A 54,545-nucleotide genomic window follows, 5' to 3' on the forward strand; every position below is an offset into this window, starting at 1 on the left:
TACGCCTTGACCGTGCCCTCGACGATGTGCAGCCTGGCCGCGATCTCCGCGTTGGACAACCCGGCCCCGACCAGGGCCAGCACCTCCCGCTCGCGCTCGGTGAGCACCTCGATGCGGTCGCGCGCCCGCGCGCCGCGCGCCATCCGGCCGCCCGCGAGCTGCGCCATCACCCGCTGGGCGACCTTCGGCGACAGGTACGCCGCCCCCTCCGCCACCGCGCGGACGCCGGAGATCAGCTCGCGCGGGTCGCCCGACTTCAGCAGGAACCCGGCCGCGCCGAGGTCGAGCGCCTTGGCGATGTAGTCGTCCTCGCCGAAGGTGGTCAGCATCACCACCGCGGTCCCCGGCGCGGCCCTGCGGATCTCGGCGGCCGCGGCCAGCCCGTCGAGCCGGGGCATGCGGATGTCCAGCAGCGCGACGTCCGGGTGGTGGCTGATGGCCAGGTCGACGGCCTGCCGCCCGTCGCCCGCCTCGGCCACCACGTCGAGGTCGGGATCGGAGGCGAGGATGGCGCGCAGCCCTGCGCGCATCATGGCCTCGTCGTCGGCGAGGAGGATGCGGATCACGCCTTCTATAGTGGCGGCATGGCTCAGGTGAAGGTGTACGGACGGCGCGAGGTGTGGGCGGGGCGGCAGCGGGAGGTCTCCGACCTGCTGCAGGAGTGCCTGGTCAGCGCGTGGGGCGTGCCGGAGGACAAGCGGTTCCACCGGTTCCTGCTGATGGACGGCGACGACTTCGTCTGCCCGGGGCGCGGCGAGCACTACCTGATCGTGGAGGTGGTCTGCTTCACCGGCCGCAGCGACGACGCCAAGCGGGCGCTCATCCGGGAGGTCTACGCCCGGTGGCCGCACGACCCCGCCGACATCGAGTTGACGATCATCGAAATGCCCCGCGTGAACTGGGGGATTCGCGGTGTTCCCGCTGATGAGCTGGCTTTGCCGTACAAGGTGGAGGTCTAGCGTCAGGGGTGGTTCCGGACGGACGGTATGGTCCGACTCATGAGCACTCACTATGACGTCGTCGTTCTCGGCGCGGGTCCGGGAGGATACACGGCCGCGGTCCGCGCCGCCCAGCTCGGGCTGCGCACCGCGGTCGTCGAGGAGAAGTACTGGGGAGGCGTCTGCCTGAACGTGGGCTGCATCCCGTCCAAGGCGCTGCTGCGCAATGCCGAGCTGGCCCACATCTTCCACAACGAGGCCAAGACCTTCGGCATCAGCGGCGAGGTGACCTTCGACTACGGCGCGGCCTACCAGCGCAGCCGCAAGGTGGCCGACGGGCGGGTCAAGGGCGTTCACTATCTGATGAAGAAGAACGCCATCACCGAGTACGACGGCCGTGGCACGTTCCTGGACGCCAACACGCTCCAGGTCAACGACGAGACCATCACCTTCTCCCACTGCATCATCGCGGCCGGCGCCACCACCAGGCTCATCCCCGGCACGCAGCTCTCGGAGCGGGTGGTGACGTACGAGGAGCAGATCCTCAGCGAGGAGCTGCCGCGCAGCATCGTCATCGCGGGCGCCGGCGCCATCGGCGTGGAGTTCGCCTACGTGATGCACAACTACGGCGTCAAGGTGACCATCGTCGAGTTCCTCGACCGCATCGTGCCGCTGGAGGACGAGGAGGTCTCCGCCGAGCTGGCCAAGCGCTACAAGCGGCTCGGCATCGAGATCATGACCTCCACCCGCGTGGACGGCATCGAGGACACCGGCTCCTCCGTCAAGGTCACCGTCACCAAGGACGGGCAGCAGCAGGTCCTGGAGGCCGACAAGGTCATGCAGGCCATCGGCTTCCAGCCGCGCGTGGACGGCTACGGCCTGGAGAAGACCGGCGTGGCCCTGACCGAGCGCGGCGCGATCGCGGTGGACGGCCGCTGCCGCACGAACGTCCCGCACATCTTCGCCATCGGCGACGTCACCGCCAAGCTGATGCTGGCGCACGCCGCCGAGTCCATGGGCATCATCGCGGCCGAGACGATCGCGGACGCCGAGACCATGGAGCTGGACTACGTCATGATCCCGCGGGCGACGTACTGCCAGCCGCAGGTGGCCAGCTTCGGCTACACCGAGGCGCAGGCCCGCGACCTGGGCTACGACGTGAAGGTGGCGAAGTTCCCGTTCACGGCCAACGGCAAGGCGCACGGCCTCGGCGACTCGACCGGCTTCGTCAAGATCATCAGTGATGACACGCACGGCGAGCTGCTCGGCGCCCACATGATCGGCCCGGAGGTCACCGAGCTGCTGCCGGAGCTGACGCTCGCCCAGCAGTGGGACCTGACCGTGCACGAGGTCGCGCGGAACGTCCACGCCCACCCGACGCTCGGCGAGGCGGTCAAGGAGGCGATCCACGGGCTCGCGGGCCACATGATCAACATGTGACCGCACAGCGGGGGCCCGCTCACCCCGGGCCCCTCCGGTCAGGTGGAAGCCCCCGGCAGGACGTCCACCACGCTGAATCCCCCTTCCATCGCCCCGGGCGGGTCCGTCCGGGCGTCCTCCGGCCGCGGCGGCCGGCGTGACCGGCGAGGACCCGACGAGGAGCCTGCGAGGGCCTGGCCCGTGGCTTTCCTCGGCCTGGCCCGTGGCTTTCCTCGGCCTGGCCCGTGGCTTTCCTCAGGTCCGGTCGCGGGTCACGGACAGCAGCTCGCGCAGCACTTCCGCCGCGAGGTCGGCGAGGGAGCGCCGCTCGCCCTCGCGCAGCCACTGGGCGAACGCGATCCTGAACACGGTGACGCCCGACTCCGCCGCCAGGGTGGCCGCGAGCTCGTCCACGCCCCGCGCGCGCAGGGCGTCCGCGAGCGTCGTGGCGAGGCTGGCGAGCTTGTGCCGCTCGCGTTCCTGGAGCGCGGGGTTCTGGTCGATCACGGACTGCCGGCTCCGCGAGCGCTGCCGGCGCTCGTCCGGGAAGAAGGACGTCACGGAGCGCAGCGCGGCGGCGACGATCTCGATCGGGGGCGCGTCCGGCGGCGCGGCCTCCACGCCGGCGAGGAACGCCTGGACGAGCAGGTGCTGCCCGTGGAAGAGGACCTCGCGCTTGTCGCTGAAGTGGCGGAAGAAGGTGCGCTCGGTCAGGCCGACGGACTGCGCGATCTCCGTGGCGGTCGTCTGCTCGAACCCGCGGGTCGCGAACAGTTCGAGCGCCGCCTCCTGCAACCGCTCCGCGGTCCCTGGCTCCCAACGCGTCATGCGGTCGAGTCTAGTGATGACAGCAGCTGACATGAAGGGGTACGGTGATGTCTGTGACTGACGTCAGTCACAGACATCACTAGTTGGTACGCGCTCCGCCCTGCCGGCGGTGCGCCGAAGGAGATCCCTCATGCGCGTTTTCGTCACCGGAGCCTCCGGATGGATCGGCTCCGCCGTCACCGACGAGCTCATCGCCGCCGGTCACGAGGTCACCGGACTGGCCAGGTCCGACAGCTCCGCCGCCGCCCTGGAGAGCAAGGGAGCCCGGGTCCGCCGCGGCGACCTCGACGACCTCGACAGCCTCCGCCTCGGCGCCCGGGACGCCGAGGCCGTCGTCCACCTCGCGAACAAGCACGACTGGTCCGACCCGGCCGGCACGGCGGCGGCCGAACGAGCCGCCGTACAGGCCATCGGCGAGACACTGGCGGGAACCGGCCGCCCGTTCCTGCTCGCCTCGGGGGTCGCCGGCCTCGCCCAGGGCCGGCCCGCCACCGAGGACGACGCTTCCCCCTTCCACGGCCCCGGCTCGTCCCGGGGCGGGAGCGAGAACCTCGCGCTGGAGTTCGTCGGCCGCGGGGTGCACAGCGTGAGCCTGCGCTTCGCGCCGACCGTGCACGGCACCGGCGACCACGGGTTCATCGCGATCCTCGCCGCGATCGCCCGCCAGAAGGGCGTCTCCGGCTACCCGGGCGACGGCGCCAACCGCTGGGCCGCCGTACACGTGCGCGACGCCGCCCGCCTGGTCGCCCTCGGCCTCGACAAGGCGCCGGCGGGCGCGCGCCTGCACGCCGTCGCCGAGGAAGGCGTCCCGGTGCGCGTGATCGCGGAGGCGATCGGCCGCGCGTTCGGCCTTCCCGTCGCCTCGATCGCCCCCGGCGACGTGCCGGACCACTTCGGGTGGATCGGCGCCCTCTTCGGCACGGACTTCGCGGCTACCAGCACCGCGACGCAGAGCCTCCTCGGCTGGACGCCCACGGGCCCGACCCTGGTCGAAGACCTCGACGCCGGCGCGTACGCGGCGGGCCGTTGACCGCGCCGCCCGGGCCGGGCGGCGGCCTTTCGCCGTCAACCCGGGGTTGACGGTGAAGGGTCGTCAACCTAAGGTTGACGCATGGAAGGAACAGTTCGTCTCGACGACCTCATCTCCGTGATCAGGAGCCGTCACCCGGACGGGGATCCGCTGGGTGAGCTCACCGACGCCGTCGCCCTCGGGGAGCACATGGGCGAGGTGGCCGACCACCTCATCGGTCACTTCGTGGACCAGGCCAGGCGCTCCGGGGCGTCCTGGACGGACATCGGGCGCAGCATGGGCGTCAGCAAGCAGGCCGCGCAGAAGCGGTTCGTGCCCAGGGAAGGGGCCCGGCCGCTGGCCGAGGACCTGCGGGTCTACGCGCGGTTCGACGGTCCGGCCCGGGCCGCCGTGGTGAGGGCGCAGCAGGCGGCCATCGCCGGGGGGCACGAGCACATCGAGCCGGGGCATCTGCTGCTCGGTCTCGCGGACGAGCCCGGCGCGCCCGGGGCCAGGACGCTGACGGCGCTCGGCGCGCCGCTCGACGCGGTCAAGGACGCCGTTGCCGCCGCTCTCGGACCCGGCACCCTCGCCACCCTCGGCGCGGTCGACGACCCCGGCCCGGTCGGCACCTCCGGCATGGGCGGCACGGGCGGCACGGGCGGCATGGGCGGCACGGGCGGCACGGGCGGCACCCCCGGCGCCTCCGGTGCGCCTGGGGCGGAGGTGCGGCGGGTCGGCTTCGCCGGGCCGGGCAAGAAGGCGCTGGAGCTGACGACGCGGGAGTCGTTGCGGCTGGGGCACGAGCACGTGGGCACCGAGCACCTGCTGCTCGGGGTGCTGGGGGTGCTGGAGCTGGAGGGCGGGCCGCTGGCGCGGGCACTGGCCGGTCTGGGGGTGACCAGGGAGGGGGCCGAGCGGGAGATCGCGACAGCGGCGGCGGCGCTTCCGGAGAGCGACACCCAACCGCCGACCTCCTGACCGGGCCGCCGGTCCGGTGGGGCCGGTCCGGTGGGGGCGGTTTTGCCGAGGGCCGGGGAGAATGTCATCGCCGGTTGCTAGCGTGCCGTCATGCTGGAGACGGGCGATGTGGTGGCCGTTCCGCTGCCGCTGGGCGGATACGGGGCCTGCCAGGTGACGGCCGCGGGCGAGCACCTGACGGTCTGCGTGCTGGACTGGCGCTCCGATCAGGTGCCCGACCTCGACGACCTGCGTGCGGCGGGTCCGCTCGTCATCGACCACCACGCGTGGTCGGGCGATCCCGAGGTCGTCAACGTGGCCGCCGGCGAGCACCTGCCCGTCGGCGTCGTACGGCTCGGGTGGCTGCCGGTCCGGCCCGAGCTGCCGCGCGGCACCAACGCGTACGGCTCCTGGTCGAGCCTCGGGCTGCAGGTGGTGCTCCAGCGACGCTGGGACCTGGAGGTGCCGCCCGAGGTCAAGGCGGCTTACAAGCAGGCCAGGCACGGCAGGGTCCAGGTCGACCTGGGCGCGGGCCCCGTGACCAGGTCCGCCGCGCTGTCCAGCCTGGACCTGCGCGCGCACCGGGGCGAGGTCCGCTGGGAGGGGCTGGACGCGTTGCCGCACCTGACGACGCTGAGCTGGGCGGGCGACGAGCGGGGCCTCGCCGCGGCGCTCGAAGCCCGGCCGCTCGTCACGGCGCTGCGCTGGGAGTCCCCGCCCGACGTGGTCGACCTGAGCCGGACGCACCTGCACGGGCTCACCCTCGCGGGGCCGGGGCCGCGCCGGCTGGTGCTGCCGCCGGGGCTGATGACGTTGTGGCTGGAGGGCGAGCCGCCGGAGGCGGTCGAGGCGGCTTCCGACGGGCGGTGGATCGTCCTCACCACCGGCTCGGCGGTGCCGCGGGGCTTACGCGGCGTCCGGGAGCTGGTGGTGGAGGCGGCCGGCGACGTGACCGGCGCGATCCTGGACGGGCCGGCCGAGCTGGAGCGGCTGCGCGTCCGCTGGAGCCGTCCCTACGGCGGGCTGGCCGGGCTGGACGCGCTCCCCCGGCTGCACACGCTGGAGTTGTTCAACGCCTACGGGGTGGACGCCCCGATGTTGCCCGCCCCCGACGGGCCGTTGCGGCGCCTCGTCGTCGACGGTTTCCGCAGCAGCCGGTCCAAGGCCGTCAGGCAGCGCTACAAGGGCGGCGACGTGGTGGTCGAGGTGCGGGGCGCCAAGTCGGACCGGTGGCTGGCGACCAACATCGACAACCCCTTGCGCGACTGGGTGGACGATCACAAGCGGGCCGGGGAGGCGGCGTGCAGGGCGTACGCGGCGGCCGCCCGGGCCATCGGAGAGCTGGACGCGGACGATCCGGGGGCGGTGGCGGACGCGCGGGTCATCCTGCGCAGGTTCGTCGAGACGCTGAACGGGATCGAGGAGCGGTACGAGATCATCGACACCGTGCGGAGGGAGGAGGCCGGGGACGTCTTCTTCGAGCTGGCGGAGCGGTCGGGGGTGCCGCCGGCGGAGGCGGAGGCGTGGTTCGGCGACTGGCGCGAGTTCTGACACCGGCTCGGACCGGCCGATTGGGCGACCGGGCGGTCAGAGGCCGGGCGCTCCGGGGGCGGGCGGTCCGGGATCGGGCGGTCCGGGGGCGGCGGCGGGTGGGGCCGCCGGCGGATTCCGGGGCGGGTCCGGCGGTGGGTCCTGTGGCAGGTCCTGTGGCGGGTCCTGTGGCAGGTCCTGTGGCAGGTCGGTGAGCAGTGGGGGCTCGGTGGCCAGGGACGCGTACAAGGTTGCGATCAGGGCGGTCGCGTGGGCGATCAGGTCGCGCACCTCGTCGCCGTCGTGGGCCCGGGCGAGCAGGTCGCGGTAGCGCTCGTCGTCGCGGCGCAGCTCATGGGCGCGCAGCGCGGCGTCGGCCGTCCGTACGCGGTCGGCGTACTCCTCCAGCTCCCGCACCCGCCGCTCGGCGAAGTCCACCGAGCGGGCGAGCGCCTGCCGATGGCCGTCCAGCACCGCCGCCGGCTCCGGCCCAGGCTCCGGCCCCAGCTCCGCGGCCGCCTCGGCCTGCTCGGCCCGTAATCGGGTGTGCGTGCGTACGAGGTCGGCGACCTCCCACAGCCGTTCGGGCAGTACGAGGTCGCCGGCGGCGGTGTCGAGCATGCCCAGCCGGTACGCCCGGGAGCCGCGTACGCTCGCGACGGCCCGCCGCGCCCGGGCCACCAACTCCAGCGCGGGGTCGTCCAGCTCGGCGGGGACGACGCGGCGGTCCCGGTACCGCTGGGGCCGGCGATGCCCCATGCCCGGCTTGGACAACCCCACGAGGAGCATCGTGACGACCAGGACCGCCACGGCCGACAGGGTGGCCGCCTCCTGGTCGGTCCGCTGGGTCGCCATCGTGAACAGCGCCCCGCCCGTGGCCGTCACGACCGCCCCCGTCCGCAGAAACCAGCGCACCCAGCGCGGCGGCGGCCCGGCCTCGTCCTGCCCGTCCTGCCCCTCCCGGACCCCCGGCCGCCGCGCCAGGCGGGCGCGGTCGCGCGCGGGCACGGCGGGATCCACGATCGGCTCGTCGATCCAGCTCCGCGAGCCGGCCCGGCCCTGCGAGCCGACCCGGTCCCGCGAGCCGGCCCGATCCCGCGAGCCGGCCCGGTCCTGCGCGTCGGGCACGGGGTCCTCCCTCCCTCGCTCGGGGACGCCCTTCGAGCACACCCCAGCCGGCGGGCCGGGGTCCACCAGGCCGGTGTGCGGATGTCGTGAAGATGTCGTGCAGGCCCCCCGCCCTGTTTCTCACCGTATATTCAGAAACCGCACAGGATCCTCTGAGTCAGCGCTGTCAGGGTCCGTGTCATGACCTCAACCACCGAGAAGTCGGCGCACCGCCGCCGGCTCGCTCAGGCAGGCCCGATCTCGCTGCGTCTCGGTCTCCTGGGGCTGGTCGCGATCGGCATCGCCGGGGCCGTGCTGGAGCTGGCCTTCGAACGTCACTGGCACAGCCCGGTCCAGCTCATCCCCTGGGTGGCGCTGGCGCTGCTGACGGTCGCGCTCGTGCTGCTCGCCGTGAGCGACGCCCGGCGCGTGGTCACCGCGGTACGGGTGCTGGCGGGGGTGGTGCTGCTCGCCTCGGCGTACGGCGTCTACATGCACGTCTCGGTCAACCACGGCATGGGCACGATGGACGCGGAGTGGGGCACGCTCTCGCCGCTCACCCAGTGGTGGTACGCGCTCACCAAGTCGGTCGGCACGGCGCCGCCGCTCGCCCCCGGCATGCTCGCCCAGGCCGCGCTGCTGCTCCTGCTGGCGAGCCTGACCGGGAAGCGCGCCCCGGCCGGACCCGGCGCCTGACTCCGGCGGCGGACCCTGGTCAGGGTCGCGGCGCCGACGTATGTTCGCCATGTGACGGCGCGCCTGGAGCAGGTCCTCCGCACCCCGCGCGGTCGTGCCCGCCTGGCGGCGCGCTTCTTCCCCGCCTTCGGGGTCGTCTCGGTCGTGCTGGTCCCCGTCCTGGCGTCCGGCGTGCCGATGGCCGGGCTGTGGGTGGCGCTCGCGGTGCTCGGTTGCCTGGTATGGGCGCTGGTCCTGGCCCGCCCGCGCGACCGGATCGCCCGCCGCCTGCCCGGCGCGACGGTCGTCGTCCGGCTCGGTGACCTCCTCGCCGAGGAGGCGGACCTGGTGGTCGGGTGCGGCGACACCTTCGACCTGGACCTGAGCCCGGACCTGCTGGGCCCGGCCCGCGAGGGCGGCCGCGACCGCCTGGCGGAGGAGCTGGACCTGGCTCTGGCCGGCCGGGTGCCGACGTCCGTGGCGGCGCGGGAGGCCAAGCCCGAGGGCCGGCTGCGGCGCTACCCGATCGGGACGGTGGCGGTGCTCGGCGGCGGCCCGCGCCGCCGCGTCTACTGCCTGGCCTGCGTCCGCACCGGTGGGGAGGCGTCCATGGACGACCTGTGGACGGCGCTGGGCCGCCTGTGGGCGTCCGTGCGCGAGAGCGAGCGCGTGGCGGTGCCCCTGCTCGGGTCGGAGCTGGGGCTCGGCGGGGGGAGCCTGGTCAAGCTGATCGTCCTGTCCTTCGCCGTCCAGGCCGAGGTGTGGCCGGTGTGCCGGGAGCTGGTGGTGGTCGTCCCGCCGGAGGAGGCGGGGCCCGGGGAGGCCGGCAAGGTGGACCTGCTGGAGCTGGAGGGGTTCCTGGCGAGCTTATGAGCGGTGACCGGCGTCACCCGGCCGGCGGTACGGCGTCACCCGGCCGGCGGTAGACGAGCAGGTAGCGCCAGAACAGCAGCCGCGAGATCCGGGCGCCGGGCAGCAGCACCCCCGCCTCCCGCCGAATCTCCGCCAGCGACATCTCCGGCGACCTGACCGGCGCCCGCACCGCGCCGCCCCACGCCCCGCCGTCCCGAACCCCGCCGTCCCGAACCGCGCCGCCCCGCGCCCCGGCCTCCCGCAGGGCCACGGCCGCCCGCGCCACCGCGTTGGCGGGCACGGCCACCAGGCTCCAGGCGTAGTCCACGGCCGTCCTCTCGGGATAGCACCCGAGGATGGCGAGCACGCCGCCCGGGGCGAGCGCGTCCCGCAGTCTGGCCACCGTCCCGAACGGCACGTGGTGGATGCTGGCCAGGCAGGAGACGAAGTCGTAGTGCCCCTCGGGCAGCTCCATGTCCGTGATGTCCGCCTGCTGGAACCGGGGCCCGCCGCCCGCGGCCCTGGCCGCCTCGATCACCTCGGCCGCCGGGTCCACCGCGTCCACCTCGATGCCGCGCGCGGCCAGCCGCCGCGCGAACCGCCCGGTGCCGCAGCCGACGTCCAGCGCCCGCGCGCACCCGGACGGCACGCGGCGCAGCAGCGTGCCGTGGTAGTGGTCGTTGTGATCGAAGGGCATACCCGCGATCGTAGGCGGCCCCGATAGGCACCGGCGATCATCGCGTACGGCGTGAAAGTTTCACCCTCGGTTGACGGACCCGGCGGCACGCCACATGATCCTCATGCCTCCTGGTCAGGAGGGGGCGTCGAGTGATTACCGCTATCCCGTGGCGAGGTGCGCCGATGCCGAGATCCCTGTTACGAGCCGCGTCCGCAGCCCTGCTGGCGCTGACCGTCCTCAATGCCCCCGCGGCCCATGCCGCCGACGACCCGTCCCCGGTCGCCGTGACCGTCAACGCGCGTGCCGCGCTCGCCACCATGCCCGAGACCGGTGTCGGCGCCAACCACGCCATCTGGGACACGAACCTGGGCACCGACGACACCGCCGACAAGCTCAAGGCGGCGGGCGTGAAGCTGCTGCGCTACCCCGGCGGCTCCTACTCCGACATCTACCACTGGGAGACCCACACCGCCCCCGGCGGGTACGTCGCCCCGAACACCGACTTCGACACGTTCATGCGCGGCGTCCGCCGCACCGGCGCCCAGGCGATGGTGACCGCCAACTACGGCACCGGCACCGCCGAGGAGGCCGCCGCCTGGGTCCGCCACGCCAACGTCACCAAGGGCTACGGCATCAAGTACTGGGAGATCGGCAACGAGAACTACGGCAACGGCCACTACGGCGCCGCCTGGGAGGCCGACGACCACGCCGACAAGAGCCCGGCCGAGTACGCCCGCCACGTCGTCGCCTACGCCGACGCGATGAAGGCGGCCGACCCCACGATCAAGATCGGCGCGGTGCTGACCACCCCCGCCAACTGGCCCGACGCCATCGTGGGCGAGGGCGACGCCGGGACGTGGAACAAGGTCGTCCTGTCCACCGCCGGCCCCAAGATCGACTTCGTGATCCTGCACTGGTACCCGGGCGCGCTCGACAGGACCGCGCACGTGCCCGACATCGTCCAGCTCACCCGCGAGCAGATCGCCAGGTACGCGGGCGCGGGCGCGGAGCGCATCGGCATCGCGATGACCGAGTTCAACACCGGCAGCAGCAGCAACGGCACGAACACCCAGCCCGGCGCGCTGGCCGCCGCCGACTCCTACGCCGCGCTGCTGGCGAACGGCGTCTTCACGGTGGACTGGTGGAACGTCCACAACGGCATCGGCACGGTCAGCGAGGTCGCCGGCCACACCGACTACGGCGACTTCGGCCTGCTGTCCAGCGCGGTGTGCACCTCCGACGGCTCGGTGTGCGAGCCGCCGCTGAACACCCCGTTCGCGCCGTACTACGCGCTGAAGATGGTCAGCTCGTTCGTCCGCCCCGGTGACCAGTTCGTCCGGGCGGCGACCGACCGGCCCGAGGTCAGCGCGCACGCCGCCCGCCGCCCCAACGGCGACCTGGCGGTCATGCTCATCAACACCTCGGCCGACACCTCCTACCCCGTCACGATCGGTTACGCGGGCTACCGCCCGGCCGCCGGCGCGCCGACCGTCCTGACGCACACGAACGGCGCCACGAGCATCACGACCACCACGTCCGGGACGGCGACCGCGCAGACCCTGCCGCCGCTCTCGCTCACCACGCTCGTGCTGCACCCGGCCGGCTCGCAGGCGGGCCTGCCCGGCGCGCCCGGCCTGCCGAAGGCCACCGCCGTCACCGACACGTCCGCCACGATCACCTGGCCCGCCGCCAGACCGGGCGCCCGCCCGATCGCCAAGTACGAGATCCACCGCCAGAACGGCGTGGTCACCGAGCAGCTCGGCGAGACCTCCGGCACCTCGTTCACGGTCGGCAACCTCACGCCGGGCACCCGCTACACCGTTAACGTGATCGCCCGCGACACCGGCGGCGGCCTCTCCTGGGCCTCCCCGCCGCTGACGTTCACCACCGGCACCCCCGCCGGCAGCTCCTGCTCGGTCCGCCTGAGCATCCAGAGCGACTGGGCCAGCGGCTACGTCGCCAACCTCGACATCACCAACCGGGGCGCCCCGCTCAGCGGCTGGACCCTGACCTTCACCTGGCCCAGGTCGTGGCAGAGCCTCGGCAGCGGCTGGAGCGGCGTCTGGACGCAGACCGGCTCGGAGGTCAAGGTCGTCAACGAGGCGGGCAACGGCTCGCTGCCGACGAACGCCACGACCACCGTCGGCTACGTCGGCAACTACAGCGGCCCGAACGTCCTGCCCACCGCCTTCACCCTGAACGGAACCGTCTGCCGAACCGAGTGAGCCCGCGCGCTGGCCAGGCACCGGCGCGCGGTGCGATCCTGGCCCCGTGCCCGACGTACGGCTGCGCGCCTCCTTCCGCTACGTCCACGAGCCGCTGCACGCCGAGGAGGACGCCGTCCCCATGCTCGGCAACGAGGAGTTCGTGGCCGAGCTGAAGCAGCGCCTGCGCAAGTCCAGGGGCGGCACGTTCCTGGTCACCGGGTTCCGGGGCGTGGGCAAGAGCACCGTGGTGGCGCGGGCGCTGCACGAGATCGAGCGGGACGGCCGGCCCGGCGAGCTGGTCGTCCCGATCGTCCTGAGCGTGGCGCGGCCGACCGCTCCCGACCGGCTGCTGTTCTCGGTCGTCCGCCGCTCCTACGAGGCCCTGGCCGACCGGGGCATTCTCGACCGGCTGGCCCCGCCCGTGCAGCGGGCGCTCATGCTGGCCCACATCCGCACCTCCTACGGCCTCAAGCAGACCTCCTCCGACGCGACCGAGCACAACGCCACGCTCTCCCTGGCCCTGGGCGAGGCCGCCAAGAAGCTCACGGGCCCCCTGGGCTTCGTCGCCCCCGGCCTCAACGTCTCGCGCAAGCGCACCCGGTCCCTGGCCACCGAGGCGTCCTTCCTCACCTACTCCGACACCGACGTCGAGCACGACCTGGACCGGATCGTGTCCCTGATCGGCGTCCCGCCCGCACGCCGGCGGCGGTGGTGGTGGCAGCGGCACCGGCACGCCGGCAGCCGCGTCCATCTGGTGATCGTCCTCGACGAGGCGGACAAGCTCACCGCCACGCCCGAGGGCCTGGCCTCCTTCGAGGCGCTGCTCAGCACCCTGAAGAACGCCCTGACCATGCGGGGCGTGCACTTCCTCATCGTGGCGGGCCCCGACCTGCACGACCACGCCGTGCGCGACGTCAACCGCGGCAACAGCGTGTACGAGAGCGTGTTCGCCTGGCGGATGTACGTGCCGTGCATGTGGGAGGCCCCCGAGCGGCTCCTCGCCGAGCTGCTGGCCGATCCGCAGGACGCGGACGGGCTGCGGCGCTTCGTCGGGCACCTGCGGTTCAAGGCGCGCGGGGTGCCGCGACGGCTGTTGCAGGAGTTCAGCGAGCTGGTGGTCTGGGACCACGACCAGCCGTACCTGAGCATCGAGGGCGTGGACCGCGACCGCGTCGAGTTCTACGCCGACATGGAGGACGTCCTGCACGACTTCCACCGCACGAGCGGGCGGGAACGCCTGCTCGCCGTGCCCATCGACAAGGACCGCTGGCGGATGGCGGGCTACTACGCCCTCGACTGGGTGCTGCGGACCGGCGGGGAGGCGTTCACCGTCCAGGACATCCTCCAGGCCGACGACCTCGACCCCATGCTGCGGGTGGCGCACGCGGAGCTGGAGCGGCTGCTGAAGCACCTCGCCGACCGCGAGGTCATCCAGGTCGTACGGCGGCCGGACGCCGGATCGACCATGGTCGGCGACAACCCGGCCACCCGGCTGACCGGCTACGCGCTGACCCCCGAGGTGCGCGGCCGCCTGCTCGGCCTGGCCCTGCACAGCGAGGCCGAGCGCGCCTCGCCGGACCTGCCGCTTCTGGTCCCCGGCGAGACTGCCGCCCCCGCCAGGGCCCGCGACACCACCGGCGCCTTCGACCGGCCCGCCCCGGGGACCGGCACCGGCGCGGAGGCCCCCGTCCAGAGCGTCATCCGGGTGATCGGCGACCAGTACGACCTCATCGAGCTGATCGGGCAGGGCGGGATGAGCTCGGTCTACAAGGCGTGGGCCCGCGCCGAGCACCGCTACGTCGCGGTGAAGTCGATCAGGTCCGACGTCACCGAGCGCTGGCGCTTCAGGCGCGAGATCGCGCTCGCCCGGCGGCTCGACCATCCCGGCATCGTCCGGACGCTCGACGTGGTGGACGAGGACCACGAGCTGGCCCTGGTGATGGAGCTGGTGGAGGGGCCGACGCTGGAGCGGCTGGTCGAGGAGGAGGGGCCCCTGCCGCCCGGCGAGGTCGCCGAGCTGGGGGCGCGCCTGGCCGAGACGCTGTCGTACGTGGCCCGCGAGGGCGTCTTCCGCCTCGATCTCAAGCCCTCCAACATCATCATGAACCCGGCCGCCGGCCCGGTCATCGTGGACGTCGGCATCGCCAAGAGCCGCCAGGACGTGGAGTCCACCCGGCCCGACATCGTGGTGGGCACGCCGTCCTACCTGTCGCCGGAGGCGCTCACCGGGCACGCGCAGGACATCAGGTCGGACGTCTACGCGCTCGGGCTGGTCCTGGCCTTCGCCGCGACCGGGCGCGTCGCGGCGGGCAGCGGGGACATCCAGCGGGTGTTCGCCAGGATCACGCGGGGCGACCTCGACCTCTCCGGCATCGAGCCGCCCCTGCTCCCGGTGATCGCCCGCGCCACCGCCCTCGACCCGGCGCGGCGCTACCAGCACCCGGACGAGCTGCGCGCCGCCCTGCGACCCGGCGACCCGCCCGCCGGCGGCCCGGGGGGCGGGGGGCCGGGCGGTGGCGGGCCGCACGTCACGACCATCCTCGTGTACGGCGTGACCTGCCCGAACGGGCACTTCACCGACGGCGAGCGCCGCAGGTGCATGGTGTGCGACGCCGAGCTGGCCCGCACCCTCACCCACTACCCCGGCCCCCGCCCCAAACTGGGCGATCTCGTCCTCGACGACGGCCGCGAGCTGCCCCTGGAGACCACGTACGTGCTGGGCGGGAACCCGCCGGACGACTCCGGCGCCGTCCCCGTCAAGATCGAGGGCGCCGACGACCAGCACCTGGTGATCGAGGTGGCCGAATGGCACGTGTACGCCCACGACCTGGACACCGACACCGGCACGTACATCAACTTCGGCACGGACATCGGCTTCGGCACGGACATCGGCTTCGGCACGGACATCGGTTTCGGCACGGGCGGCGCCTTCCACCGGATGGCTCCCGGCACGACGGTGAGCCTGCATCCGGGCATGGCGCTCCGCCTGGGCTCCGGCCCGACGACCGTGACGTTCCGCGGCCGCACGGCGTGAGCCCGCCTGAGCCGCCGGGGGCGGCGGCGACGACGGGATCGATCACGAATTGAGAAGCGCAGGTCACGGCGGTGGTTCTAGCCTGTTCGTCATGGATATCACCATTCACACCTGCGTGCTGCCGCACGAGGACCCGGACGCCTCCCTGGCCTTCTACCGCGACACCCTCGGCTTCGAGGTCCGCAGCGACGTCGGGCAGGGCAGGACGCGCTGGATCACGGTCGGCCCGGCCGGCCAGCCCGGCACGTCCATCCTCCTGGCGCCGCCCGGCACCGACCCCGGCATCACCGACGACGAGCGCCGCACCATCAGCGAGATGATGGCCAAGGGCACCTACGGCTGGATCCTGCTGGCCACCTCCGACCTCGACGACGTCTTCGAGAAGGTGCAGGCCGGCGACGCCGAGGTCGTCCAGGAGCCGACCGAGCAGCCCTACGGCGTGCGCGACTGCGCCTTCCGCGACCCGGCCGGCAACCTGGTCCGCATCCAGGAGGTGCGCTGAGCCGTCCGGCGCTCCGCCGCGCCCGGAATCCGGAACCCCCGAACCACCCCAACCGGCGGCCGGGCCGCGAGAGCGCCCGCGCACGCCGTCCTGTCGATGCAAGGAGTTCTCCATGTGTTACCCAGCGTGGGGCCAGGCCCTGGCCGCGGCGCAGCGCCTGCACGACCTCGCGCGGCTGCGCCGCGTCCGCGACCGGATCGACCGCGAGTACGCGCGGCCGCTGGACGTCCAGGCGCTCGCCAGGGACGCCGGCACGCCCGCCGGGCAGCTCAGCCACCGGTTCCGGCAGGCGTACGGCAAGTCGCCGTACGCGTACCTGATGGACCGCCGCGTCGAGCGCGCGGCGGCGCTGCTGCGTCTCACCCACCTCAGCGTCCCCGAGATCTCCGCGGCGGTCGGCGGCCCGTCACCGGCCGCCTTCGGCACCCGCTTCACCGAGCTGGTCGGCATGCCGCCCGCCGCCTACCGGCAGGCCGCCGGGCCGGTCGGGAATCGGGAAGCACCGCCCGCGGGGCTGACGCTGGCGTCCTGACCATGACGTCCACCGGGTCCGTGACCCTTGAGGTGGCCGGCCCCGCAGCCGCCTGGCGGAAGCACACCGCACACCGCACACCGCACACCGCGCACGACGCACCGCGCACGACGCACGACGCACGACTGGAGAAAGGCACCATGACGGACGCACCGCCCGCACGTACCCGTGAGGAGAGGCTGCGGGACACCCGCGCGAAGCTGGAAGGTGAGATCGACCTCTGGGTCGCCACGTCGGGCTCCCCCGACGGCGTCCACCTCGTCCCGCTCTCCTACCTCTGGGACGGGAGCACGATCCTCATCTCGACGCCGCGCGCCTCGGTCACCGGCCGCAACCTGCTGGCCGACGGCCGGGTCCGGCTCAGTCTCGGCCGGACCCGCGACGTCGTCCTCATCGACGGCACCGCCGAGCCGGTGGACCTCGCCGACCTGCCTCCCGGCACCGGTGACGCGTTCGCGGCCAGGACCGGTTTCGACCCGCGCGAGCTGGCCGAGCCCTACCAGTACTTCCTGATCCGGCCGCGCCGCGTCCAGGCCTGGCGCGAGGCGAACGAGCTGCGGGGCCGCGACCTCATGCGCGACGGCCACTGGCTCGCCTGAGCCCCGGCCCGGCCTCCGCGTCCGCCCGGCCCGGCCCCCGCGTCCGCCCGGCCCGCTCGCGCTCATTCGGCGGGGCAGATCGTGCCGGGCGCGGGCAGCCGCAGCTCGGTCAGGTACGTGGTGGCGTGCGCGATGGGGCACTTCTTGCCCGAGAGGTACAGCACGTGCCCCGGCCCGTCGTAGCCGAGGGTCACCGAGCCCGGCACCATCCGGACGAACCGTTCCGTCCACGGGAAGTCGCCCTCCAGGGTGCCGGCGCCCAGCACCGGCGGAACCCCGCGCACCGGTAGGGGACGCGCCGGGTTCGGCACCGCCTCGGACCAGCCCGCGCAACCGAGCCCGTCGAACGCCGCCCCGGCGAAGCTGGGCGCGATCTCGCGCACCTGCCGGCGGAAGCGGGCGAGCTGGCCGTAGCTGGTGTAGCCCCGCTCGTCGCCGCAGGTCATGGCCAGGAGGCCCGGCATGGACCAGACCCGGGCGTTGCCGAGAACCCCCTCGGCGAACCCTGACCAGTCACCGCGGCGCGCCTGCTCGACCGCCCTGGCGAAGGCCGCCCACCGCTCGTGGCCCGGCCCCGGGTCCAGGGGGAAACCGAAGCTGCGCAGGTGCCAGCCGCTCAGCTCGCCCGCGCCGAACCGCTCGGACGTGACGGGGACCGGCCTGCGGTCGGCGTCCCGGGTGAGCCCGCGCCAGACCGCCGTGGCGTCCTCGCCGTGCAGCGCGCAGGACGGCGTGGCCGCGCACCACGTACCGAAGCGGGCCAGCGCCCGCTCCGCGCCCGAGAACGCCACCAGATTCATCCGCGGCCAGCCCTCGGTCTGGTTGACCACGCCGTCCACGTAGAGGGCCCGGACGCGCCCCGGGAACAGCCGCAGGTACGCGGCCGCGGGCACTCCGCCGTAGGAGTTGGCCATGAAGCTCAGCCGTTCCTCGCCCAGGGCGCGGCGCACGGCGTCCATGTCCCTGGCCACCGACAGCGAGTCCATGTGGGCGAACAGGCCGGTCCGGTCGTCGTCCCGGCACCGCTCGAACGCCTTGGACATGGCGGCGGCCAGGGCGGCGTACTGGCGGCGGTCGCGGGGCTCGTCCAAGGCCGTGCCCGGCTGCCCGCACGAGGCGGGCATGCGCTCGCGCCAGACGGCGTTGCGCGGGCTGTAGCCGACGAGGTCGAAGCGGCGGCGCAGCTCGGTCAGGTCGCCCGCGGCGTGGGCGAGGTCCTCGATGCCGTTCGCGCCCGGGCCGCCGGGGACGCCGAGCACGCTGCCGACGCGGCGGGCGGGCTCGGTGGCCCGCAGCCTGGCCAGCTCCAGCTCGACCTTGCGGCCTTCGGGCCTGGACCAGTCCACGGGCACCTCGATGGCCGCGCACTCCATCCCGGCGGGCCTCCCCTCGCCCGCGCACGGTTTCCAGCCGAGCCGCGCCGTGGCGGCGTACGCGGGTGGCGCCAGGCTCCCCACAGCCGTCGCCGGCACCGCCCCCGCCGCCGTCGCCAGCACCACCACCGCTGCCCCCGCCCTGCCCATCAGCCCGCGAACCCCCGGACCCCTGGCCCCGCCGAACGGAATCCCGCCGAACATCCGAGCCCTCCTCCACTCTCCGCTGTCCGTTTCGTCTCCTTCCGCCCCAGCCTCGGCCGCGAGGCCGGTCACCCACCACGGGGCGGCCCGCCGTCCCGGTTCCGGACATCCCCCGGGGGACCGCCGGGTGGTCCTCCCCGCGCTCACCCGCCACCCTGGAAAAGGGCAAAAGGAGAAAGGAGCACCCGGTGCGGATGTGGCGCGAGCTGGCCTACTCGCTGGCCCTGCCGGTCATGGTCGCCCTCGGCCTGCTCCACCTGCTCGCCGTCGCGCTGAGCGTGCTGGCCTCGGCCAACCTCGTCGGCCTGCCGCTGCTGGCCGCGTGTGTGACGGGCGCCAGGGGCCTCGGCCGGGTCAACCGGGGGCTGGCCCGGACGCTGGCCGGGGCGGAGGTGCCGCCGCCCCCGCCGTTCCGGCCGGACCGGGGCCTGATGAACCGGCTGGTGGCGGCGCTCGGTGACGTCACCGGCTGGCGTGCGACCGTCCACAGCCTGGTCAGGCTGCCGGCCGCCGTCCTGGCCTGCGCCGCCGCGGCGGCGTCATGGGGCCTCGGGCCGGTCCTGCTCTCCTGCCCGCTGTGGTGGCGGACCTCCGCCTTCCCCGCCCTGGCGCCGGGCGGCCTGCCCGGGGCGCTGCTCATGAGCGTGCTGGGGCTGGCGCTGCTGCTCCTCGCGCCCAAGGTCGTGCACCTCGCGCTCGGCCCGGAGCGGCTGCTGGCCCGTACGCTGCTCGGCCCCGCCCCCGGCCAGGCCCGCATCCGTACGCTGGAGGAGACCCGGGCACTGGCCGTGGACGACGCCGCCGCCGCGCTGCGCCGCATCGAGCGCGACCTGCACGACGGCACGGCCGCCCGCCTGGTCGCCCTCGCGATGAGCATCAGCATGGCCCGCGAGGAGCTGGACACCGCCGCCGAGGAGCCGGACACCACCGGCGAGGAGCCGGACACCGCGGGCAACCCGGACGACCGCCTCGAACACGCCCGTACCCTCCTCGACAACGCCCACCGCAACGCCAAGGAGGCCCTGTCCGAGCTGACCGACCTCATCCGCGGCATCCACCCGCCCGCCCTCGACAAGGGCCTGGAGGTGGCGCTGGCCACACTCGCCGCGCGCAGCCCGCTCCCCGTCGCCCTCGACGTGGACCTGCCGGTACGGCCCTCGTCCGCCGTCGAGACCATCGCCTTCTTCTGCACCGCCGAGCTGCTGGCCAACGTCGTCAAGCACAGCGGCGCCCGCAACGCCGAGGTCCGGGTGCGGGCCGCGGACGGGCGGCTCCGCCTGCGGGTGCGCGACGACGGCAACGGCGGCGCGGCACCGGGCACCGGCTCCGGGCTGCGCGGGCTGGCCGGACGCGTCCGGGTCGTGGACGGCGTCCTGGCGATCCACAGCCCTCCCGGAGGACCTACGGTGGTGACTGTCGATCTTCCCCTGGGGGCCGGCACGGGGAGCTGAACGGAGAGCCGATGCGCATCGTGATCGCCGAGGACGCCGTGGTGCTCCGGGACGGGCTGTGCCTGCTGCTCACCTCGCGCGGGCACGAGGTGGCCGCCGCCGTGGGCGACGGCGAGGCCCTGGCGGCGGCCGTGGCCGAGCACCGCCCCGACGTCGCCGTGGTCGACGTCCGCATGCCGCCCTCCCACACGGACGAGGGGCTGCGCGCCGCGATCCGGATCCGCCAGGACCACCCTGACCTGGGCGTGCTGGTGTTCTCCCAGTACATCGAGACCCGCTACGCCGCCCAGCTCCTGGCCGGCGGGGCACGCGGGGTCGGCTACCTGCTGAAGGAACGCGTGGCCGACGTCAAGGACTTCCTGACGGCCCTCGACCGCGTCGCCGCCGGGGAGACCGTCCTCGACCCGGAGGTCGTCACCCAGATCATGGGCGCCAGCCGGCGCGGCGAAACCCTCGCCCTGCTGACGCCGCGCGAGCGGGAGGTCCTGGCCCTGATGGCCCAGGGCCGCTCCAACACCGCCATCGCCGAGGCCCTGTTCCTGTCGTACGGCTCGGTGGAGAAACACGTCTCCCAGATCTTCACCAAACTGGGCCTGACCCCTTCCGACACCGACCACCGCCGCGTCATGGCCGTCCTGCACTACTTACAGGCATGACCCCGCACGGCCCCACACCCGCGCCTCACCGGCTCGCCGCGATCACCGCCAGTGCTTGCGGTCAGGGGCGAGGCACACCTGCGTGAGCCTCTTCCTGGACCTCAGCGTCCCGCCGCACGTCGTCCGGGAGCGCACGCTCTCGGCAAGCTCGGTGACGCGCTGAGGTAGGCGCTTAGCTGCACATACCAAAGAACGCCTGGACAGACCTGTCCGGGCGTTCACCGTTGTGTAAGCCGGTCCCTCACATGTTGCGGTAGAAGCGGCCGGTAGTCGTAGCCGAAGTCGTCCAGTTCCGACTGCACCCACAGGGCGGAGCGATCACCAGGTTCAAGCTCCCCCAAATGCCACTTCAAGCTGTCCATCGCTCGCTGCTCCCGCTCTCGCTCGCTGCCTGGAATGAAGTCGGCCGGAAGGTTGTGACAGATGTCAGCGATCATGCGTATGCGATCAACATGAGCCTGCGCGCTCTCAAGATCTTCGTTCGGCAGCTCTCGTTTGACGATGTGCGTAGTTGCACGGATCTCGATGAATGCTCGGGTCATGAGATACCGGACTGCGGTTCGAGCCGACATCCTCGGCTGTCGGCGTCGTAACCACCCCAATGCTTCGCCACCTCTTAATCAGGCGAACTGTCGCCAGAACAACAAAAATGCCCCGAAGCGGTGATCGCTACGGGGCTTCCTTGCTGTTCAGAGCTTGTGGTCAGGGGCAGGGTCGAACTGCCGACCTTCCGCTTTTCAGGCGGAGCAATCACCCTGCTCGGTTGATGGAGACCGTGGTCAAACGCGTGTGGACGGTGGCGTGGATTCGTCGGTGTGTGGGGACGTTGCTGTCAGTGCTACTGTCACCCCGGCCATGGTCACCCGGTGGCAAGGCCCGACGGAGGAGGGCCTTGCCGGCGATCGCCCCAGCCTGTACGACGGGCACCGAAGTCCGCGATCGTCACGGCCTCAGCCACGGTGCTGGCTATCTGATCCGTAGGGCCGAGCAAGCACCTTGTGGGGCTCTTGCCCTGAGCAGGTAGTAGATGTCGATCGGTGGGTGTGTGATCCCGTAAAACGTGTCGCTGTACGTGCTGCTGTGCAGCATGCCCTGGACGTCTGTGGGGCGGTCCGCACGCAAGTAGTGAAGAGGGCTGGTCAAGACTCGTGCGTACTCGCCATCGGGACAGTGTCTTGTCCTCTACCAACATGTAGTCCCCACGGGCTGAGCAGCTTACGGTGGCGGCGTCCAGTTCTCCTACAAGGAGAGTTCATGGAACCGTTCGCGAAAAACGAGTATGAGACTGAGGCTCGGAAGGCTCTACAGAAGGGGCACGCCGAGGTTGCCCTTGTCTGGGCTGCTCTTGCGCAGGCAGAGGCCACGAAACAGACGGAAGGGCATCTAAAGGAGATCAGGCGCCTAATAGGCGGGATTCAGCTCAACTTGGAGAGCATCGCGTCAGGCGGTAAGCCCGCCTAGACCCGATCTTGGCGTACGAGATCCTTAGCCGCAACGGCACGTCCCGTCAATACAGATCTGCGTGCTCCAAGGAGAAGGAAGTCTCACTAGCCGACAACTCAAGCGGTCACTACGTTATTGATGTGGCGAGAGGGAGAAAAAGCTTCATAGAAAAGTATTGGGGCTATGGTCTGCTTGCGGCTATCGCTGCTGCCTGGTGGATCGTAGACGACAAGGGAAAAGTCGCTCCTCTCTTGATTGCGGCGTCCGTACTCACAATCATCTATTTCCTTTTCAGGGTGCCTCGGACCTGTGGAGCCCAAGGACGCCAGGGAGCATGCAGAAACAACGCTCAGGGCCTCCTGTTCGGTTGCAACCAGGTCCGTGAGCACAAGCGGCAGAACCTCGCTCGCCGACTGGGGCGGGAGCGGTGGCGTCGGTTGAATCGAGGCCTCTGGGCAACGCCCAAGGACACAATGGCGACACTGTCTTGCCTGGGTGCGACGGGATCCGCTCTGGCAGCGACAATGGCCGTTATTCTAGATCGCGGATAGCCGACACTCAAAAGTCCGCGATTAAAGCAGGCTAGCGATCTAGTCTTCCGCTTCAGGCTGAACAATCACGCTGTTCTACTGATTGAGGCCGTAGTCGGGCGCGCGTGGATGGTGGCGCGGACGCGTCGGCGCGCGGGGACGTTGCTGCCGGCCTCAGCCTTGCCACCGATTGCCCTAACTCTGGTCGGCCAGAGCCGAGGTAAGCAATCGCCGCGGCCGGCACCACCGGTCACTTCATACGAGTGAAGCGGAATACTGTGATGGAGGCTAGATGCTGCTGCTCAACCGTGTGACGCTGGACGGATGATCAGGTTGTGTGAGGCGGCATTGCTGCACTTCCCTTAGGTACAGCGACCGACAGCAACCCGCGTATCCGGTGGCCAGCCAACCCGGAGCGTAGGGCCGCCAAGCGCGAGCACCGGAAGCGGCGCGGCAGCATGGTCTACGGCCTCGCAGCATGAAGGCGGAACTCAACCCCTACTCCACTTACCCTCACACTCCGTGATCTTCAGGTTGTCGAACGCGACATGACGGTTCGGTCTCACAGTGAGGTTGCAGCCGGTGGGCGCCGTAGGCAATAACCGGTGGACCCGTGGCCGGATCCATGAGATTCTGGTCGGCTGCCCATCGTCAGGAGACGGTATGAACATTGAGTCGTCGGAGTTCATGGACATAATCACAGGCGTTGCCAACCGCATCATTGCCGATAAGAACAAAAGTCATGAGGTAATCAGTAAAGGAGATGCAGTTCTAGATGCCTATTCTGAGTTTAGCTTCAATGCGCGAACGCTAGCGCCGACGTGGTACGCCAAGGGTGCACGCCGAGCGATCATCCAGAGGCGTCGAAGATCGGCTGCACGCCAGCGAACACAGCAAAGTGTGCTCAAGCGCTTCCATAAGGCATTTACTCACTGGGAACTTTCTCTTGCATCTTCCGAGCTGATTAGTAGCTCACTGTCCAAGACGTTCTGGCGTCGCACATTCGATCCACACGGGCCCGAAAGGTCATCTAAGCTGTTTGGGATCGCAGAGGAGTTTGGCGGCCCCGCTCTTCGCCTACTTCTGCTGACCGGTATGCAGGCACGTATGATTACCCTCTCCGAAGAGATCATTCTTCTGCTCCGAAATGGCCTATCCGATGGCGCGTACGGGCGCATGAGAACGCTGTACGAACTGGTAGTAAAGACGTTCTTCCTATGCAACAATGAACGACAAGATGGGGGTTTCGAGCTAACAGAACGCTTCTACGTCGCAGCGCGCGCAGGAGTGGATGCGAGCGAACTGGATGAACTCGACACGAACATTCTTGCTCAAGCACGAGCACAGTGGGGTGATCATTTCTTCAAGGGAGAGAACAACTGGGCTGCGCCAGGACGCGGAATCCCCCAGAAGACACGGATAACCTTCCGTGATATCGAGGAGGCTGTTGAGAGTAGCCACCTCAGAGAGCTTTACGTGGCATGTAATTCCGCAGTTCATGCTGGATCAGATCAAATTATTCGAGCGTTTGTTCCTCGGCGAATTATCTATCAGACTCGTGGGCACTTGGACCCAGCTGCAACCGCATGCATCGGCCTAGCATGCACGGGATTTTTGCTGATGGGAACTATGGAGATCCTCAAACGGATTTCCGTGGACACACACACCTGGGATCTTCCGTTAGAAGCTACGGCATTCCTCTTCGACATCAACGTCAGCATTGGGGAGTTCACCCAGGCATCTCTTAAGGCAGGGAATATCCCCTTGACTCCCTGATGATGCCCTCATCATCTAATCTCCCTCGTTACGCATGGTCATGCGTGCCATATCCGGTGATGACGAGCGGCTCTGCGCTTCGCCGCAATGGTCGGATGCGGGGGCGGCGCTGGCCGTGACCGGCCGGAGAGCCGCAGCGCGGCCAGCGACCGCCCACGCGCGGCAGGCCGCCGCAGGCGGGCTGCCCTTGATGACGTGGAGAGAAGTTGCTTTCTGGTCTGGCCGTTGCTGTGTCCGCTGGGGTTTGAGCTACTGGTTGTGGGGCTGGGCGGTGGTCCAGATGCGGTTGAAGCTGCTGAGGTAGGTGCCTGCCGGCCCCTCGTCGTTGGTGTTGGTGAGGTGCATGACGGGGGCGTTGGCGGCTGGGGTGCCGTAGGCGTGGGTGTTGATCAGGAGCTGGTCGTCTGCGCGGTAGAGGGAGTTGTAGAGGACAGTGCGGTGGAGTCGGAGTTCGACTCCCTGCACGTCGATTAGGGGACGGTACAGCGTGAGGGCGTTCCTGACGCGGGCTGCCATAACCTCGGCTCCGATGCCTTCGTCGACTCCCCTGGCGGCGACTTCCGGGCCTTCGGGGTCGCCGAGGAGGATGCGGACCTTGACGCCGGCCTCGGCCCTCTCGGTGAGGATGCGCTGCACAGCGGGATCTTCAGCGAGGAACAACGCGCTGTAGGCGAGGATGTCGATCTCCCTTATGGCCGTGTTGAAGTGGGCGCGCCAGGTCGTCTGGGGGATGGCCCAGCGGTGGGGGTAGATCGTGTGGATGCCGTCGGCGAGTGCCTGGTGTCTGTGGGCGGCTTCTGGCCATAGGTCGGCTTCGTCGACGTTGAGGAGGTCGGCGACGGCCCAGCGGTGGCGGGGGTAAGGGATGCGGCCGTTGAGCCATCTGCTGACGGTTTTGGGGTCGACGGCCAGGGCGGCGGCGACGTCGGTGGTGTTGAGGCGGGCTGCGGCCAGTGCGTAGCGGAGGTTGTTGTTCATGACCGGCCTGCTCCTCTCGCAGAACGACCCTGTGCTGCGACGTTAGCATCAGACGTCCCTAGACGTCCCCTAGTTGCGGTGTTCCCGCCCCAGGCCACAGAGCCAAGCTCGACGCACGGAACCGCACGGGACATCAGGGAGGGCGAGGGTGCGCAAGAGCCAGAGCATCAAGGAGCAGCAGCGGGCGTACGCGGAGCGGCTGCTGGTCGCGCTGGGCAAGCAGCTCGGCGAGCGGGGCGTGACGCAGGTGTTGGTCGTCGCTCAGGACGGGCGGCCGGCGCTGGATGTGACCGACAGTCGGTGCCGGGTGCGGCGGGTGTTCGTGCATCTGCCGTTCTGCTGGTTCTACTGGGGGGATCAGCAGGACGAGCGGGTGTCGTTCCTGCAGATGATCGGCGCGGTGGACCGGATCGAGGAGGCCGCGCGGGCAGGGTGGGCGGACGGTGAGCAGGGCGATCTACGGATTGATCTGGACAAGCTGCTCGATGCCTACCGCGGCTGAACCGGTGGGTACGGGGGGATGGCTGACCGGGGGGCGGGTCTACACCCGGATCGCTGATCGGCTGCGAGAGCGGATCCGGTCGGGTGAGTTCGCCCCTGGCCAGGTGCTGCCCTCCGAGGCGGAGCTGTGCCGGGGGTTCGGGGTGGCGCGGAACACGGTCCGGCGCGGGCTGGCGATCCTGGAGGAGGAAGGGTTGCTGGTCACGGTCCCGTCCAAGGGGCGCGTGGTGCTTGGGGAGGGTGCGGCGGCCTCGTATCGCTATCAGGTGATCGCCGCGTGGTTGCGTGAGCGGATTGCGCGGCGCGAGTTCGCGCCTGGTGATCTGCTGCCGAGTGAGACCGCGTTGCGGCGGCGGTTCCAGGCGTCGCGGACCACGGTGCGGCAGGCCCTGGCGTTGCTGGAGCATGAGGGGTTGGTGGTGGCGGAGCATGGGCGAGGGCGGTTCGTCCGGCTTTGGGACCGGAGGACGTCCCAGGACGTCTAGTCTTTCCCAGGCGTTCTGGGACGCATTTCGTGCCTATCGTGAACCACGTGGGACATACCGAATGGGCATACGGCCTGGCCAAGGACCTGCTGGAGACGACGTTGCCTCGGCGGTGGGCGCACACCCTCGGGGTCGCCGAGCAGGCCGAGACCCTGACCGCGGTTCTCGGCGCGGACACCGACACCCTGATCGCCGCGTGCCTTCTGCATGACATCGGCTACGCCCCGGACCTGGTCGACACTGGCATGCACCAGCTCGACGGCGCACGCTACCTGCGTGACGTGGCCGGAGCGGATGAGCGGCTGTGCCGTCTGGTGGCCTACCACTCGTGCGCGGACAACGAGGCGCGGCAACGGGACCTGCTCGACGTCCTAGCCAAGGAGTTCGATCAAGAACGGCCGGACCTGGCCAGGGCGCTCACCTACTGCGACATGACCACCAGTCCGGATGGCCGGCATGTGGACGTCCTTGACCGGCTGGCCGAGATCCGCTCACGGTACGGCCCGGAGCATGTGGTTAGTCGCTCCATCACTGACTCGACTCCGTGCATTCTTGCCTCGGTAGAGGCAGTTACGACCGCGTTGAAGTCGAGCCGCGGCAGGAATGGATGATCGATGCGTCACAGCTGTGCCCTGGTCGACACAGGTTCCGGTCGGTGTCGTCCTTGCATCAGCCAATCAGCAAGATGATCGGTAAGTACATGCAGCGCTGCTGCAGCCGCCGTCACCAACGCGGCGTCGGGAGGATTGTCTCCCTCGGCCAACTCCAGCGCTCGCCTCAGATCGCCGATCTGTTGGGAAAATGCGTTTCCTACCTTCCTTCCTAGGGAGAACAAAGCGATTTCGGCCTTCAACGCGCTGGCGGTCCAGTTCTTGCTGTCAGTTATGTGCGGCAACGCGGTGCCGTTGTCGAGCGAGCGAGTCAGCTGTACATCGATGTCGGCCAAGAGGAGAAAGAACTCGATCGCGCTTGTCCGAGCTTCGATCTCAAGCGCGACGCGTCTCTCGTGGCGTCGTGTCGCCACGACCACGACCCATGCAGTTAGCGCTGCCACGATGCCGCCGATGACCGCAGATAAGGCGCCCTGCAAGAGATTGGCCCACCACCCTTGCATACGACACCCTCCAAACCAGCTCATGGCACACGCCGCCTACGTACCACTATGGCTACGGCCTCGAGGTCAGCCAATATGCGGCAGACCGGCTCCGATTAGGTAGTGCTCGATCCGCATCCGCATCGACCGGTCCATCGACAGGGACATGATCTCGTTCCGGGGCACCCACCGGACCTCTCGGGATTCCTCGCTGGGAGTCGGCTCGCCTCCGATGGCGCGGCCGGTCAGGACGATGGAGAACTCTTGGCGGGCCTCGCCGTTGGAGGTGTAGAGGATGACGTGGCGGGGGTCGCTGTAGGTGCCGACCAGGCCGGTGATCTCACACCTGATACCGGTCTCCTCGGCTGTCTCGCGAACTGCCGCCGCCGGGATGGACTCCCCCAGGTCGATGGCGCCGCCGGGTACGGCCCAGTTGTCGTTGTCGCTGCGCCGGATCATCAGGACGTCCCCGGCCGTGTTGGTGACGATGACGTTCACTGACGGCACCAGGCTGTTGGGCTCGGGCGCGTCGGGGTCGTCGTAGAAGTCGATGCGCTTGGCCATGGTCACGCCTCCACGGGCACGGCTCGGGCCCAGACCTTTTCGAAGCTGTCGGCGTAGGTGGTGACCATCTCCCCGCCGGCCACCCTGCGCAGATGCAGGACGGGGGCGTTGCCGGCGCGGGTGCCGTACACGTGCATGTTCACCAGGTAGTCGTCATCAGCACGGTAGATCGAGTTGTACAGGATCGTGTCGTGGAGCCGCAGCTCGAAGTTAGCCAGCCCGAACAACGGCCGGTAGAGCACCAGAGCGGTACGGATCTGCGCCGCCATGCCATCCCCGACGCCCTCGTCCTGGCCGCGCTGGGCGACCTCGGCGCAGTCGGGGTCGCCGAGCAGGATGCGCACCCGTACGCCCGCCTTCGCCTTGTCGCCGAGCAGGCGCACCATCGCGGCGTCGTCGGCGAGGAACAACCCGCTGTAGACCAGGACGCCGATCTCCTGGGACGCGCCGCTGAACAGACGTCCCCATGCGTCCCGGGGCACGGCCCAGCGGTGCGGATAGATCGCCAGGACCTCGCTCTCGGACGCGGCCACCACCTGCTCCCGCGACAGGGCCTGCGGCCACAGGTAGGTCTCGTCCACACCGAGGTAGGAAGCGGTGGCAAAGCGGTGCTTTCGGTACGGCTCGCGCCCCTTGGTGATCCACCGCTCCACGGTCTTGGGATCAACTTCGATCGCCTCGGCCAGGTCCGCGACGCTCACACCCCTCTGCAACAGGGCCGCGCGTAGCCGTTCGTTCACCGAATCACCTGCTCCAAGGGACGTCCCGGGACCTGGCCATCGTAGGCCGGACGTCTTGAACATGTCCCGTCGTGTAGTGATCTCGTCCTGACTCTGCGTCGCATCCTCGGTTGCACAACGCCACCCGGCACCGACCGAAGGAGGAGATGCACTCATGAACATCGAGATCACCATCCCGGGCGAGACGCCCGCCTGCGAGTGCGGCAACGCCCTGACCGAGGGACAGACCCGCTGCTCCAAGTGCCTGGCGCGGGACCGCTGGGCGCGCAAGGAGCGGGCCAGGAACCGCCGCAACCAGCGACGGACCGAGAGCAAGCGTCCCCGCGCGGTCCCGCAGCGCGATCGCGATGGGGGTGAGCTGGACGTGAGCTGGCTTCCGCTGATCATCGCCGCCCTGCTCAGCATCACCGTGCTGGTCGGCTACGCCATGGTCATGGTCGGCATTCGCCGCCAGGACAAGGCCCTGAGCCTGCGGCGGCACCCCGGCGGGGCTTCGGCCTCGCTGGCCCGGAAGGTTACCGGCTGCTACGTCCGGGACGGCGTGTCGTGGACGTAGCCAACTGCTCCTCGACCTTCGCGAGGCGTACCGACAGGTCCTGTACGGCGGCGCGCAGCTCGGCCACCTCGCTCGTGGAGTCGCCAGCGGTCGGCGGCTCCTCGGCGGCATCGCGGACGAACACGCCCTTGCCCTGCTGGCCGACCACCAGTCCCTCGGTGCGCAGGACGCCTACGGCGAGCTTCACCACCGACAGGGACGCGTCGTACTGCTCGGCGAGCTTGGTCGTGGACGGCAGCGGAGCGCCGGGCGCGAGGGACCCGCCGCGGATCTGCGCGCGCAGGTCGTCGGCGATTTGGAGGTAGGCAGGCTGCCCGGTGTGTCTGACCATCGCCCATCTATCTCACCACGAATGTTCGACCTGGCCAACCGAGGGAACATTGACAACCGAGCCAACCATGTTAACTATGTTGCTCACGACGAAAGAGGAGGTCACAGCCCATGCGTTCCATCCCGATCCCTGTCGACGTCAGCAAGCTCGCCATCACCTGCGTCAAGGCCCCACGCCCGCGCGTCCTCAACAAGGACACCGGCGAGATCAAGACCGACAAGAACGGCAACACCGTTTATGAGGTCACCGTCTCCGTCGAGGACGAGTTCGGCCGCATCGAACTCGTCAAGATCGGCCTCACCGGCGAATCGCCCATCAGCGTCGGCGACCAGGTCAACGCCGTCGGCCTGCTCGGTTACGTCTGGGAGATCGCCGGCCGATGGGGCGTCGCCTACCGCGCCAACGCCCTGCTCCCCGTCCGGGAGGCCGCCGATGCGTGACGCGCTGAACGCGCTCGCAGTCCTGGCCGCGCTTGCGGCCGGGCTGTGGGCCTGGCGCCGCTACCACCGCCCGTCCTTCTGGCTCGTGCTCGGCTTCCCGCTGGTCGCCCTGACGGTACGCACCTCGTGGCGGCGGGTCGCCCTCGGCTGCGGGCTGACCAAGAAGCGGCAGCGCTTCTGGTTCACCACCGTCCCCGGCCTGGTCGCCTCCACCGGAATCGTCCGCGTCCGGCGCAGGTGGCAGCGCATCGCCGTAGACACCAAACCGTTCATGTGGCTGCCCCTGCCGACCCGGCACGGCTGGCGCGTCACCCTGCACACCCTGGAAGGCCAGACACCCGGCGACTACGCCGAGGCCGCCGAACGCCTCGCCCACTCCTGGGGCGTCCACGCCATCCGCGTCTCCTCACCCCGGCCTGGCCGCGTCGTCCTCATGGCCACCATGCGCGACCCGCTCGTCAAGATCGATGAGCTCCCGCCCTCACCCGAACTGCTCAAGGTCACTGTGGGACGGCTGGAGACCGGCAAGCCCTGGATCATCGACTTCCGCACCGTGCCGCATTGGCTGAACGCGGGCGCGACGCAGTCCGGCAAGTCGAACCTCGCCAACGCCCTCATCGTCGGCCTCGCACCACAACCGGTCGCCTTGGTCGGCTTCGACCTCAAGGGCGGGGTGGAGTTCACGCCATACGCACCCCGGTTGTCGGCCCTGGCCACCTCCCGCGATGAATCGGTCGGCCTGCTGACCGACCTGGTCGGCCTGATGATCGACCGGATGGGCCTGTGCCGCCAGGCCGGCGCCCGCAACATCTGGCAACTCCCGCCCGCCATCCGCCCGGTCCCGGTCGTGGTCCTCGTGGACGAACTGGCCGAGCTGTATCTGATGGCCGACAAGTCCGAAAAGGACGAGATCGCCAAAACCTCGACGGCGCTGCTGCGGGTCGCCCAGCTCGGGCGCGCGTTCGGCATCTACCTGTTCTGCTGCGGCCAGCGCATCGGCTCCGACCTCGGCCCCGGCGTCACCGCGCTCCGGGCCCAGTGCTCCGGTCGCATCTGCCACCGCGTCAACGACCCCGAAACCGCCACCATGACCCTCGGCGACCTCGACCCCGCCGCCCTGGCCTCGGCCCGCTCCATCGCCGCCGAGACACCCGGCGTGGCCATCGTCGCCTCACAAGACGGCCAGTGGTACCGCGCCCGCTCCTTCTACGTCACCGAGCAAACCGCCGAACACGCCGCCCGCACCCACGCCCACCTCACCCCGCCCTGGGACGAAATCACCGCCCACCTACCTCAGCCCATCAACGCCTGAACCCATGAAGGGAGGAACGATGCGACGCTACGCCTGCCGACTGCTCGACACCGGCCCGGTCCTCGTCCTGGCCGTCATCGCGGGTGCCGGATCGTTCACCCACATCCGCGACACCGCCAGCCAGCATGGCCAGACTGGTTGGATGTCCTGGGCCGTCGCCGTCTGCATCGACCTGACCTGCGTCATGGCCGCCCGCGAACGCCAACACGACAAGAGGCACAACCGGCCTCGGCGCGGTCCCGTCTCCTGGCCCGTCCTCGTCCTGACCGGCGGCATCGTCCTGTCCCTGGCCGCCAACCTCGCCCAAGCCGACCCGACCGCCTGGGGCTGGATCACCGCCGCCACCCCGGCCGCCGCCTTCCTCATCGCCGTCTCGATGCTGGAACGCCGCGCCGCCCGCCCTAGACAGCCCGCCACGTCACCGGCCTCGCCCGCTCCGACCCCGACATCGGAACTCGTCCCGCACCACACCCGGCCCGAGGACGAGCCCGCCAACGCTCTCGCCCCCGCACTCCTCGCCTACGCCCGCCGCATCGCCGACGACCACCACGCTCGCCACGGCAAGCCCATCACCGATGACGCCCTACGCGCCCACCTGGGCGTATCCAGCCAACTCGCCGCCGACCTCATACACACCCTGCGCACCACCTGAAGGGAGAACCAACCGATGACCAACGACCACCGCACCGCCTTCATCAACGGCCTTCTCGCCCTGGCCGCCTTCCTTGAAGCCCACCCCGACCTGCCCGTCCCGCCCAGCGCCACCGTCCACCACTTCCCCGGCCAGGCCGGCGACGCCGCCCAGCGCGCCGAGATCGACCACATCGCCGCCCTCCTCGGCTCGGACATCGACCACGAGGACTCCCCATACGACCACTACGCCACCTCGTGCCGGTTCGGCCCGATCGAATACCGCGCCGTCGCCGTCCTGGCCGCCGCCCGCGCCCGCTACGACGCCGAAACCAGCTACCGCGGCTGCGTCCAACCCGACCCCGTGTCCGCCACCTGACCAGGAGAACCGCTCATGCGCATCCGCATCGACGGCACCCGAGCCGAGATCGTCGACGCCCTGTTCCGCCTACGCCTGCACTTCACCGTCATCGGCGTCTCACGCGCCTACGCCGACCGCGCCCGCCCCCACCACTGGCGCGTCTACCTCACCACCACCGCCCGCGACCGAAAGCCGCCCAGATGAACGAGGTGATCCACTACCGCTGCTGCACCTGCAACGGCACCGGCATCGACCCCGACAACGCCCGCTGCCGTGACTGCGACGGCACCGGCATCGACAACCACGGCGCCTGAAAGCGCAGCGCCCCCGGCCTGGCCGCACATCCGCCAAGACGACTGCCAGGTCGAGGGCCATCCCTTCACCCGAACGAGCGAAAGGAGGACACCATCTTGCCCACAACCCACGCCACCGCGCACGCCAAAGCGGGCATGATCGCCCGACTCAACCACCCCGACTACGACCGCTGGGCCGCTCAGGTCCGCAACACCGGCGGCTGCCGCCAGCCCATCCACCTACGCGGCAAGGTCGACCACTACGACCGCGCCACCGGCCAACTCCTGCACCGCTACACCACCAAGCACGAGCCCGACGGCGTCCTGCGTGTCCCGTGCAAGACCCGCCGCGCCGCCCGCTGCCCCGCCTGCGCCGAGACCTACCGCGCCGACACCTACCACCTCATCCGCGTCGGCCTCGTCGGCGGCAAGGGCGTCCCAGACACGGTCACGACCCATCCCACCCTGTTCGTAACCCTCACCGCACCCAGCTTTGGAGCGGTCCATGCGCGGCGGGAGAAGAACGGCAAGGCCCTGCCCTGCCGCGCCCGCCGCAACGCCGCCACGTGCCCGCATGGCCGCGTCATGTCCTGCACCGTCCGCCACAGCAAAGACGACCCGCGCCTCGGCGAACCGCTCTGCCCGACTGCTACGACTACACCGGCAGCGTCCTGTTCAACGCCCTGGCCCCGCTCCTGTGGAAGCGCTTCGCCGACTCCGTACGCCGCCACCTCACCAAACTTGGCGGCCTGCTTCTCAAGGAGTTCCGCGACCACCTCACCCTCTCCTTCGCCAAGGTCGCGGAATACCAGCGGCGCGGCGTCGTCCACTTCCACGCCGTCATCCGCCTCGACGGCCCGGGCGGCCCCGAAGCACCTCCACCCTCGTGGGCCACCACCGACGCCTTGTCTCAAGCGATCAAGCACGCCGCCAGGGCCGTTTCCGCTAAAGCTCCCGCTTACGCCGACCAGCCCGAACGGGTCCTGCGCTGGGGCGACCAACTCGACATCCGCCCCATCACCCTGAACGACGACCTCACCGACCAGGCCGTCGCCGGCTACATCGCCAAGTACGCCACCAAGGCCGCCGAATGCGTCGGCACCCTGGACCGCCGCATCAACCCCCTCGACAACCTGGAGTCGTACAACCTGCGCGACCACGCCCGCCGCCTCATCACCACCTGCCTTCACCTCGCCGCCCAACCTGACCTGGCCGAACTCCGCCTCGCTGACTGGGCCCACATGCTCGGCTTCCGCGGCCACTTTTCCACCCGCTCCCGCCGCTACTCCACCACCCTCGGCGAACTCCGCGCCGACCGCAAAGAACACAGGCGCAGCCAGGACATCACCACAGGCCGTCTGCCCTTGTTCGATGAAGACACCGTCCTCGTCATCAGCGAATGGCAGTACGCCGGCAAAGGCCACTCCCTCGGAGACGCCCTCCTCGCCGCTGCCATCACCGGCACACCCTTCGCCCGGCTGGCATGCAAGGAGGTCCCGCATGAGTGACCTCGTGCTCACCGTGGACGAGGCTGCCAATCGCCTCCGTGTCAGCCGGTGGACCCTCTACACCCTCATCCGCTCCAACCAGCTCCGAACCATCAAGATCGGCCGTCGCCGCCTCGTCCCGGCCGACGCCCTGGCCGAGTGCATCAGAACTCTCGTGGGGGTGGCGTGATGACCAAGACTATGCTCGGCACCCCGGAGGAAGAGCCCAAGCGCCGGACGGGGCGCCGCATTCGCAAGCGCTCCAACGGTGAGGGGAGCATCTGGCCGCGCAAGGATGGCCGATACGGGTACGCCGCCTTCGTCCAGACCACCGCTGGGACCATGAAGCGGGTTCAGGGCTCCGCTCGAACACAAGAGGATGCCCGCAAGAAACTGACCGAACTTCTCCGCCAGGCCGACGAGGGCATCCCTGTCTCCTCAGAGAACTGGACGCTTGCCGACTTCCTCAACTACTGGCTGAGGAACATCGTCAGCCAGGAACGCCGCCCCAAGACCTACCAGGGATACGAGGGCGTCGTTCGTCTCCATCTCATCCCCGGGCTAGGCAAGAAGCGCCTGGGCAAGCTCAACGCCCAAGACGTCCGCCTCTTCATCAACCGCGTCCGCTCCGAATGCCAATGCTGCCGCAACGGCTGGGACGCTTCACGGGACAAGCCGGTGTGCTGCGCCCTCAAGGGTGGTCAGTGCTGCGACTCGCGCCTGTCCACGCGCATGGTCCAGTCCATCCATGCAGTCCTTCGGAATGCCCTGGAGTGTGCCGTACGCGAGGAGATCATCGCTCGCAACGTCGCCAAGCTCGTCAAGGTTCCAGTGCCCAAGTACAAGGTCAACCGCGGCCTGACCGTTCCTCAGGCCCGTGCAGTCCTCAAGGCGGCGCAGGAACATCGGCTCTACGCGTTGTACGTCCTGGCGCTCTGTCTCGGCCTGCGCCGTGGGGAGCTCCTCGGACTCCGCTGGGAAGACATCGATCTGGAGGGCGGCAAGCTCGAAGTGGTCCAAAGCCTTCAGCGCGTGGCCGGCCGCCTTCGCTTCGTCCGTCCCAAGACCTCCGACTCGGAGCGTACGGTACCGCTACCGCCGATCTGCGTGGAGGCTCTGCGGGAGCACCGGAGAAAGCTGTTCACCGAACGCTCGGACCGCTGGGAGGAGTGGAAGGAACACGGCCTCGTCTTCCCCTCGCGCTGCGGTACTCCAATGGAGCCGGACAACCTACGGCGAAGCTGGGGAGCGATCCGGACGGCTGCTGGCCTCAGTGAGATGAGGTTCCACGACCTTCGTCACACTTGTGTGACGCTCCTGCTCAACCTCGGTGTTCCCCCCCCAGGTCGTCCGAGACATCGTCGGCCACAGCGACATCGATGTAACCATGACGATCTACGCTCACGTCTCGCTCGACGACAAGCGGACAGCCCTAGGCAAGCTCAGTGATGCTCTCGGCTGATCTGCCCTACCCCACTGCGCCTCAGCTCGATTCGGCTGGGGCGCATTCTTCTGCCTTGACCGCCTTCTTATCGGCAGAGACCAATTCTGGCGCGCTGTTCGAGTCCTCATACGGATCAGGTGCGTACAACCCAAGATCCCAACGGCATCTATCCCGTAGCTTCGTCGTCAGGGGTCCTACAAGAGACATCGACTCCCTGGCCTTGTCCCAGTCTCCTGCTTCGAGGGCGTCCTGAACCGCTTGGCCCTCTTGCAGGAGTTGCCGTAGCCCATCACCGACCAGGGGATGCTGCGCGTGAACGTCAACCTCGAAGACAAGATCTTCAAGCTCTGCCCTGGCTGTGTCGAGGTCTTCCTTCAGGGATCGTGGAACCTCATCGGCCGCGGTCGGGGCCTGAGTGGTGATCGCTTCGAGTCGCCGGCCATACGCTCCAGTTCGCCGTAACAAGGTGGCATAGGTCTGTCGCCGCGCCTCCAGCCCCTGAACGGTGATGCCCCAAGTGCGATCACGGGCCCTAAGGGCTCGCTCCCTCTTGTACTGGCGCTCTTCAGCAGCTACTTCCTGCCGAGCCTTGAAAAAGACGGACCCGATCGCCACCAGGCTTCCGATCGCCGCGCCAAGAGCAGTCCCGATCACACCGATCCACTGAGGCGTCACAGGTTCGGAAGCTAGTCACGCATCTTGAGCCGGTCAATGATCGCCAGCGCCACAGTGGCCGACGTTGCTCTCGTCAGCTACTCGGGATGATCCCGTAGCCATGCCTCGATCAGTCGGGCCGCCAACCAGTGCCTGTTGACGAGGGCGAAGTGCTCCGCCGAAACGCCTCTGCCGCCGTGCGATCGCCGTCGTGGATCGGCTCCATTGGCGAGAAGGAGCGCCGTCATATCAACATGGAGGCGATCACCCGTCTGCGCGTGACTGTCCACTTCCCCCTCGATCGCGCAGTGAAGAAGCGTGAGCCCATCGTGCTCCTCATGAACACTTGCGCCTTCATCGAGGAGCACTTGAAGCTTCTCAGCATCGTCCATCTCGACGGCGAGATGAGCGGGACTCATGCCATGGTCCATCTGATGCTCCATCGCGACGTTGCTGTCAGTGTTGCTGTCACGGACACGAAAACGCCCCGGAGCGATCTTCGCTTCGGGGCATCTTAGCTGTTCAATGCTGGTGGTCAGGGGCAGGGTCGAACTGCCGACCTTCCGCTTTTCAGGCGGACGCTCGTACCAACTGAGCTACCTGACCCAGAGCGGTCCTGACGGGACTTGAACCCGCGACCTCCACCTTGACAGGGTGGCGAGCACTCCAAACTGCTCTACAGGACCTTGCTTGTCTTGCGTTTCGTTCTCTTTGCGCTCGCTTAGCTTACCAGCTCTTCGGTGGTCTTCGACCAGCCGTTTCGCGGGTGCGCCAGGCGCTCGCGTGCCCCCAACGGGATTCGAACCCGTGCCGCCGCCTTGAAAGGGCGGTGTCCTAGGCCGCTAGACGATGGGGGCCGTTAGGAAACCCTGTCGCCTTCCGTCGGAGACCTCTGAAGCATAGGGGACGATTGCCCTTGATGCCAAAGTGGCGGTCCGGCGTCGGGTGACGCGGAGCCGGTGACCGTGCCCGTTGGCGACGGGGCGTTCGTCGGCTCCGGAGAAATCATACGTTGTGGGTCGGGCTCCACGTGACGTTGGATGTAGACCGATTGCTCTCCCAGGCCGCCCAGCGTGATGTCGTCCCAGGCCTGCAGGCGTCGGGTCTCCTTGTCGAAGTACAGGACGGACGCCTGGACGGGGGTCGGCTGGGGGTGTTCGAGCGCGCGCAGGCCGGCGCCGCCGGTGGAGCCCTGGACCAGCATGCGGGTGCCGGTCGGGAGCATGGTGGTGCTGCGCTCGTGGGTGTGTCCGGCCAGGATCATCGGGGCGGCGCCGGAGAAGCCCTGGCCGACGACCGGGTCGTGGACGGCGATCAGGTCGGGCGCGCGGACGTTGCCCAGGTGGGAGCGGGCGAACTGGTGCAGGGCGGCGGGGTCGGAGTCCACGCTGACCGATTTGTCCGGGGTGAAGCGGGGGTCGCCGAGGCCGTAGATCGTCAGCCCGGCGACCTGCGCGGTCCGGTCGTCCAGGACGATCGCGTTCTTCTGCTTCTCGACGGCCCTCTGGGTGATCATGGAGTCGTGGTTGCCCCTGACGTAGACGTACGGGACGCCGAGGGTGCCGACCTCGTCCACGAACTTGTTCTCCGGCTTGGTGCCGTGGTCGGAGATGTCGCCGGTGTCCACGATCACGTCGATCTTGAACTGGTCCTTGAGCGAGCGGATGACGTTCCAGGCGATGGGGTTGATGTGGATGTCGGAGATGTGGAGCACCCGGATGGACTTCGGGTCGGCGTCGTACAGAGGGAGCGTGGAGACCGTTTCGTAGAGCTTGGAGACGTTCGTGACGAGTTTGGTGAGCTGCGACCGGTACGACTCGAACCGCGTCACGATCGACTCCGCGCTGCCCACCAGCGACGGCGCGGCGGCCACCAGGCCGGAGTAGCGCGGCTCCATGAGCGAGTTGGGGCGGAAGGTCGCGACGGCGAGCATCCCGGTCCCGGAGAGGGCCACGGAGGCCGCCAGGAGGCCCGTGAGGGCCACGCGCGGGCGCCTGAAGACCATCAGGACGGCGACCAGCGCCCCGGCGCCCGCGCACAGCAGCGAGCGGACGGCGAGGGCGCGCACGCCGTCCATGAGGTCCTCCTCGATGACCTGCGGCAGCCGGTCGGCCAGCCGCGGGTCCTCGATGAAGGCTTTGGCACGTTCCTGGTCGATGTTCTCCAGGGTGATGCGCAGGCGCAGGGGGGCGTCGTGGGTGCGGAAGGTGAGCGTGCCGAGAGGGCTGGCGTCCACGACGGTCTCGCCGTTCCAGGCCGGCCTCAGGGACATCGCGGTCTCGACCGGGCCGACCTCGGCGCGTACGGCGCCACTGAGGAAGATGCCCAGCCATGACCCGACGGCGGCCACGGCGAGCACCGCGAGCGCGCGGAAGGCCCGTGACCGGATGACTGCTTTGACGACGCGAACGAACTTCATACCGTTTCTTGCTCAGCGGAGGGCGGGGGCAGAATGGCAGGTGTGATCGAGGTATCGCGGGAGAAGTTCGAGGAACTCGTGGCCGAGGCATTGGACACGATCCCCGCCGACCTCACGGCTGCCATGAGCAACGTCGTGGTGGTGGTCGTCGATGACCCGCCTGAGCCCCATTTGCTCGGCCTGTACACCGGTGTCCCCCTCACCGAACGCGGCGACTGGTATTCAGGAGTCCTGCCCGACCACATCGAGATTTACCGCAAACCGATATGTGAGATTTGCGATACCGAAGAGGACGTGATCGACGAGGTGCGCATCACGGTCATCCACGAAGTAGGGCACCACTTCGGCATCTCCGACGAGCGCCTGCACGAGCTCGGCTGGTAACCCTTTGCATCCGGTTGGCTTCTTTGGGTTGCGGCTTGCCCTCTCCCTCAGGCACCTTAGGTGACGTAGCGAATACGCAAAGCGAGCACCGAGAGTCGGGCACACCGAGTGCCGGGCGCAGTGAGAGTCAGGCACAGCGGATAGTCAGGCACAGCGGAGTCCAATGGGGGCCATGCGGGCGCGACGGCCGCCGGGACGTCATCGACGTGCGGAGGCCGCGGAAGGACAGCGAGCCACATACCGGGAAGTCATCGCCATCAAGGAGTTCCGGGCACTGTGGTACGGCCAGGGCCTCTCGCTCCTCGGCGACCAGCTCGCCCAGGTGGCGCTCGCCGTGCTGGTCTACGACCGCACCCGCTCGCCGCTGGCCACGGCCGCCGTCTACGCGCTCACCTACCTGCCCTCGATCGTCGGCGGGCCGCTGCTGGCCGGGCTGGCCGACCGGTTCGCCCGGCGCGGGGTGATGCTGGTCTGCGACCTGCTCCGGTTCGCGCTGGTGGCGGGCATGGCGCTGCCGGTCATGCCGTTCTGGGGGCTGTGCGTGCTGGTGTTCCTGGTCGTGCTGCTGAGCGCGCCGTTCTCGGCCGCGCGGGCGGCGCTGCTGCCCGAGGTGCTCGACGGCGACGCGTACGTCATCGGCTCGGCCCTGCAGAACATGACCAACCAGGCCGGGCAGATGCTCGGCTTCGCGGCGGGCGGCGCGGTGATCGCCACGATGGGGCCCTACCGGGCGCTGGCCATCGACGCCGCCACGTTCCTCGGCTCGGCGCTGATCCTCGCCTCCGGCGTGCGCCGCCGCCCTGCCCCGGGCCGCGACGACGGCTCCAGGCCGTCCATGTGGAACATGACCAGGGCCGGGGCGCGGCTGGTCTTCGGATCGAGGAAGCTGCGCACGCTCGTGCTGTTCGCCTGGCTGTGCGGCTTCTACGTGCTGCCCGAGGGCATCGCCGCACCGTACGCCGCCCGGCTCGCGGCGGACGGCCCGCTGCCGGTGGCCGTGGTCACCGGGCTGCTGATGGCCGCCATGCCCGCGGGGACGGTGCTGGGCGCGTTCCTGTTCAGCAGGTTCGTCGCGCCGGCGCGGCGGCTGCGGTTCATGGGCCTGCTGGCCATGCTGAGCTGCGCGCCCCTGGTCGTGACCGCGTTGCGGCCGCCACTGGCCGTCGTGCTGGCGGCGTGGGTCCTGTCAGGAATCGGCGGAGCCTACCAGCTCGCCGCCAACGCCGCCTTCGTCCAGGCCGTGCCCGCCGAACGCCGTGGCCAGGCGTTCGGGATCGTGCAGTCCGGGCTCATGGCCGCGCAGGGACTGGGAATCCTCGTCGGCGGCTTCGCGGCGGAGAGACTCGGCCCGGAGCCGGTGGTCGCGCTGTCCGGCGTCGCCGGGCTCATCTGCGCGGCCGTCCTGGCCATGATCTGGGCCGAGTCCCGGGGCGGTGACAGGACCGCCCAGGTTCGCGCCGAGGCCACCGCCTGATCACGGCTGCGGCTTGTGCTCGCCGCCGGTGGTCCAGTCCGTGCTGCCGCCGCCGCGGTTCTGCTGCTTGTTGATGAGGTCCTGGACGATCGAGGTGTCGCGGTGCTCGTCCGGCAGGAGCAGCCAGCCGATCGCGTAGAGGCCGACGCCGAGGCCGCCGAACAGCGTCACGACCGCCAGGGCGATCCTGATGAGGTTGGGGTCGATGCCCACGTACTCGCCGACGCCGGAGCAGACTCCCGCGACGATCCGGCCCTTCTCGGTCCGGCGGAGCTTCTTGACGGGGCGGTCGGTGTGCTGGGTGCCGTACTCGTGGTATTCGCTCATGTCTCAAGACTGCCCCCGGGCCCGGTGTTAGCACATCAGGTTTCCCCCTGGTAGAACCCTGGTAGCCCCCTATGCCCGGCTAGGAAGGGACCCGCCATGGACGACCTGCTCCGCCTGGACGACCAGCTCGACGCCGACCAGCGCCTCATCCGCGACACGGTCAGGTCGTTCGTCTCCGACCGGGTGCTGCCGCACGTCGGCGACTGGTTCGAGGAGGCCGTCTTCCCGGCCCGCGAGCTGGCGCCCGAGCTCGGCGCGCTCGGGCTGCTCGGCATGCATCTGCGGGGGTACGGGTGCGCCGGGACGGACGCGGTCTCGTACGGGGTGGCCTGCCGCGAGCTGGAGGCCGGCGACTCCGGGCTGCGTTCGTTCGTGTCCGTCCAGGGATCGCTGGCGATGTTTCCGATCTGGCGGTACGGCTCCGACGAGCAGAAAGAGGAGTGGCTGCCCCGGATGTCCGCCGGTGAGGCGATCGGCTGCTTCGGGCTGACCGAGCCGGACCACGGGTCCGATCCGGCGAACATGCGGACGTACGCGAAGAAGGACGGGTCCGACTGGATTCTCAACGGCTCCAAGATGTGGATCACCAACGGCTCGATCGCCGACGTCGCGGTCGTCTGGGCGCAGACGGACGAAGGGATCCGCGGCTTCGTCGTCCCCACCTCCACGCCCGGTTTCTCCGCCCCTGAGATCCACCGGAAGCTGTCCTTGAGGGCGTCCGTCACCTCGTCCCTGTACTTCGACGACGTGCGCCTGCCCGCCTCCGCCGCCCTGCCGGAGGTCGTGGGGCTCAAGGGCCCGCTGTCGTGCCTGTCGGAGGCCCGCTTCGGCATCGTCTGGGGGGTCGTCGGGGCGGCGCGGGCCTGCCTGGAGTCCGCCGTCGAGTACGCGAGGACCCGCGTCCAGTTCGACAAGCCGATCGGCGCGTTCCAGCTCACCCAGGAAAAGCTCGCCTGGATGTACGTCGGCCTCGCCCAGGCCCAGCTCACCGCCCTCCACCTGGGCCGGCTGAAGGACGCGGGCGACCTGGAGCCCCGGCAGATCAGCTTCGGCAAGCTGGCGAACGTCCGGGCCGCCCTCGACATCGCCCGCCAGGCCCGCTCCGTCCTGGGCGGCAACGGGATCACCCTGGAGTACCCTGTGATCAGGCACATGAACAACCTGGAGAGCGTGCTGACGTACGAGGGGACACAGGAGATCCATACGCTGGTGCTGGGGGAAGCGCTGACCGGCCTGGCCGCCTACCGTTGAGCCTGACCTGAGATGGTTTGACCGGTGCTGTAGGCGTCGCGAGCGGGACGGTAGTCTCTGTACCCTTGCTGATGCGAGGGGCGTTAGCTCAATTGGCAGAGCTGCGGACTTTTAATCCGTAGGTTCCGGGTTCGAGCCCCGGGCGCCCTACCCCAATGACCTGGGCGGACTCCCCGATCTCCATGATCCGGAAGCCCGCCCAGTTGCATTTTCCGTTGCAGTCAGCCCCAGAGTGCCCGCCCCATGCGAGCTGCTGCGTCCGTTGAGAGCGTCGCCGTGATGTGGGTGTAGCGCTTGGTCGTGGTCAGTTGCGAGTGGCCGAGGATTTCCTGAACGACACTGATGTCCACGCCTTGCTCGATGAGAAGCGTCGCGGCGGTGTGGCGAGCGTCGTGGACTCGGGCGTCCTTCTCGACTTCGGCGAGGCGCAGGAGTTCTTTCCATTCGTCCCAGTCCTGGCCGGCGTCGATGGGGCGTCCGTCCGGATGGCACCAGACGAGGTCATAGTCGTGCCACCGCTCCCCCGCTGCTTCCTTCTCGGCCTGCTGGGCTTCCTGGTGCAGCTTGAGGAGGGGGATCAGCGGGGGCGGGATCATGACGGTTCGCTTGCTCTTGCCCTTGGGCTTCACGAAGATCCAGCCGCCGACGCGCTCGGGGCAGGAGGGCGCGTGCTTGGTGCAGTCGGGTTCGCAGTACTTCTGCCCCTCCTTGTTGCACACGTGCTTGCGGCCGGAGGTGCGCTTGGCCCTGGGGCAGTCCTTCGGGCACGGGTAGCGGTGAAGTCGCTTCCCGCAGGCGTGCGGGTCTTTGCAGCCGTGGCGGTAGCGCTGGTGCTTGATCTGCCAGAAGACGCGAATGACGCCTCGTTTGAGGTCCACGTACTTCCAGCGCAGGCCCAGGGCTTCGCATTGCCGAAGACCGAGAGCGAGCGCCACTGACCAACGGGTGCCGTTCCTCTGGCTGCCGGCCACGTCCAGGACATCGCGGGCCTCGTCGGCGTCGAGGGGTTCGATCTCCACGTCCTCAACGGTTGGGGCGTCGATCAGGGTGCAGACGTTGCGGGCGACCTTCTCACGCCGTACTGCGATCTTCAGGGCGCGGGAGAGGATCCGGTGGATCTGCACGATGGTGTTCTGGGCGAGGCCCTGCTGTGCGAGATAGGCGTAGAAGGCGTCCAAGTGTTCCGGGCGCAGCCGGTCGAGGCGATGAGCACCGAGGCGGGGGATGATCCAATGTTCGGCCTTGGGCCGATAGGTGCTCTCCAGGGTGCGGTCGCTGACCTTGAGAGGCGCGATCTCGTCGAGGTACGTGCGCATCCACTCGGCGACTGTGGGCGCGAGCCCCGGCTTGTCAGACTTGCCGGAGTCCCGCTTTCCCTCCAGTTCGCGGACCTTCTTGGTCACCTCGGTCTCGCTGTCGCCGACGCGGTGGCGGCGGTCGGGCGTGCCGTCGTCCTTGAGGCCCATAGTGACGTAACCGTGCCACTTACCGTCCTTGCCGAGAAAGATCGAGGAGCGACCGTTGGGCTTGCGGGCCATCACGCCGCCTCCAGGTCTCGCGCGAAGTCCAGTAGGGCGGCAGCAGGAATCAAGCGGTAACCGTCGCGCTTGATGGATCGGAGTTCGCCGGTCTTGATGAGCCTGAAGATCGCCGTGCGGCTCATCCCCAGGACCGTCGCCGCGTCGTTTGGCCGGTAGAAGAGTCTTTCCATCAGGCTGCCCTCCCTTCAGTTGCCGAAAGATCTTGGCCGTCTGCTCTGGCCTGGAGTTCGGCCATGTGAGCGCGCCAGCGTTGACGTTCGTGCACGGATCGGAGGAGCCGGACGGCGAGGGGAGCCACGTTGGCGTCTCCGGCCGGAATCGGCTTCCAGACGTAGCGGTGTGGGTCGATGGGTTGGTCGGCCTGGCCGAGGGCTTCCAGGACCCAGGTGCGGCGGTCCTGCTTGTGCTCGGCAAGCGTCTTGTTGGACCACTTGCGGGAGACCAGGACGCGGCGGCCGGCGTAGCCGAGGTGTTCGGGCTTGTGAGCCTTGGAGCGGCAGCGGCCGGGAGCCATTCCGGCTTTGGCGTTCTTGGGCTGGACGCCGTAGCGGAGCCAGTTCGGGCAGGTGGGTGAGCAGGGTTCGTAGCGCAGGGCATCGACGAAGCGGGCCGCGTGCTCCTGCTGGGCCTGGCTGTCCAGGCCGTCGCCGAGGCTCTTGGTCAGGTACTTGGCCAGGTAGCGGATGCACTGGTCGGCGTCCTTGGTGCCCGCGAGCACGCCTTTGACGTCCACCTGGTCACCGAAGCGGATCACGTGCAGGGGTTCGGCGTCTTCGTCGGCGTCCAGGTCGTCGAGGGCTTCGTCCCAGGTGGGCAGGACCTCTCCGGTGTCGGGGTCGAGGTATCCGGCTCCTTCCTGCCAGATCGGCAGGTGCTCGCCCTCGAAGGCCACGCGATCGACGGACGGCCACCACACCTGGTGGTAGGTGGCCGCCGCGATCTGCTTGATCTCCGCGCGTGGGAGCGTTCCACGGACGGCCATGTGCAGGTGCGGGGCGAGGCGCTTCTGCGGCTCCACGGTCGCGAAGTACTGCACGTCGAAGCCCGCCACACGGCGCAGGTTCTGCACGAAGCGGTCCACGAGCTTGGAGAAGTGCAGCGCGTCACGGGCCGCCCGCGTGTAGTCGTAGGTGTCGGGATCGACCGGTACGCCGTCGCGGACCTTGCCGTAGGAGGGCAGGGTGAGCGTGACGAACAGCGAGGGACGGTAGGTCTTGCCGTCCGGGGCCTGGAAGGTGCGGCCCAGCGTGGTGTGGGTCATCTTGCGCTTGGGCAGGTCCGGCGCGTCCTGGCGTCGCCGGGTGGAGCGGGAGCGCTTGGACGTGGTGCGGCCGAGCACGTTGCCGCGCATGCCCGCCGCGTTGATCTCCTCGTCCAGGCCCTCAATGAGGGCGTCCAGGTCGGCGGTGTCGTCGCCGGCCTCTTCGGTGGCGTCGCGCTCGGCCTGGGCGTCGGCGCGGAACTCCACGAGCCAGCGCTGTTCCTCGTTCGGGTCGTCCGGTGTGATGGTGGGTTCCTCTTCCAGGTGCCAGCCTTCCCGGCATTGGGCCTTGCGGAGCTGCTTGTTGCGCTTGGCGCACGGCGGGCACTTGCTGTCCATCGGTGACCCGCAGGGGACGTCGATGATCTCCCACTTGCCCGTGTGAGTGTCGAGCCGCTTGAGCGGGACGGGCCGGATGCACACGCCGTGCAGCTTGGCGACCTCTTCCACGACATCCCGGGCCAGTGGCATTGCCATCCGGATCGTCCGGGGTAGTGCGCGGTCGTGCGGGTTGGTCATGCAGCCTCCTCTCGCTCGGTGAACAGGGCGACCATCTGGTGGATGTCGGTATCGGAGACGTAGGCCGCGCGGACCCGGATCGGTTCTGGTGAGGTCTCCAGGCGCATGTACGCGACACCGGCCCCTTGCTCCGGGATGGGCGAGATGTGATCGGCCAGGGCTCCCCGGTCGCGTGCGCCGTCGCCGAGGACCATGTCCACTTGTTCCGACTCGTCGAGGCGAAGGGCGATCTTGTCGGGGAACAGGTTGCGGATGTTCATGACCTCCTTGCGCGGGTCCTGGAGGGCGGCCATGACGCCGATGCCGACCGAGCGGCCCTGGGTGGCGAGTGTGGCCAGGGCGGCGGAGATGCGCTGCCGAAGTTGCTTGTCGGGCTGGTAGGCGGTCAGGAACGCCACCTCGTCGACGAGCACCAGGACGAACGGGCCCTCGATGGTCGGGACGTGGGAGCGCTGAAGACCGGCGAAGCGAGCGGCCCGCTTCTGCATGACGGAGACGGCCTCTTCGAGCAGATCGGCGCAATCGGCCGGATCGGCGGCGTAGCGGCCTTGGAACAGCTCGCGGCCGAAGGACAGCTCCATGAGCTTCGGGTCGAGCGCCCAAACCTCGGCCAGGCCCGCCCGCATCGCGGGGAGCAGGCCGCGGATCGTGTCCCACAGGAACGAGCCCTTGCCGGCCCCCGTCGCACCCGCGATCAGTACGTGCGTGCCGTGGACCTTGAGCCGGAGCGGTCGGCCGTCCTCCTGCTTGCCGATCTCGACCGGCCCCACGGTCGGCTCCAACGGGACCGGGAGCGCGGGGATCGGCGTGGCCAATGGGTCGCGGCGCGGGAAGATGAGCAGCAGTCGACCGCCCTTGATGAGCGCCACCCGGCAGGACGTGACGCCGAAGCCGTGGGCGAGATTGTCGATGCGGTCGGACCAGTCCTTGACCGCTTGGCCGCGCAGCATGCGTACGGTGATGCGGTCGGCCCAGCCGTCGCACTGGACGCGTATCAGCCGGGGCAGGTAGACCCGCCCGTTGATGCGCTTGCCGAGGCCGGAGACGTCCATGACGGACTGCCAGTGGCGGCGGTAGACCGACATGAGCCGCCACCACGCGAGCAGCCGCCAGCCGACGAAGCCGGTGAAGGATTCCCGGTCGATGAACGCCCAGGCTGCCAGGCTGAGCACGGTCACACCCAGCAGGCAGACGGCGAGCGGCCAGCCGTACTGATACCAGGCGAACCCGAGGACGGCGGGCACGCTGACGGCTACCGGATGCCGCCAGATCGTCCGGACCAGGGCGACGAGAAACCGGTAGAGATAGATGGCCAGGGTGACGATGGCGGGTGTGCGGACGACGGTCGGCCGGAAGACGACGGCCGTGTCCGGGGTGGTGGAGACGAGGTTGCGCGCCTCGTCCCCGGGAAGCCGCTTGAACATTAGGCTGAAGACCTCTCGTGATTCGCGTCAGGGGAGACGAGGGGCCGCCGGAAGGACCAGTTCCAGCGGCCCCGCTTTCTTGTCAGGCCGCCGCCTGCCGGTCGGCGTGCAGGCGCTCGCAGTCGGCGAGGAAGGCCGCCGCCGCCTCGGACAGCTGGCGGGCGAAGGCGACACGTTCGGCCGTGGCCTCGGCGTCCCTTGTCGTGGCGATGCTCAGGCGCGTGGCCGCGAAGGCGATGTTGATGGAGGCGTGGAAGCCGTCGCCGATCGAGTGGTAGGTCACCTGGGCCGAACTGTCCGGGTAGACCGAGACATCGATGCGGGGCTCCTCGCCGGGCCGGATGCTCAGGACCGTGTAGCTGTAGCTGTTCCTGTCGTTCATGCTGCGACCTCCTTGCTGTTGTTGGTGGACTTGACGTTGGTGCGCGGAGCGACCATCTGCCGCGCCTTGATCGAGTAGGCGAGCCGCCCGGACCCGTTGACGTACGGCGTGACGGTCATGCCGTCGAACTCCACCGGCGTGAACGGCAGCCCCGCGACGGGAGCCGGGGCGACGGGCTGAGTGGGGCTGAGGATCTTTACGGCCACGGTCTTCTGAGCCGCCTTGAGTGACGGGTCGGCGTCCATGACGGGGATCTGCCAGACGAGTTCGCCCGTCTGCTTGTCACGCGCCTGGACGAACCTGCCGTTCGTCGAAGCCTCGAAGTCCTTGACCTGCTCGACCTCCCCGACGCTGTAGCAGCCGTGCGGGAAGACCTGGGCGAACGTCACGGGGATGGGTCCCTGGATTGCCATGTGCACTTGCTCCTCATCTTGAGCGGTCAGCCATCTTGACTGGCCAAGTTGTAAGCCCATTAAGCATGAAGCCCACTTGGCCAGTCAAGTGGACCAAGCGGGCTTCGTGAAGAAGTTGGAACTCCGGCTACCGAATGAGGTAGGCATCCTCCAATTCGTGCCGGTCACCAGGAAGGACAGACTCGACCACGACCCACGGCCGGCCTGTCGCGTCGCACGCCACGGCATACACGGCCAGCAGTGCAGCCGAGCTCTTGACGCCCAGGAGCGAGCACTCCTCCTTGCTCGGGTTCCGCGCCGTCACGTGCTCGATGATGTGGTCCAGCGCGGTACCGGCCGCACTCTCGACGTAGCGCCGGATGCCCTGTTTCAGCTCCCCTGGCTCGCCGAGAGCCGTGCCCTGCGCCACCTCGACCGGCAGCCACGTGGAGGAGATCTCGGTCGGCTCGTTGTCATGCTCGATGAGCGAGCGCCGCAGCATGACCGGCGACGTGGGCTTGAGTCCCAGATAGGCCGCTATCCGGTTCGGCACCTCGACTTCACCGCTCACCAGCAACCGGCTGGAGACCTGGGCTTCTTTGCGGTCGAGGAGTTCGCGTCCGGCGCGTGCCTGCTGGCCGGTGGGGATGGCCGGCCTGCCCCGTACGAAGCGGCCCTTGCCTTGATGGGTGACGATCCAGCCCTGATCGCGCAGTACGCCGAGGGCCTTCACGACGGTCGGGCGCGCCATCCCGAACTCGGCCATGAGCTGATGTTCACTGGGCAGCGGGGAGCCGGGCGGGTATTCGCCCGAGTCGATGCGCCGCTCCAGTTCCGCGATCAGTTGCGCGTACTTCGGAGGCGTGTACTCAAAGGACATCAGGGCTCCCGCATTCAGCATGCCTGTCTAGCCAAGCAGGCTATCAGCGCATGATGCCTGGGCAACCCCTTCTCTGGACAGATGGTTCTACCCCCCAGAAGACGATGGCGCGGCCCCGTTCCAGGTACCGCGCCATCGCCCCCTACACCGCCTGGCCATTCAGCAGCGCGCGCCAGACCTCGGCAGCCTTCCTGCAAGTCCACCGGTATGTCTCGGAGGTCGTCTCCCCGCCGTCGTCGTCGTACTCGGTCCGGCGAATGTACGCCTGTCCACCGAAGCAACACAGTTCATAGACCGTCGATCGGCAGTGACATGACCAGGCCACCACGCGGGCGTGATCTTCTGCCTTCGCAGGCTTACGCCAGACCAACCGCATGTGCCCCTCGCCGCACTCGGGGACATGTGGACTGACGCAGTCCGTGATGATCTCCACTACGACGCTCGCTTTCTTCCGACTCCCGAGCACTCGAAGCAGGCCACCTGCACAAGCTCCACGGCCGCACCGTCGAGATGGCGCAGCGCACCGGCACGGCTCTTGCGCACCCAGCGCCAGCCTTTGGCCCGGCAGGCCCGGCACCTCTCACTTGTCGGTTGATCGCTCCGAGTCATGGGACAAGCGTCCTCACCTGCGACGAGACCGCCCATCCCGAGCCGGAATCCAAGACCGGGATCGGCACTATCCCTTGACGGGATGACTCCGGTCCGTGAGCGTGGAATCACCAGCAGTCCAAGGACGCGAGGGGAAACGGCAGATGCCCGCAGACGGGGCCGAACCGGTCGTCATACCGGCCGACCTGTGGCAACGCCCCGAAATGCGCACGGCCCTCATAAATCGCGACATCGGCCACCTCTTCCGGCTCGTTCGCCAGTACGCGGGCATCAGCCAGACCCGCATCGGCGTCGCCGTGGGCTTCAGCCAGGGCAAGGTCAGCGAGTACATGCAAGGCAAGGCCCAGGTCAGCGCACTCGACGTCTTCGAGCGCATCGCGGACGGCCTGGACATGCCCGACCCCGCCCGTATGCTCCTCGGCCTCGCCCCGCGGATTCTCACCGGTGTCCCGCACTCGCCCCCACCCATCCCGGCACGGGATGGAACACCAGCAAGCAGCCTTCTTAACGTGGAACAAGTAGTCATCGGCTCGCGCCAGCCGAACGACGCTTGCGACGTTGACGTACTGACGCTGGCCTGGATCGTGGGAAGGCTGGACGCACACGTGAACCGCCGAACAATGCTCCTCATCGCAGCCGGACTGACCGCCGAAGCCGCCTTCCCCATCGCCGACCCCTGGGAGCGCCTCGCCCGCGCCCTTGCCGGCCCTCGCGTGCTCGACGAAGACACCGTCGAACACCTCGAAGCCCGCACCATCGGATTCCACCGCTTGGAGTACGAACTCCCCGCCAGCGCCCTCTACCAAGGGCTGACCAGCCACCTCAACGAGCTGAGCACCCTTCTTCATGGCGCGCCCGAGCGGTTCCGCAGGCGCCTTGCCGCCACGGCCGGAGAGGCGGCGACGCTGGCCTCGTGGCTCGCCTGGGACCTCAAGCGGCCCGCGCAGTCGGCGGCCTTCGACCGGGTTTCCGCGCTCGCGGCCCAGGAGAGCGGGCACCCGATCATCCAGGCATGCACCCACGCCTACCGCTCGTACGCCCTGGAGGGACGAGCCGCCCTGGAAGCGGTATGGCGAGCGCAGCAGTACCTACCGGCCCAGGGCGACGACGCCACACGAGCATGGCTGCTGTGCCTGGAAGCCGAACACCTCGCCGGTCTGGGAGACCGGCAAGCAGTCGAACGGCTACGGCAGGCGGAAGAAGCTTTTGACCACGCCCGCCCTCACCGGGAACGCGCCTGGACCCGCTTCCTGGACGCCGGTCGCATGGCCGCCTTCCAGCTCTCCGTCCATGTACGACTGGGCGACGAACGCCAGGTGACCGCAGCCGGGCAACAGGCCCTCACCTCGGTTGACGGCGACGTCGACCACAAGCGCATCGCCGTCATCTATGCCGACATCGCCCAAGCACAGCTCCAGATCGGCGACATCCCTACCGGCGTCACCTACGCCCGCCGCGCCCTGGACGCAGCCCAGCGGACCGAGTCGACATGGGGCCTGCAACACCTGGGCAACGTGGAGAAGGCGCTGGCCGGCCAGCGTGATCCCGCCGCTCGCGAACTCCTGGGCGACCTGATCTCTACACGCCGGGCTCTGGGGTCGTCTCCCGCCTGACCCACTCCAGATAGTCCGCCGTCCCGGCGACCAACGGCACGGCAACGATCTGCGGCACCTCGTACGGATGCAGTTCCCGGATCGCAGCGGCCAGCTCGTCGAACCGCTCAGCCGTCGTCTTCATGAACAGCAGCCACTCCTCGGCCCGGTTGATCTCCCCACGCCACCAGTAGACGGACGTGATCGGCGCGACGAGCTGTGCAGCGGCGGCCAGGCGTTCGCCCACCACCACATCGGCGATCCGCTCAGCGACATCACGATCCGGCACGGTCACATGGACCTCGACGAATTCGGCCATGTCGATCACACTGCCGAATTGTTCTTATAGGGATCAAGCGGCGGCGCGGCGCGCCGCCGTACCCCCGGCCCTCCGCCCGCCCGCCGTCCGGGCGTGCGGCCTGGGGGTCGGTCCCGGACGGCGGCGGGACACCGGGCCGGGCACCGCACACCTGTCCCGTCGTACGGACCGAACGCACCGACCGGGGTTGCCCCGCCGCCGCACAGATGCAGCCCTACGATCGCCATGCTGTGGCTGACCACGGTGCGGGCTTGGGGCGATCGGAGGTCCGGGACTTCGTTCCTCAGTCCCGGCCCACTGAGCTCCACGGTGACCTCGGAGTATCGAAACGTGCTGGGGGCTATCACTCGGTGAGAGCCTTGCGGAGCTGTACGGCCTGCTGCGCACGGATTGCCAAGGGGATCTCAAGCTTGGCTGGGTCCTGCAGGACGAATCCATCGCCGGGAGAGCGGGGGATCACATGGACGTGCAGGTGAAACAGTGTCTGACCTGGAATGTTGTCGTTCTGCAGGATCATGCTCCCAGGCGCTCCAAATGCCTTTCGAGCGGCGGCGGTAACTCGACCGACTACATCAAAGAGTTCGGCCACAAGATCGGGAGCGGCAGTGTGAAGACTTGTCACGTGCATAGTTGGAAGCACGAGACAGTGACCAAGGTTTTTCGGTCGCTGCGAGGGGACGGGAAGAACGAAGACGTTGCTGGTGCGGTAGGCGACAAGCTCACGGTCTACGTCACCGGCGCCGATTAGACAGAAGGGGCATGCGTTCACCTGCCGGATTCTCGGCCACTTCGGATGAGCCCGTCTATCGGATATCTGGACGGAGTGCTTCAAGCCGCTGATCACGACCGTCATGGTCCTGATTGGGAAGTGAGGCGCCAAGGGTTGCAGTTCGGGTTGCAATACAAGGCCGTTCGCAACCGTTCAGGATGGACCGTCCACGCCCCCTGACTTGCATTGAACGATCTGGAACGGCTCGAACTGGATCTTTTAATCCGTAGGTTCCGGGTTCGAGCCCCGGGCGCCCTACCACTCTGACCTGCAGATTCACCCCACCCCTTGATCAAAGAATCAAGAGGTGGGTCATAGCTGGGTCACGCCTGGGACAAACCGACACCGCGACACCTTTCCGGCAAAGGCGCTACGTGGCGGTCGACTCGTGGAACGACGCCGAAACTGGGTCGTCCGTTTCTGTAGCCTTTGACCTGTTCTTCGCGCTGTGGTGAGGACCAGGCGTGCCGCGGCCTCCGCCGCCGCGTGATGGAGTTCGGGCAGAACGAGGTGTAAGTGTCGGAGGTCAGCACGATGCTGGCGTGCCCGAGCTGTCCCTGGACAGTACGCAGGTTCACGTGCGCGGCCAACGCTGTGGAGGCGGCGCCGTGTCGTAGGTCGTGCGTACAGCAGTGCTGGCGGCAGGCCGCTGGCTTTCACCAAACCAGAACCGGTAGGTCAGGTAGTCCGGGCGTATCGGGCTGGCCGCCAGCGCGGGCAAACGCCCAGCCGCCAGTGTCGAGGTCCTGCACGTGCTGGCGTTGCTGATGGCAGCGTAGGAGACGGACCGCTTCGGTATCCAAGGCGATCGTGTGCTGGATCGCCTCGCTCTTGCAGGAGGCAGCCCAGGTCGGAGGCTCGCTCGAATGCTGGGTCAAGACCTCCTGCTGAAGGATTCCCAGACCGTGGAAGCAGCGACCTAAGACTGAGCGTGGTGAGTGCACCATGCACTCGCCGATAGCCCCAGGATGCGTTCTCCCGGCTCAAGCGCAGGGTGAGTACGCCGATGGAGCGGACGGTCGGCGAGCGCCCACGGCGTCGGCCAGCAGGTACGGGTATGTTGATGCTTCACCAACTCGCGGTGCCAGGCGCAGGACGGTGTCCGGGCGGAGGACAAGCCGGACTCGGCGCAGGACCGCTCCCCTGGGCACGCTCGGCTCGACAAAGCGGAACCCCGCGCTGACGACGAATTGTGTTCTTGGGCCCACAGCTACGGCGACTGTGGCCGCGCCCTCGAAATCACTACTCGTCCAGTTGCTGAAGGCTCACCGCAGCTCGATCGCCAGCGGCGGCCAGGCCGTCGACGATCCGGTGGTAGCGGCTCCTAATGTCCCCGACGATCACACCACGGTTGCGGAGTTCCGCCAGCCATTCCTCCAGGAACCAGAGACGATTGGCGAAGAGAGCATAGCGCTGGTCGATGATCGACTCGATCCAGGCCAGCGCGGTTGTCGCCTGCCACTGTCGCGGTGCGCTCTTCGCGAAGATGATCACGGCCTCAGCGGCTTTGGGCTCCCAGCGGGCGAGGCGTAGCCAGCGGTCCGCAAGCTGACCTAGAGCGTCGGGCTGAAGCCAGTTCTCGCGGCATCGAGCGAAAGTGCCATCGATGTCCGGGTCCGACGTCCTTGCGTTCGGGGTGGGGAGCAGGGCCGCAGTCATGTAGTCGAACGAATGATGATGCTGCGTGCGCAGCCCGGCTCCGTCACCAACGGCATCAAGAGCGACCTCCAGCGCCCACGGCCAGAAATCGACCATGGATCGTCGAAGCTGCTCATCATAGGTGAAGACAGTGCCGAATCCGCTGAAGAGCATGTGCAGAGCGTTGGAGTCTGCGGCGAAATGCTCGATGTGAGCCCTGATGGGGTCTCGGTCGCCAGCCAACGCGATCGTAATCATTCGCTGGGCGATCGGCTCATGGTGGATGTGCGCGTGATGGTCGTATCCCTCCTTCCACCAATGGGCGAGACCTCTGCGGTGGGCGTCCCACAGCGGCGCCCAAAGATCGCCGACCGTACCCTGAAGGCACGGCACGCCTCTGGCGTCGACCATGCACGCCAACGGCATCCGCAGCCGAGTGACCATGAGCTGGTCGTCGGCAACGTCCGAGAGCGACTCATGGAACGGCGCTGGCAGCGGATCAGGCTCCCGCTGCTGCGTTTCTTGGTCCCACGGCCCCAGCCTGCAGTCGATCAGTCCCGCAGTCGCGGCGATCCACGCTGATCCGTGCCGGCGACATGGGGCCGAGCCTTCGTCGATGTCGCACGGGATGGCCCAAATCGGCTCGCAGCCCTTGACGTAGATCGCACGTACCTCATCGAAGAGGCTTGTGGCGAGGGACCGCAGACAGTTCTCAACACGCGGCCGGTCTAGATCTAGGTTGTCGAATGGCTCGAGGAGAAGTAGTGGAGCGGCCGCAGCCGCAGCACGGTCGGCCCCCATTGAGAACCATGTCCCGCTGTAGGTCATCTCATCAGTTCGTGGGTTCTCGGCAGCCCAGATCACAGCGTCAATCGCCCAGGTCAGGCTCGATATATCCAACCTCGCGCGTCCCAGAGCGTGGGCTCGCACTGCTGCCGCGGCGACGGCCACGAGGCCGTTCTCCGGCCATAGCGCTTCTTCTGGGATTTGCTCGTCCTCGACGAGCTTACGTGCGGTTGCAAGATCTTCTTCGAGGTTTTCGACAGGCCAGCTTTCGGGGGCATCGTTGTAGCGCCCGTAGCGGTTCTGGAGGCCGAGTAGAGCGTTTCCTCTCTGAAGATCGGCGCTGCGGGACTCGAGTACTTGGTCGATGCGTTCGGGTCGCTCGAACCGGATGACGATCTGGTCCCC

The 54,545-nt window shown here is 69.0% G+C and carries 57 protein-coding genes, 4 tRNA genes and 1 pseudogene (2 of these 62 cut by a window edge); 33 read left to right on the forward strand and 29 right to left on the reverse strand.

From position 1 onward, the window contains the following. Positions 1 to 566 carry the 5' portion of a response regulator gene (locus tag AB0H75_RS14865; protein ID WP_367796158.1) on the reverse strand. It extends 85 nt beyond the left edge of the window, so 566 of the gene's 651 nt are visible here — the first part of the coding sequence; it begins with the start codon at positions 564 to 566; its stop codon lies off the left edge, out of view. An 18-nt stretch (positions 567 to 584) separates the two neighbouring features. On the opposite strand from AB0H75_RS14865, the gene AB0H75_RS14870 reads away from it, so the two are divergent. Then, entirely contained in the window at positions 585 to 959 is a 375-nt protein-coding gene (locus AB0H75_RS14870) for a tautomerase family protein (protein ID WP_367796161.1), read from the forward strand. Between the two features lie 39 nt (positions 960 to 998). After that, on the forward strand, positions 999 to 2,378 hold the full coding sequence (gene lpdA / locus AB0H75_RS14875) for a dihydrolipoyl dehydrogenase (RefSeq protein ID WP_367796163.1): 1,380 nt from the start codon (positions 999 to 1,001) through the stop codon (positions 2,376 to 2,378). A 234-nt stretch (positions 2,379 to 2,612) separates the two neighbouring features. On the opposite strand, the gene AB0H75_RS14880 is transcribed toward lpdA, so the two are convergent. Further along, positions 2,613 to 3,185: a TetR family transcriptional regulator gene (locus AB0H75_RS14880; protein WP_367796166.1), complete on the reverse strand. Its 573-nt coding sequence runs from the start codon at positions 3,183 to 3,185 to the stop codon at positions 2,613 to 2,615. 130 nt (positions 3,186 to 3,315) lie between these two features. On the opposite strand from AB0H75_RS14880, the gene AB0H75_RS14885 reads away from it, so the two are divergent. From AB0H75_RS14885 to AB0H75_RS14895, 3 genes are all read left to right on the forward strand, one after another. Beyond that, on the forward strand, positions 3,316 to 4,215 hold the full coding sequence (locus AB0H75_RS14885; RefSeq protein WP_367796169.1) for an SDR family oxidoreductase: 900 nt from the start codon (positions 3,316 to 3,318) through the stop codon (positions 4,213 to 4,215). A gap of 81 nt (positions 4,216 to 4,296) precedes the next feature. Continuing rightward, positions 4,297 to 5,175 carry a Clp protease N-terminal domain-containing protein gene (locus AB0H75_RS14890; RefSeq protein ID WP_367796172.1) on the forward strand — a complete coding sequence of 293 codons (879 nt, stop codon included), beginning with the start codon at positions 4,297 to 4,299 and terminating at the stop codon, positions 5,173 to 5,175. Positions 5,176 to 5,265: 90 nt separating this feature from the next. Then, the gene (locus AB0H75_RS14895) at positions 5,266 to 6,705 is read left to right on the forward strand and encodes a hypothetical protein (RefSeq protein ID WP_367796175.1); all 1,440 of its coding nucleotides are present in this window, start codon (positions 5,266 to 5,268) and stop codon (positions 6,703 to 6,705) included. 36 nt (positions 6,706 to 6,741) lie between these two features. On the opposite strand, the gene AB0H75_RS14900 is transcribed toward AB0H75_RS14895, so the two are convergent. Next, positions 6,742 to 7,812, reverse strand: coding sequence for a hypothetical protein (locus AB0H75_RS14900; protein ID WP_367796178.1), 1,071 nt, complete (start codon positions 7,810 to 7,812; stop codon positions 6,742 to 6,744). Between the two features lie 180 nt (positions 7,813 to 7,992). Here AB0H75_RS14900 and AB0H75_RS14905 point away from each other — a divergent pair, with 180 nt between their 5' ends. Both AB0H75_RS14905 and AB0H75_RS14910 read left to right on the forward strand, forming a co-directional pair. Then, a complete protein-coding gene (locus AB0H75_RS14905) occupies positions 7,993 to 8,487 on the forward strand; it encodes a hypothetical protein (RefSeq protein ID WP_367796181.1) in 495 nt (164 codons plus the stop codon). A gap of 51 nt (positions 8,488 to 8,538) precedes the next feature. After that, positions 8,539 to 9,339 carry a macro domain-containing protein gene (locus AB0H75_RS14910; RefSeq protein WP_367796184.1) on the forward strand — a complete coding sequence of 267 codons (801 nt, stop codon included), beginning with the start codon at positions 8,539 to 8,541 and terminating at the stop codon, positions 9,337 to 9,339. 13 nt (positions 9,340 to 9,352) lie between these two features. Here AB0H75_RS14910 and AB0H75_RS14915 read toward each other — a convergent pair whose 3' ends face one another. Then, positions 9,353 to 10,015 (reverse strand): methyltransferase domain-containing protein, encoded by a 663-nt coding sequence (locus AB0H75_RS14915; RefSeq protein WP_367796186.1) that lies wholly within the window; start codon positions 10,013 to 10,015, stop codon positions 9,353 to 9,355. A 164-nt stretch (positions 10,016 to 10,179) separates the two neighbouring features. On the opposite strand from AB0H75_RS14915, the gene AB0H75_RS14920 reads away from it, so the two are divergent. From AB0H75_RS14920 to AB0H75_RS14940, 5 genes are all read left to right on the forward strand, one after another. Beyond that, positions 10,180 to 12,222: a cellulose binding domain-containing protein gene (locus tag AB0H75_RS14920; protein WP_367796188.1), complete on the forward strand. Its 2,043-nt coding sequence runs from the start codon at positions 10,180 to 10,182 to the stop codon at positions 12,220 to 12,222. A 46-nt stretch (positions 12,223 to 12,268) separates the two neighbouring features. Continuing rightward, positions 12,269 to 15,238, forward strand: coding sequence for a protein kinase (locus AB0H75_RS14925; RefSeq protein WP_367796190.1), 2,970 nt, complete (start codon positions 12,269 to 12,271; stop codon positions 15,236 to 15,238). A gap of 91 nt (positions 15,239 to 15,329) precedes the next feature. After that, the gene (locus AB0H75_RS14930) at positions 15,330 to 15,740 is read left to right on the forward strand and encodes a VOC family protein (RefSeq protein ID WP_367796192.1); all 411 of its coding nucleotides are present in this window, start codon (positions 15,330 to 15,332) and stop codon (positions 15,738 to 15,740) included. 112 nt (positions 15,741 to 15,852) lie between these two features. Further along, positions 15,853 to 16,272: a helix-turn-helix transcriptional regulator gene (locus tag AB0H75_RS14935; protein ID WP_367796194.1), complete on the forward strand. Its 420-nt coding sequence runs from the start codon at positions 15,853 to 15,855 to the stop codon at positions 16,270 to 16,272. Between the two features lie 140 nt (positions 16,273 to 16,412). Then, a complete protein-coding gene (locus AB0H75_RS14940; RefSeq protein WP_367796196.1) occupies positions 16,413 to 16,871 on the forward strand; it encodes a pyridoxamine 5'-phosphate oxidase family protein in 459 nt (152 codons plus the stop codon). 62 nt (positions 16,872 to 16,933) lie between these two features. Here the strand turns inward: AB0H75_RS14940 and AB0H75_RS14945 are convergent, their stop codons facing one another. Next, positions 16,934 to 18,448 (reverse strand): alpha/beta hydrolase, encoded by a 1,515-nt coding sequence (locus AB0H75_RS14945; RefSeq protein ID WP_367796198.1) that lies wholly within the window; start codon positions 18,446 to 18,448, stop codon positions 16,934 to 16,936. A gap of 194 nt (positions 18,449 to 18,642) precedes the next feature. Here AB0H75_RS14945 and AB0H75_RS14950 point away from each other — a divergent pair, with 194 nt between their 5' ends. Together AB0H75_RS14950 and AB0H75_RS14955 are read left to right on the forward strand one after the other, a co-directional pair. Next, positions 18,643 to 19,899, forward strand: coding sequence for a sensor histidine kinase (locus AB0H75_RS14950; RefSeq protein ID WP_367797119.1), 1,257 nt, complete (start codon positions 18,643 to 18,645; stop codon positions 19,897 to 19,899). 11 nt (positions 19,900 to 19,910) lie between these two features. Next, positions 19,911 to 20,555, forward strand: a complete 645-nt coding sequence (locus AB0H75_RS14955) for a LuxR C-terminal-related transcriptional regulator (RefSeq protein ID WP_367796200.1) — start codon at positions 19,911 to 19,913, stop codon at positions 20,553 to 20,555. A gap of 218 nt (positions 20,556 to 20,773) precedes the next feature. Here AB0H75_RS14955 and AB0H75_RS14960 read toward each other — a convergent pair whose 3' ends face one another. Continuing rightward, positions 20,774 to 21,097: a hypothetical protein gene (locus AB0H75_RS14960; protein WP_367796202.1), complete on the reverse strand. Its 324-nt coding sequence runs from the start codon at positions 21,095 to 21,097 to the stop codon at positions 20,774 to 20,776. Between the two features lie 712 nt (positions 21,098 to 21,809). Here AB0H75_RS14960 and AB0H75_RS14965 point away from each other — a divergent pair. Continuing rightward, positions 21,810 to 22,016 (forward strand): hypothetical protein, encoded by a 207-nt coding sequence (locus AB0H75_RS14965; RefSeq protein WP_367796204.1) that lies wholly within the window; start codon positions 21,810 to 21,812, stop codon positions 22,014 to 22,016. A gap of 1,175 nt (positions 22,017 to 23,191) precedes the next feature. Further along, on the forward strand, positions 23,192 to 24,304 hold the full coding sequence (locus AB0H75_RS14970) for a DUF5677 domain-containing protein (protein ID WP_367796206.1): 1,113 nt from the start codon (positions 23,192 to 23,194) through the stop codon (positions 24,302 to 24,304). A 249-nt stretch (positions 24,305 to 24,553) separates the two neighbouring features. Here AB0H75_RS14970 and AB0H75_RS14975 read toward each other — a convergent pair whose 3' ends face one another. Beyond that, positions 24,554 to 25,282 carry an XRE family transcriptional regulator gene (locus AB0H75_RS14975; RefSeq protein WP_367796208.1) on the reverse strand — a complete coding sequence of 243 codons (729 nt, stop codon included), beginning with the start codon at positions 25,280 to 25,282 and terminating at the stop codon, positions 24,554 to 24,556. A gap of 148 nt (positions 25,283 to 25,430) precedes the next feature. On the opposite strand from AB0H75_RS14975, the gene AB0H75_RS14980 reads away from it, so the two are divergent. The 3 genes from AB0H75_RS14980 to AB0H75_RS14990 are packed head-to-tail and all read left to right on the forward strand — an operon-like array spanning position 25,431 to position 26,879. Further along, positions 25,431 to 25,784, forward strand: coding sequence for a hypothetical protein (locus tag AB0H75_RS14980; protein WP_367796210.1), 354 nt, complete (start codon positions 25,431 to 25,433; stop codon positions 25,782 to 25,784). Next, positions 25,726 to 26,268, forward strand: a complete 543-nt coding sequence (locus AB0H75_RS14985) for a GntR family transcriptional regulator (protein WP_367796212.1) — start codon at positions 25,726 to 25,728, stop codon at positions 26,266 to 26,268. The genes AB0H75_RS14980 and AB0H75_RS14985 overlap by 59 nt, the downstream gene beginning before the upstream one ends. A 47-nt stretch (positions 26,269 to 26,315) precedes the next feature. Continuing rightward, on the forward strand, positions 26,316 to 26,879 hold the full coding sequence (locus AB0H75_RS14990; protein ID WP_367796214.1) for an HD domain-containing protein: 564 nt from the start codon (positions 26,316 to 26,318) through the stop codon (positions 26,877 to 26,879). Between the two features lie 8 nt (positions 26,880 to 26,887). Here the strand turns inward: AB0H75_RS14990 and AB0H75_RS14995 are convergent, their stop codons facing one another. The 3 genes from AB0H75_RS14995 to AB0H75_RS15005 all read right to left on the reverse strand — a co-directional run bounded on the left by AB0H75_RS14995 (position 26,888) and on the right by AB0H75_RS15005 (position 28,665). Continuing rightward, on the reverse strand, positions 26,888 to 27,382 hold the full coding sequence (locus AB0H75_RS14995) for a hypothetical protein (protein ID WP_367796216.1): 495 nt from the start codon (positions 27,380 to 27,382) through the stop codon (positions 26,888 to 26,890). Between the two features lie 66 nt (positions 27,383 to 27,448). Further along, a complete protein-coding gene (locus AB0H75_RS15000; protein ID WP_367796218.1) occupies positions 27,449 to 27,925 on the reverse strand; it encodes an NUDIX hydrolase in 477 nt (158 codons plus the stop codon). 2 nt (positions 27,926 to 27,927) lie between these two features. Next, positions 27,928 to 28,665, reverse strand: coding sequence for an XRE family transcriptional regulator (locus tag AB0H75_RS15005; RefSeq protein WP_367796220.1), 738 nt, complete (start codon positions 28,663 to 28,665; stop codon positions 27,928 to 27,930). Between the two features lie 154 nt (positions 28,666 to 28,819). On the opposite strand from AB0H75_RS15005, the gene AB0H75_RS15010 reads away from it, so the two are divergent. Then, positions 28,820 to 29,221 (forward strand): hypothetical protein, encoded by a 402-nt coding sequence (locus tag AB0H75_RS15010; RefSeq protein WP_367796222.1) that lies wholly within the window; start codon positions 28,820 to 28,822, stop codon positions 29,219 to 29,221. Here the strand turns inward: AB0H75_RS15010 and AB0H75_RS15015 are convergent. After that, the gene (locus AB0H75_RS15015; protein WP_367796224.1) at positions 29,181 to 29,552 is read right to left on the reverse strand and encodes a GntR family transcriptional regulator; all 372 of its coding nucleotides are present in this window, start codon (positions 29,550 to 29,552) and stop codon (positions 29,181 to 29,183) included. The two genes, AB0H75_RS15010 and AB0H75_RS15015, sit on opposite strands and share 41 nt — an antisense overlap. 110 nt (positions 29,553 to 29,662) lie before the next feature. Here AB0H75_RS15015 and AB0H75_RS15020 point away from each other — a divergent pair, with 110 nt between their 5' ends. The 8 genes and pseudogenes from AB0H75_RS15020 to AB0H75_RS15055 all read left to right on the forward strand — a co-directional run bounded on the left by AB0H75_RS15020 (position 29,663) and on the right by AB0H75_RS15055 (position 35,524). Then, a complete protein-coding gene (locus AB0H75_RS15020; RefSeq protein WP_367796226.1) occupies positions 29,663 to 29,992 on the forward strand; it encodes a hypothetical protein in 330 nt (109 codons plus the stop codon). Beyond that, the gene (locus AB0H75_RS15025) at positions 29,985 to 31,304 is read left to right on the forward strand and encodes an FtsK/SpoIIIE domain-containing protein (RefSeq protein ID WP_367796228.1); all 1,320 of its coding nucleotides are present in this window, start codon (positions 29,985 to 29,987) and stop codon (positions 31,302 to 31,304) included. The genes AB0H75_RS15020 and AB0H75_RS15025 overlap by 8 nt, the downstream gene beginning before the upstream one ends. A 19-nt stretch (positions 31,305 to 31,323) precedes the next feature. After that, positions 31,324 to 31,956 (forward strand): DUF2637 domain-containing protein, encoded by a 633-nt coding sequence (locus AB0H75_RS15030; protein ID WP_367796230.1) that lies wholly within the window; start codon positions 31,324 to 31,326, stop codon positions 31,954 to 31,956. A gap of 15 nt (positions 31,957 to 31,971) precedes the next feature. Further along, positions 31,972 to 32,313, forward strand: a complete 342-nt coding sequence (locus AB0H75_RS15035) for a hypothetical protein (protein ID WP_367796232.1) — start codon at positions 31,972 to 31,974, stop codon at positions 32,311 to 32,313. Between the two features lie 15 nt (positions 32,314 to 32,328). Beyond that, positions 32,329 to 32,499: a hypothetical protein gene (locus tag AB0H75_RS15040; RefSeq protein ID WP_367796234.1), complete on the forward strand. Its 171-nt coding sequence runs from the start codon at positions 32,329 to 32,331 to the stop codon at positions 32,497 to 32,499. 245 nt (positions 32,500 to 32,744) lie between these two features. Beyond that, positions 32,745 to 34,096 (forward strand): annotated as a pseudogene (locus AB0H75_RS15045) (replication initiator). Next, positions 34,089 to 34,265: a helix-turn-helix domain-containing protein gene (locus tag AB0H75_RS15050; RefSeq protein WP_367796236.1), complete on the forward strand. Its 177-nt coding sequence runs from the start codon at positions 34,089 to 34,091 to the stop codon at positions 34,263 to 34,265. The pseudogene AB0H75_RS15045 and the gene AB0H75_RS15050 overlap by 8 nt, the downstream one beginning before the upstream one ends. Continuing rightward, positions 34,265 to 35,524, forward strand: a complete 1,260-nt coding sequence (locus AB0H75_RS15055) for a tyrosine-type recombinase/integrase (protein WP_367796238.1) — start codon at positions 34,265 to 34,267, stop codon at positions 35,522 to 35,524. Before AB0H75_RS15050 ends, AB0H75_RS15055 begins: the two co-directional genes overlap by 1 nt. A gap of 34 nt (positions 35,525 to 35,558) precedes the next feature. Here the strand turns inward: AB0H75_RS15055 and AB0H75_RS15060 are convergent, their stop codons facing one another. The 6 genes from AB0H75_RS15060 to AB0H75_RS15085 form a co-directional block, all read right to left on the reverse strand. Continuing rightward, complete coding sequence (locus AB0H75_RS15060) at positions 35,559 to 36,194, reverse strand: hypothetical protein (RefSeq protein ID WP_367796240.1); 636 nt, start codon at positions 36,192 to 36,194, stop codon at positions 35,559 to 35,561. 77 nt (positions 36,195 to 36,271) lie between these two features. Then, entirely contained in the window at positions 36,272 to 36,616 is a 345-nt protein-coding gene (locus AB0H75_RS15065; RefSeq protein WP_367796242.1) for an ankyrin repeat domain-containing protein, read from the reverse strand. An 86-nt stretch (positions 36,617 to 36,702) separates the two neighbouring features. Further along, a tRNA-Phe gene (locus tag AB0H75_RS15070) sits at positions 36,703 to 36,779 on the reverse strand. 5 nt (positions 36,780 to 36,784) lie between these two features. Continuing rightward, positions 36,785 to 36,859, reverse strand: a tRNA-Asp gene (locus AB0H75_RS15075). A gap of 98 nt (positions 36,860 to 36,957) precedes the next feature. Next, positions 36,958 to 37,030, reverse strand: a tRNA-Glu gene (locus tag AB0H75_RS15080). A 2-nt stretch (positions 37,031 to 37,032) separates the two neighbouring features. Beyond that, positions 37,033 to 38,592 (reverse strand): metallophosphoesterase, encoded by a 1,560-nt coding sequence (locus AB0H75_RS15085; RefSeq protein WP_367796244.1) that lies wholly within the window; start codon positions 38,590 to 38,592, stop codon positions 37,033 to 37,035. Between the two features lie 42 nt (positions 38,593 to 38,634). On the opposite strand from AB0H75_RS15085, the gene AB0H75_RS15090 reads away from it, so the two are divergent. Together AB0H75_RS15090 and AB0H75_RS15095 are read left to right on the forward strand one after the other, a co-directional pair. After that, entirely contained in the window at positions 38,635 to 38,976 is a 342-nt protein-coding gene (locus AB0H75_RS15090; RefSeq protein ID WP_367796246.1) for a metallopeptidase family protein, read from the forward strand. Between the two features lie 172 nt (positions 38,977 to 39,148). After that, a complete protein-coding gene (locus AB0H75_RS15095) occupies positions 39,149 to 40,450 on the forward strand; it encodes an MFS transporter (protein WP_367796248.1) in 1,302 nt (433 codons plus the stop codon). Here the strand turns inward: AB0H75_RS15095 and AB0H75_RS15100 are convergent, their stop codons facing one another. Beyond that, complete coding sequence (locus tag AB0H75_RS15100; RefSeq protein WP_367796250.1) at positions 40,451 to 40,777, reverse strand: PspC domain-containing protein; 327 nt, start codon at positions 40,775 to 40,777, stop codon at positions 40,451 to 40,453. Positions 40,778 to 40,873: 96 nt separating this feature from the next. Between AB0H75_RS15100 and AB0H75_RS15105 the strand changes: the two genes are divergently transcribed. Then, positions 40,874 to 42,028, forward strand: a complete 1,155-nt coding sequence (locus tag AB0H75_RS15105) for an acyl-CoA dehydrogenase family protein (protein ID WP_367796252.1) — start codon at positions 40,874 to 40,876, stop codon at positions 42,026 to 42,028. A gap of 77 nt (positions 42,029 to 42,105) precedes the next feature. Continuing rightward, positions 42,106 to 42,178 (forward strand) — tRNA-Lys (locus tag AB0H75_RS15110). A 71-nt stretch (positions 42,179 to 42,249) separates the two neighbouring features. Here the strand turns inward: AB0H75_RS15110 and AB0H75_RS15115 are convergent. The 7 genes from AB0H75_RS15115 to AB0H75_RS15145 all read right to left on the reverse strand — a co-directional run bounded on the left by AB0H75_RS15115 (position 42,250) and on the right by AB0H75_RS15145 (position 48,427). Next, positions 42,250 to 43,566, reverse strand: a complete 1,317-nt coding sequence (locus AB0H75_RS15115) for a tyrosine-type recombinase/integrase (protein WP_367797121.1) — start codon at positions 43,564 to 43,566, stop codon at positions 42,250 to 42,252. Beyond that, a complete protein-coding gene (locus AB0H75_RS15120) occupies positions 43,566 to 43,739 on the reverse strand; it encodes a helix-turn-helix domain-containing protein (protein WP_367796254.1) in 174 nt (57 codons plus the stop codon). The genes AB0H75_RS15115 and AB0H75_RS15120 overlap by 1 nt, the downstream gene beginning before the upstream one ends. Then, the gene (locus AB0H75_RS15125) at positions 43,739 to 45,349 is read right to left on the reverse strand and encodes a replication initiator (protein ID WP_367796256.1); all 1,611 of its coding nucleotides are present in this window, start codon (positions 45,347 to 45,349) and stop codon (positions 43,739 to 43,741) included. The genes AB0H75_RS15120 and AB0H75_RS15125 overlap by 1 nt, the downstream gene beginning before the upstream one ends. Next, positions 45,346 to 46,773 carry an FtsK/SpoIIIE domain-containing protein gene (locus AB0H75_RS15130; RefSeq protein ID WP_367796258.1) on the reverse strand — a complete coding sequence of 476 codons (1,428 nt, stop codon included), beginning with the start codon at positions 46,771 to 46,773 and terminating at the stop codon, positions 45,346 to 45,348. The genes AB0H75_RS15125 and AB0H75_RS15130 overlap by 4 nt, the downstream gene beginning before the upstream one ends. Positions 46,774 to 46,855: 82 nt before the next feature. Next, positions 46,856 to 47,155 carry a hypothetical protein gene (locus tag AB0H75_RS15135; RefSeq protein ID WP_367796260.1) on the reverse strand — a complete coding sequence of 100 codons (300 nt, stop codon included), beginning with the start codon at positions 47,153 to 47,155 and terminating at the stop codon, positions 46,856 to 46,858. Next, entirely contained in the window at positions 47,152 to 47,568 is a 417-nt protein-coding gene (locus AB0H75_RS15140) for a plasmid replication, integration and excision activator (protein WP_367796262.1), read from the reverse strand. The genes AB0H75_RS15135 and AB0H75_RS15140 overlap by 4 nt, the downstream gene beginning before the upstream one ends. Positions 47,569 to 47,695: 127 nt before the next feature. Then, entirely contained in the window at positions 47,696 to 48,427 is a 732-nt protein-coding gene (locus AB0H75_RS15145; protein WP_367796264.1) for a GntR family transcriptional regulator, read from the reverse strand. A gap of 752 nt (positions 48,428 to 49,179) precedes the next feature. Here AB0H75_RS15145 and AB0H75_RS15150 point away from each other — a divergent pair. Beyond that, positions 49,180 to 50,649, forward strand: a complete 1,470-nt coding sequence (locus tag AB0H75_RS15150) for a helix-turn-helix domain-containing protein (protein ID WP_367796266.1) — start codon at positions 49,180 to 49,182, stop codon at positions 50,647 to 50,649. On the opposite strand, the gene cutA is transcribed toward AB0H75_RS15150, so the two are convergent. The 4 genes from cutA to AB0H75_RS15170 all read right to left on the reverse strand — a co-directional run. Then, on the reverse strand, positions 50,615 to 50,947 hold the full coding sequence (cutA, locus tag AB0H75_RS15155) for a divalent-cation tolerance protein CutA (RefSeq protein ID WP_367796268.1): 333 nt from the start codon (positions 50,945 to 50,947) through the stop codon (positions 50,615 to 50,617). The genes AB0H75_RS15150 and cutA overlap by 35 nt on opposite strands. A 343-nt stretch (positions 50,948 to 51,290) precedes the next feature. After that, positions 51,291 to 51,800, reverse strand: coding sequence for an HIT family protein (locus AB0H75_RS15160; RefSeq protein ID WP_367796270.1), 510 nt, complete (start codon positions 51,798 to 51,800; stop codon positions 51,291 to 51,293). A gap of 239 nt (positions 51,801 to 52,039) precedes the next feature. After that, on the reverse strand, positions 52,040 to 52,294 hold the full coding sequence (locus AB0H75_RS15165; protein WP_367796272.1) for a hypothetical protein: 255 nt from the start codon (positions 52,292 to 52,294) through the stop codon (positions 52,040 to 52,042). 664 nt (positions 52,295 to 52,958) lie between these two features. Next, on the reverse strand, positions 52,959 to 54,545 hold the end of the coding sequence (locus AB0H75_RS15170) for an HTH domain-containing protein (protein WP_367796274.1). It continues 3,681 nt past the right edge of the window; the window shows 1,587 of its 5,268 coding nt (coding positions 3,682–5,268); the start codon falls outside the window, past its right edge; its stop codon occupies positions 52,959 to 52,961.

Origin of the sequence: Nonomuraea sp. NPDC050783, from assembly GCF_040802095.1 — a bacterium.
Taxonomy (GTDB): Bacteria; Actinomycetota; Actinomycetes; order Streptosporangiales; family Streptosporangiaceae; genus Nonomuraea.

Coding starts and splice junctions, on each gene's coding strand:
- AB0H75_RS14870 (WP_367796161.1), top strand. CDS start 585: ATGGCTCAGGTGAAGGTGTACGGACGGCGCGAGGTGTGGGCGGGGCGG.
- lpdA (WP_367796163.1), top strand. CDS start 999: ATGAGCACTCACTATGACGTCGTCGTTCTCGGCGCGGGTCCGGGAGGA.
- AB0H75_RS14880 (WP_367796166.1), bottom strand. CDS start 3,185: ATGACGCGTTGGGAGCCAGGGACCGCGGAGCGGTTGCAGGAGGCGGCG.
- AB0H75_RS14885 (WP_367796169.1), top strand. CDS start 3,316: ATGCGCGTTTTCGTCACCGGAGCCTCCGGATGGATCGGCTCCGCCGTC.
- AB0H75_RS14890 (WP_367796172.1), top strand. CDS start 4,297: ATGGAAGGAACAGTTCGTCTCGACGACCTCATCTCCGTGATCAGGAGC.
- AB0H75_RS14895 (WP_367796175.1), top strand. CDS start 5,266: ATGCTGGAGACGGGCGATGTGGTGGCCGTTCCGCTGCCGCTGGGCGGA.
- AB0H75_RS14905 (WP_367796181.1), top strand. CDS start 7,993: ATGACCTCAACCACCGAGAAGTCGGCGCACCGCCGCCGGCTCGCTCAG.
- AB0H75_RS14915 (WP_367796186.1), bottom strand. CDS start 10,015: ATGCCCTTCGATCACAACGACCACTACCACGGCACGCTGCTGCGCCGC.
- AB0H75_RS14920 (WP_367796188.1), top strand. CDS start 10,180: ATGCCGAGATCCCTGTTACGAGCCGCGTCCGCAGCCCTGCTGGCGCTG.
- AB0H75_RS14930 (WP_367796192.1), top strand. CDS start 15,330: ATGGATATCACCATTCACACCTGCGTGCTGCCGCACGAGGACCCGGAC.
- AB0H75_RS14935 (WP_367796194.1), top strand. CDS start 15,853: ATGTGTTACCCAGCGTGGGGCCAGGCCCTGGCCGCGGCGCAGCGCCTG.
- AB0H75_RS14940 (WP_367796196.1), top strand. CDS start 16,413: ATGACGGACGCACCGCCCGCACGTACCCGTGAGGAGAGGCTGCGGGAC.
- AB0H75_RS14945 (WP_367796198.1), bottom strand. CDS start 18,448: ATGTTCGGCGGGATTCCGTTCGGCGGGGCCAGGGGTCCGGGGGTTCGC.
- AB0H75_RS14950 (WP_367797119.1), top strand. CDS start 18,643: ATGTGGCGCGAGCTGGCCTACTCGCTGGCCCTGCCGGTCATGGTCGCC.
- AB0H75_RS14955 (WP_367796200.1), top strand. CDS start 19,911: ATGCGCATCGTGATCGCCGAGGACGCCGTGGTGCTCCGGGACGGGCTG.
- AB0H75_RS14960 (WP_367796202.1), bottom strand. CDS start 21,097: ATGACCCGAGCATTCATCGAGATCCGTGCAACTACGCACATCGTCAAA.
- AB0H75_RS14965 (WP_367796204.1), top strand. CDS start 21,810: ATGGAACCGTTCGCGAAAAACGAGTATGAGACTGAGGCTCGGAAGGCT.
- AB0H75_RS14970 (WP_367796206.1), top strand. CDS start 23,192: ATGAACATTGAGTCGTCGGAGTTCATGGACATAATCACAGGCGTTGCC.
- AB0H75_RS14975 (WP_367796208.1), bottom strand. CDS start 25,282: ATGAACAACAACCTCCGCTACGCACTGGCCGCAGCCCGCCTCAACACC.
- AB0H75_RS14995 (WP_367796216.1), bottom strand. CDS start 27,382: ATGCAAGGGTGGTGGGCCAATCTCTTGCAGGGCGCCTTATCTGCGGTC.
- AB0H75_RS15000 (WP_367796218.1), bottom strand. CDS start 27,925: ATGGCCAAGCGCATCGACTTCTACGACGACCCCGACGCGCCCGAGCCC.
- AB0H75_RS15010 (WP_367796222.1), top strand. CDS start 28,820: ATGAACATCGAGATCACCATCCCGGGCGAGACGCCCGCCTGCGAGTGC.
- AB0H75_RS15015 (WP_367796224.1), bottom strand. CDS start 29,552: ATGGTCAGACACACCGGGCAGCCTGCCTACCTCCAAATCGCCGACGAC.
- AB0H75_RS15020 (WP_367796226.1), top strand. CDS start 29,663: ATGCGTTCCATCCCGATCCCTGTCGACGTCAGCAAGCTCGCCATCACC.
- AB0H75_RS15025 (WP_367796228.1), top strand. CDS start 29,985: ATGCGTGACGCGCTGAACGCGCTCGCAGTCCTGGCCGCGCTTGCGGCC.
- AB0H75_RS15030 (WP_367796230.1), top strand. CDS start 31,324: ATGCGACGCTACGCCTGCCGACTGCTCGACACCGGCCCGGTCCTCGTC.
- AB0H75_RS15035 (WP_367796232.1), top strand. CDS start 31,972: ATGACCAACGACCACCGCACCGCCTTCATCAACGGCCTTCTCGCCCTG.
- AB0H75_RS15040 (WP_367796234.1), top strand. CDS start 32,329: ATGCGCATCCGCATCGACGGCACCCGAGCCGAGATCGTCGACGCCCTG.
- AB0H75_RS15050 (WP_367796236.1), top strand. CDS start 34,089: ATGAGTGACCTCGTGCTCACCGTGGACGAGGCTGCCAATCGCCTCCGT.
- AB0H75_RS15055 (WP_367796238.1), top strand. CDS start 34,265: ATGACCAAGACTATGCTCGGCACCCCGGAGGAAGAGCCCAAGCGCCGG.
- AB0H75_RS15065 (WP_367796242.1), bottom strand. CDS start 36,616: ATGGAGCATCAGATGGACCATGGCATGAGTCCCGCTCATCTCGCCGTC.
- AB0H75_RS15085 (WP_367796244.1), bottom strand. CDS start 38,592: ATGAAGTTCGTTCGCGTCGTCAAAGCAGTCATCCGGTCACGGGCCTTC.
- AB0H75_RS15095 (WP_367796248.1), top strand. CDS start 39,149: ATGCGGGCGCGACGGCCGCCGGGACGTCATCGACGTGCGGAGGCCGCG.
- AB0H75_RS15100 (WP_367796250.1), bottom strand. CDS start 40,777: ATGAGCGAATACCACGAGTACGGCACCCAGCACACCGACCGCCCCGTC.
- AB0H75_RS15105 (WP_367796252.1), top strand. CDS start 40,874: ATGGACGACCTGCTCCGCCTGGACGACCAGCTCGACGCCGACCAGCGC.
- AB0H75_RS15115 (WP_367797121.1), bottom strand. CDS start 43,566: ATGGCCCGCAAGCCCAACGGTCGCTCCTCGATCTTTCTCGGCAAGGAC.
- AB0H75_RS15120 (WP_367796254.1), bottom strand. CDS start 43,739: ATGGAAAGACTCTTCTACCGGCCAAACGACGCGGCGACGGTCCTGGGG.
- AB0H75_RS15125 (WP_367796256.1), bottom strand. CDS start 45,349: ATGACCAACCCGCACGACCGCGCACTACCCCGGACGATCCGGATGGCA.
- AB0H75_RS15130 (WP_367796258.1), bottom strand. CDS start 46,773: ATGTTCAAGCGGCTTCCCGGGGACGAGGCGCGCAACCTCGTCTCCACC.
- AB0H75_RS15135 (WP_367796260.1), bottom strand. CDS start 47,155: ATGAACGACAGGAACAGCTACAGCTACACGGTCCTGAGCATCCGGCCC.
- AB0H75_RS15140 (WP_367796262.1), bottom strand. CDS start 47,568: ATGGCAATCCAGGGACCCATCCCCGTGACGTTCGCCCAGGTCTTCCCG.
- AB0H75_RS15145 (WP_367796264.1), bottom strand. CDS start 48,427: ATGTCCTTTGAGTACACGCCTCCGAAGTACGCGCAACTGATCGCGGAA.
- AB0H75_RS15150 (WP_367796266.1), top strand. CDS start 49,180: ATGCCCGCAGACGGGGCCGAACCGGTCGTCATACCGGCCGACCTGTGG.
- cutA (WP_367796268.1), bottom strand. CDS start 50,947: ATGGCCGAATTCGTCGAGGTCCATGTGACCGTGCCGGATCGTGATGTC.
- AB0H75_RS15160 (WP_367796270.1), bottom strand. CDS start 51,800: ATGACGGTCGTGATCAGCGGCTTGAAGCACTCCGTCCAGATATCCGAT.